General features: G+C 65.6%; 55 protein-coding genes (1 of these 55 only partly in view). 26 read left to right on the top strand and 29 right to left on the bottom strand.

What is annotated here, in order from left to right; all coding sequences use genetic code 11:
• Positions 1-1631 carry the 3' portion of an ATP-binding protein gene (locus HUX88_RS22215; RefSeq protein WP_176363154.1) on the top strand. It extends 328 nt beyond the left edge of the window, so the window shows 1631 of its 1959 coding nt (coding positions 329-1959); its start codon lies off the left edge, out of view; the stop codon is at positions 1629-1631.
• On the opposite strand, the gene HUX88_RS22210 is transcribed toward HUX88_RS22215, so the two are convergent.
• From HUX88_RS22210 to HUX88_RS22190, 5 genes are read right to left on the bottom strand one after another with little or no spacing between them, the layout of a single operon-like run.
• Positions 1621-2616: a 2-hydroxyacid dehydrogenase gene (locus HUX88_RS22210; RefSeq protein WP_176363153.1), complete on the bottom strand. Its 996-nt coding sequence runs from the start codon at positions 2614-2616 to the stop codon at positions 1621-1623. The two genes, HUX88_RS22215 and HUX88_RS22210, sit on opposite strands and share 11 nt — an antisense overlap.
• Positions 2613-3152: a DinB family protein gene (locus HUX88_RS22205; RefSeq protein ID WP_229219467.1), complete on the bottom strand. Its 540-nt coding sequence runs from the start codon at positions 3150-3152 to the stop codon at positions 2613-2615. The genes HUX88_RS22210 and HUX88_RS22205 overlap by 4 nt, the downstream gene beginning before the upstream one ends.
• Entirely contained in the window at positions 3149-4699 is a 1551-nt protein-coding gene (locus HUX88_RS22200) for a hypothetical protein (protein ID WP_229219466.1), read from the bottom strand. Before HUX88_RS22200 ends, HUX88_RS22205 begins: the two co-directional genes overlap by 4 nt.
• 25 nt (positions 4700-4724) lie before the next feature.
• Entirely contained in the window at positions 4725-5999 is a 1275-nt protein-coding gene (locus HUX88_RS22195; RefSeq protein ID WP_117013303.1) for an NAD(P)/FAD-dependent oxidoreductase, read from the bottom strand.
• Between the two features lie 55 nt (positions 6000-6054).
• The gene (locus HUX88_RS22190; RefSeq protein WP_117013304.1) at positions 6055-6756 is read right to left on the bottom strand and encodes an HAD family hydrolase; all 702 of its coding nucleotides are present in this window, start codon (positions 6754-6756) and stop codon (positions 6055-6057) included.
• 99 nt (positions 6757-6855) lie between these two features.
• On the opposite strand from HUX88_RS22190, the gene HUX88_RS22185 reads away from it, so the two are divergent.
• The 4 genes from HUX88_RS22185 to HUX88_RS22170 all read left to right on the top strand — a co-directional run bounded on the left by HUX88_RS22185 (position 6856) and on the right by HUX88_RS22170 (position 9790).
• Complete coding sequence (locus HUX88_RS22185; RefSeq protein WP_117013305.1) at positions 6856-7812, top strand: LysR family transcriptional regulator; 957 nt, start codon at positions 6856-6858, stop codon at positions 7810-7812.
• 184 nt (positions 7813-7996) lie between these two features.
• Entirely contained in the window at positions 7997-8641 is a 645-nt protein-coding gene (locus tag HUX88_RS22180; protein WP_117013306.1) for a hypothetical protein, read from the top strand.
• 132 nt (positions 8642-8773) lie between these two features.
• Positions 8774-9373: a LysE family translocator gene (locus HUX88_RS22175; protein WP_176363152.1), complete on the top strand. Its 600-nt coding sequence runs from the start codon at positions 8774-8776 to the stop codon at positions 9371-9373.
• A 27-nt stretch (positions 9374-9400) separates the two neighbouring features.
• Entirely contained in the window at positions 9401-9790 is a 390-nt protein-coding gene (locus HUX88_RS22170; protein ID WP_229213152.1) for a hypothetical protein, read from the top strand.
• A 9-nt stretch (positions 9791-9799) separates the two neighbouring features.
• On the opposite strand, the gene HUX88_RS22165 is transcribed toward HUX88_RS22170, so the two are convergent.
• Together HUX88_RS22165 and gluQRS are read right to left on the bottom strand one after the other, a co-directional pair.
• Positions 9800-11296 (bottom strand): CYTH and CHAD domain-containing protein, encoded by a 1497-nt coding sequence (locus HUX88_RS22165; RefSeq protein WP_176363151.1) that lies wholly within the window; start codon positions 11294-11296, stop codon positions 9800-9802.
• 68 nt (positions 11297-11364) lie between these two features.
• Positions 11365-12276 (bottom strand): tRNA glutamyl-Q(34) synthetase GluQRS, encoded by a 912-nt coding sequence (gene gluQRS, locus HUX88_RS22160; protein WP_176363150.1) that lies wholly within the window; start codon positions 12274-12276, stop codon positions 11365-11367.
• A gap of 86 nt (positions 12277-12362) precedes the next feature.
• Between gluQRS and HUX88_RS22155 the strand changes: the two genes are divergently transcribed.
• The 4 genes from HUX88_RS22155 to HUX88_RS22140 all read left to right on the top strand — a co-directional run bounded on the left by HUX88_RS22155 (position 12363) and on the right by HUX88_RS22140 (position 15496).
• Positions 12363-13994 carry a M28 family peptidase gene (locus HUX88_RS22155; protein WP_176363149.1) on the top strand — a complete coding sequence of 544 codons (1632 nt, stop codon included), beginning with the start codon at positions 12363-12365 and terminating at the stop codon, positions 13992-13994.
• A 125-nt stretch (positions 13995-14119) separates the two neighbouring features.
• Entirely contained in the window at positions 14120-14449 is a 330-nt protein-coding gene (locus HUX88_RS22150) for a type II toxin-antitoxin system RelE/ParE family toxin (RefSeq protein WP_176363148.1), read from the top strand.
• Entirely contained in the window at positions 14446-14832 is a 387-nt protein-coding gene (locus HUX88_RS22145) for a hypothetical protein (protein WP_176363147.1), read from the top strand. Before HUX88_RS22150 ends, HUX88_RS22145 begins: the two co-directional genes overlap by 4 nt.
• Positions 14833-14959: 127 nt before the next feature.
• Complete coding sequence (locus HUX88_RS22140; RefSeq protein ID WP_147330570.1) at positions 14960-15496, top strand: hypothetical protein; 537 nt, start codon at positions 14960-14962, stop codon at positions 15494-15496.
• Here HUX88_RS22140 and HUX88_RS22135 read toward each other — a convergent pair.
• From HUX88_RS22135 to HUX88_RS22110, 6 genes are read right to left on the bottom strand one after another with little or no spacing between them, the layout of a single operon-like run.
• Positions 15490-16203 carry a hypothetical protein gene (locus tag HUX88_RS22135; RefSeq protein ID WP_176363146.1) on the bottom strand — a complete coding sequence of 238 codons (714 nt, stop codon included), beginning with the start codon at positions 16201-16203 and terminating at the stop codon, positions 15490-15492. The genes HUX88_RS22140 and HUX88_RS22135 overlap by 7 nt on opposite strands.
• 21 nt (positions 16204-16224) lie before the next feature.
• Entirely contained in the window at positions 16225-17226 is a 1002-nt protein-coding gene (locus tag HUX88_RS22130; RefSeq protein ID WP_176363145.1) for an AraC family transcriptional regulator, read from the bottom strand.
• Positions 17223-17774 (bottom strand): DUF2059 domain-containing protein, encoded by a 552-nt coding sequence (locus tag HUX88_RS22125; protein WP_161085756.1) that lies wholly within the window; start codon positions 17772-17774, stop codon positions 17223-17225. Before HUX88_RS22125 ends, HUX88_RS22130 begins: the two co-directional genes overlap by 4 nt.
• 18 nt (positions 17775-17792) lie before the next feature.
• On the bottom strand, positions 17793-19424 hold the full coding sequence (locus tag HUX88_RS22120) for an OmpP1/FadL family transporter (RefSeq protein WP_176363144.1): 1632 nt from the start codon (positions 19422-19424) through the stop codon (positions 17793-17795).
• A gap of 16 nt (positions 19425-19440) precedes the next feature.
• Entirely contained in the window at positions 19441-20466 is a 1026-nt protein-coding gene (locus HUX88_RS22115) for a transporter (RefSeq protein ID WP_229219465.1), read from the bottom strand.
• A 36-nt stretch (positions 20467-20502) separates the two neighbouring features.
• Positions 20503-21270 carry a C39 family peptidase gene (locus HUX88_RS22110; RefSeq protein ID WP_117015913.1) on the bottom strand — a complete coding sequence of 256 codons (768 nt, stop codon included), beginning with the start codon at positions 21268-21270 and terminating at the stop codon, positions 20503-20505.
• Positions 21271-21831: 561 nt separating this feature from the next.
• Here HUX88_RS22110 and HUX88_RS22105 point away from each other — a divergent pair.
• From HUX88_RS22105 to HUX88_RS22090, 4 genes are read left to right on the top strand one after another with little or no spacing between them, the layout of a single operon-like run.
• Entirely contained in the window at positions 21832-22341 is a 510-nt protein-coding gene (locus HUX88_RS22105) for a DUF6160 family protein (RefSeq protein WP_117015912.1), read from the top strand.
• A gap of 47 nt (positions 22342-22388) precedes the next feature.
• Positions 22389-23183 (top strand): hypothetical protein, encoded by a 795-nt coding sequence (locus tag HUX88_RS22100; RefSeq protein WP_176363142.1) that lies wholly within the window; start codon positions 22389-22391, stop codon positions 23181-23183.
• Entirely contained in the window at positions 23183-24037 is an 855-nt protein-coding gene (locus HUX88_RS22095; RefSeq protein ID WP_117015909.1) for a DUF6160 family protein, read from the top strand. Before HUX88_RS22100 ends, HUX88_RS22095 begins: the two co-directional genes overlap by 1 nt.
• Positions 24037-24501 carry a DUF6160 family protein gene (locus HUX88_RS22090; RefSeq protein WP_117015908.1) on the top strand — a complete coding sequence of 155 codons (465 nt, stop codon included), beginning with the start codon at positions 24037-24039 and terminating at the stop codon, positions 24499-24501. Before HUX88_RS22095 ends, HUX88_RS22090 begins: the two co-directional genes overlap by 1 nt.
• A 76-nt stretch (positions 24502-24577) precedes the next feature.
• Here HUX88_RS22090 and HUX88_RS22085 read toward each other — a convergent pair whose 3' ends face one another.
• Positions 24578-25717 (bottom strand): MFS transporter, encoded by a 1140-nt coding sequence (locus HUX88_RS22085; protein WP_117015529.1) that lies wholly within the window; start codon positions 25715-25717, stop codon positions 24578-24580.
• A 112-nt stretch (positions 25718-25829) separates the two neighbouring features.
• On the bottom strand, positions 25830-26837 hold the full coding sequence (locus HUX88_RS22080; RefSeq protein ID WP_117015421.1) for an LLM class flavin-dependent oxidoreductase: 1008 nt from the start codon (positions 26835-26837) through the stop codon (positions 25830-25832).
• A 366-nt stretch (positions 26838-27203) separates the two neighbouring features.
• Here HUX88_RS22080 and HUX88_RS22075 point away from each other — a divergent pair, with 366 nt between their 5' ends.
• Positions 27204-28115, top strand: a complete 912-nt coding sequence (locus HUX88_RS22075) for a TraB/GumN family protein (RefSeq protein ID WP_117015422.1) — start codon at positions 27204-27206, stop codon at positions 28113-28115.
• Here the strand turns inward: HUX88_RS22075 and HUX88_RS22070 are convergent.
• The 3 genes from HUX88_RS22070 to HUX88_RS22060 form a co-directional block, all read right to left on the bottom strand.
• Entirely contained in the window at positions 28112-28594 is a 483-nt protein-coding gene (locus HUX88_RS22070; protein WP_176363141.1) for a hypothetical protein, read from the bottom strand. The genes HUX88_RS22075 and HUX88_RS22070 overlap by 4 nt on opposite strands.
• Before the next feature lie 361 nt (positions 28595-28955).
• Entirely contained in the window at positions 28956-29348 is a 393-nt protein-coding gene (locus tag HUX88_RS22065; RefSeq protein ID WP_176363140.1) for a VanZ family protein, read from the bottom strand.
• 288 nt (positions 29349-29636) lie between these two features.
• Positions 29637-30398: an SDR family NAD(P)-dependent oxidoreductase gene (locus HUX88_RS22060; RefSeq protein ID WP_176363139.1), complete on the bottom strand. Its 762-nt coding sequence runs from the start codon at positions 30396-30398 to the stop codon at positions 29637-29639.
• A 95-nt stretch (positions 30399-30493) separates the two neighbouring features.
• On the opposite strand from HUX88_RS22060, the gene pyrF reads away from it, so the two are divergent.
• Positions 30494-31315 (top strand): orotidine-5'-phosphate decarboxylase, encoded by an 822-nt coding sequence (gene pyrF / locus HUX88_RS22055; protein ID WP_176363138.1) that lies wholly within the window; start codon positions 30494-30496, stop codon positions 31313-31315.
• 6 nt (positions 31316-31321) lie between these two features.
• On the opposite strand, the gene sbcB is transcribed toward pyrF, so the two are convergent.
• Positions 31322-32764, bottom strand: coding sequence for an exodeoxyribonuclease I (sbcB, locus tag HUX88_RS22050; protein ID WP_176363137.1), 1443 nt, complete (start codon positions 32762-32764; stop codon positions 31322-31324).
• Positions 32765-32831: 67 nt separating this feature from the next.
• Here sbcB and HUX88_RS22045 point away from each other — a divergent pair, with 67 nt between their 5' ends.
• Positions 32832-33401: a DUF5610 domain-containing protein gene (locus tag HUX88_RS22045; protein ID WP_176363136.1), complete on the top strand. Its 570-nt coding sequence runs from the start codon at positions 32832-32834 to the stop codon at positions 33399-33401.
• Positions 33402-33440: 39 nt separating this feature from the next.
• Here HUX88_RS22045 and HUX88_RS22040 read toward each other — a convergent pair whose 3' ends face one another.
• Positions 33441-36311 (bottom strand): TonB-dependent receptor, encoded by a 2871-nt coding sequence (locus tag HUX88_RS22040; protein ID WP_176363135.1) that lies wholly within the window; start codon positions 36309-36311, stop codon positions 33441-33443.
• Positions 36312-36492: 181 nt separating this feature from the next.
• Positions 36493-38736, bottom strand: a complete 2244-nt coding sequence (locus tag HUX88_RS22035) for an SUMF1/EgtB/PvdO family nonheme iron enzyme (protein WP_229219464.1) — start codon at positions 38734-38736, stop codon at positions 36493-36495.
• Positions 38737-39023: 287 nt separating this feature from the next.
• On the opposite strand from HUX88_RS22035, the gene HUX88_RS22030 reads away from it, so the two are divergent.
• From HUX88_RS22030 to HUX88_RS22005, 6 genes are all read left to right on the top strand, one after another.
• Positions 39024-39938, top strand: a complete 915-nt coding sequence (locus tag HUX88_RS22030) for a sugar ABC transporter substrate-binding protein (protein ID WP_176363134.1) — start codon at positions 39024-39026, stop codon at positions 39936-39938.
• Between the two features lie 5 nt (positions 39939-39943).
• Positions 39944-41503 (top strand): sugar ABC transporter ATP-binding protein, encoded by a 1560-nt coding sequence (locus HUX88_RS22025; protein WP_176363133.1) that lies wholly within the window; start codon positions 39944-39946, stop codon positions 41501-41503.
• Complete coding sequence (locus tag HUX88_RS22020; RefSeq protein ID WP_176363132.1) at positions 41487-42512, top strand: ABC transporter permease; 1026 nt, start codon at positions 41487-41489, stop codon at positions 42510-42512. Before HUX88_RS22025 ends, HUX88_RS22020 begins: the two co-directional genes overlap by 17 nt.
• A 65-nt stretch (positions 42513-42577) precedes the next feature.
• Positions 42578-43600 carry a LacI family DNA-binding transcriptional regulator gene (locus HUX88_RS22015; protein ID WP_176363131.1) on the top strand — a complete coding sequence of 341 codons (1023 nt, stop codon included), beginning with the start codon at positions 42578-42580 and terminating at the stop codon, positions 43598-43600.
• Positions 43593-44525 (top strand): ribokinase, encoded by a 933-nt coding sequence (gene rbsK, locus HUX88_RS22010; RefSeq protein ID WP_176363130.1) that lies wholly within the window; start codon positions 43593-43595, stop codon positions 44523-44525. Before HUX88_RS22015 ends, rbsK begins: the two co-directional genes overlap by 8 nt.
• A gap of 37 nt (positions 44526-44562) precedes the next feature.
• A complete protein-coding gene (locus HUX88_RS22005) occupies positions 44563-45474 on the top strand; it encodes an endonuclease/exonuclease/phosphatase family protein (protein ID WP_176363129.1) in 912 nt (303 codons plus the stop codon).
• A gap of 31 nt (positions 45475-45505) precedes the next feature.
• On the opposite strand, the gene HUX88_RS22000 is transcribed toward HUX88_RS22005, so the two are convergent.
• Positions 45506-46483 carry a GGDEF domain-containing protein gene (locus HUX88_RS22000; protein WP_176363128.1) on the bottom strand — a complete coding sequence of 326 codons (978 nt, stop codon included), beginning with the start codon at positions 46481-46483 and terminating at the stop codon, positions 45506-45508.
• 142 nt (positions 46484-46625) lie between these two features.
• On the opposite strand from HUX88_RS22000, the gene HUX88_RS21995 reads away from it, so the two are divergent.
• Complete coding sequence (locus HUX88_RS21995) at positions 46626-47405, top strand: helical backbone metal receptor (RefSeq protein ID WP_176363127.1); 780 nt, start codon at positions 46626-46628, stop codon at positions 47403-47405.
• Between the two features lie 18 nt (positions 47406-47423).
• Here the strand turns inward: HUX88_RS21995 and HUX88_RS21990 are convergent, their stop codons facing one another.
• The 4 genes from HUX88_RS21990 to HUX88_RS21975 all read right to left on the bottom strand — a co-directional run bounded on the left by HUX88_RS21990 (position 47424) and on the right by HUX88_RS21975 (position 50861).
• The gene (locus tag HUX88_RS21990) at positions 47424-47795 is read right to left on the bottom strand and encodes an HPF/RaiA family ribosome-associated protein (protein WP_117015437.1); all 372 of its coding nucleotides are present in this window, start codon (positions 47793-47795) and stop codon (positions 47424-47426) included.
• Positions 47796-47864: 69 nt separating this feature from the next.
• On the bottom strand, positions 47865-48530 hold the full coding sequence (locus tag HUX88_RS21985; RefSeq protein WP_117015438.1) for a DUF1345 domain-containing protein: 666 nt from the start codon (positions 48528-48530) through the stop codon (positions 47865-47867).
• Entirely contained in the window at positions 48527-49771 is a 1245-nt protein-coding gene (locus tag HUX88_RS21980; RefSeq protein ID WP_117015439.1) for an MFS transporter, read from the bottom strand. Before HUX88_RS21980 ends, HUX88_RS21985 begins: the two co-directional genes overlap by 4 nt.
• Before the next feature lie 61 nt (positions 49772-49832).
• Positions 49833-50861, bottom strand: coding sequence for a CDP-6-deoxy-delta-3,4-glucoseen reductase (locus tag HUX88_RS21975; protein ID WP_176363126.1), 1029 nt, complete (start codon positions 50859-50861; stop codon positions 49833-49835).
• Between the two features lie 12 nt (positions 50862-50873).
• Between HUX88_RS21975 and HUX88_RS21970 the strand changes: the two genes are divergently transcribed.
• Complete coding sequence (locus HUX88_RS21970) at positions 50874-51752, top strand: SDR family oxidoreductase (protein WP_176363125.1); 879 nt, start codon at positions 50874-50876, stop codon at positions 51750-51752.
• Here the strand turns inward: HUX88_RS21970 and HUX88_RS21965 are convergent, their stop codons facing one another.
• On the bottom strand, positions 51753-52016 hold the full coding sequence (locus tag HUX88_RS21965) for a hypothetical protein (RefSeq protein WP_117015532.1): 264 nt from the start codon (positions 52014-52016) through the stop codon (positions 51753-51755).
• A gap of 161 nt (positions 52017-52177) precedes the next feature.
• Here HUX88_RS21965 and HUX88_RS21960 point away from each other — a divergent pair, with 161 nt between their 5' ends.
• A complete protein-coding gene (locus tag HUX88_RS21960) occupies positions 52178-52423 on the top strand; it encodes a hypothetical protein (RefSeq protein WP_229213442.1) in 246 nt (81 codons plus the stop codon).
• 258 nt (positions 52424-52681) lie between these two features.
• The gene (locus HUX88_RS21955) at positions 52682-52921 is read left to right on the top strand and encodes a hypothetical protein (protein ID WP_008445950.1); all 240 of its coding nucleotides are present in this window, start codon (positions 52682-52684) and stop codon (positions 52919-52921) included.
• A 70-nt stretch (positions 52922-52991) separates the two neighbouring features.
• Here the strand turns inward: HUX88_RS21955 and HUX88_RS21950 are convergent, their stop codons facing one another.
• Positions 52992-53192, bottom strand: a complete 201-nt coding sequence (locus tag HUX88_RS21950) for a hypothetical protein (RefSeq protein WP_147330537.1) — start codon at positions 53190-53192, stop codon at positions 52992-52994.
• A 90-nt stretch (positions 53193-53282) separates the two neighbouring features.
• Positions 53283-54068, bottom strand: coding sequence for a hypothetical protein (locus HUX88_RS21945; RefSeq protein WP_176363124.1), 786 nt, complete (start codon positions 54066-54068; stop codon positions 53283-53285).
• Positions 54069-54231: the final 163 nt, after the last annotated feature.

Genomic DNA, 54231 nt, shown 5'->3' with positions numbered 1-54231 from the left:
CGCGCTGCACGTGGCCGGAGGAGATGGCGCCGTCCGGCCACAGCTTCCACGGCGACTTCCTGTCGATGCTGGCGCCGGTGCGCTTCCAGCACGAGGAGGTCGGCTCGCTGCAGGTGGAATACGCCTTGCAGCCGCTGGCCGAACGCCTGAGCAAATACGGCCTGGTGCTGGCGGTGGTGTTGATGACGCTATTGATCGGCGGCGCGCTGCAGGCGATCGGCCTGCGGCGGTTGGTGACCCAGCCGCTGGTGGCGCTGTCGAAGGTGGCCGACCAGGTCACGCGCGAGCAGCGCTACGACCTGCGCGCGCCGCACTTCTCCAACGACGAGGTGGGGCGGCTGTCGGCCGCCTTCAACACCATGCTGGCCACCGTCGCCGCGCGCGACGCCGCGCTGCGGGTGAGCCAGTCGCTGCTGACCAATATCGCCGACAAGTCCTCGGCGGTCATCTACGTCAAGGACCTCGAAGGGCGCTACCTGATGGTCAACGAGCGGCTGCGCAAGGTGCTGCCGCCAGGCTCGCCCGACCCGATCGGCCACAAGGACGCCGACATCTTCGACGACGACACCGTGCAGGTGATACGCGAGGGCGACCGCCGCGCGCTGGAGTCCTCCCATTCCTACATCTACGAGGAGGGCGTGCCGGATGCCGAGGGCGTGGTGCGGACCTATATCTCGGAAAAATTCTGCCTGCGCGACGAGCAGGGCAAGACGTGGGCGATGGGCGGCATCTCGACCGACATCACGGACCGCAAGAAGAGCGAGGTGGAGCTGATCCAGTACCGCGACAAATTGGAGGAGCTGGTGCAGCTGCGCACCGCGCAGATGGTGGACGCCAACAAGGAGCTGGCCGAATCGCTGGAGACGCTGCGCCACGCGCAGGATGAACTGGTGCGCAGCGAGAAGCTGGCGGCCCTGGGATCGCTGGTGGCGGGCGTGGCGCACGAGTTGAACACGCCGATCGGCAACAGCCTGCTGGCGGTCAGCACGCTGATCGATCAGACCCGCGCCTTCACGCGCCTGACCGCCGACGGCATGAAGCGCTCGACGCTGCAGGCCTTCGTCAACGACATCGCCAGCGGCGGCGAGATCGTGCTGCGCAACCTGCACCGGGCGGTGGACCTGGTGTCGAGCTTCAAGCAGGTGGCGGTGGACCGCACCACGTCGCAGTGCCGCGAGTTCCAGCTGTGCGACCTGGTCGACGAGATCCTGTTGCTGCTGCTGCCGACGTTTAAGAAGAGCGGCATCACGGTGCGCCAGGATATCCCGCCGACGATACAGATGAAGAGTTATCCGGGGCCGTTCGGGCAGGTGCTCATCAACTTGATCAACAACGCCCTGACGCACGGCTTCGAAGGGCGCACCGAAGGCGAGATCCTGGTCGCCGCCCGCATGCTCGACGCGGAGCGGGTGCAGGTGGTCATCAGCGACAACGGCTCCGGCATCGCGCCCGAGAACATGGGCCGCATCTACGATCCGTTCTTCACCACCAAGCTGGGGAAGGGCGGTTCGGGGCTGGGGCTGAACATCGTCTACAACATCGTGTACGGCGTCTTGCGCGGCAAGATCGATGTGGAGAGCGAGCTCGGTACGGGCACCCGCTTCGTCCTGACGCTGCCGGTTACGAGCTAGCAGGCAGCAGGTTGGCGCAGGGCGTGCCGTTCATGTGGCAGGCCAGGTTGTCGAAGGTGACGGCGGCGATCTCGCGCATCGCCTCGATGGTGAAGAAGCCCTGGTGGCCGGTGACCAGCACGTTGGGGAAGGTCATCAGGCGCTGGAACACGTCGTCGGCGATGATGTCGCTGGAGTGGTCGTGGAAGAACAGGTTGGCCTCCTGCTCGTAGACGTCGATCGCCAGCGCGCCCAGTTGGCGCGACTTGAGCGCGTCGATCACGGCGGCCGTGTCGATCAGCGCGCCGCGCGAGGTGTTGACCAGCATCGCGCCGGGCTTCATGCGCGCCAGGCTGGCGGCGTCGATCATGTGGCGCGTGGCTTCCATCAGCGGGCAATGCAGGGAGACGATGTCCGACGCGGCCAGCAGCTCGTCGAGGCTGGCGCGCGTGGCCACGCCGTCCAGCTGCGGCGTCGGCGCCGGATCGCTGACCAGCACCGTGCAACCGAGTCCCTTGAAGATGCGCGCCGCCACCGTGCCGATCTGGCCGGCGCCGACGATGCCGACCGTTTTCCCGTTCAAGGTCATGCCGAGCAGGCCGTCCAGCGAGAAATTGCCCTCGCGGACGCGCGCGTAGGCGCGGTGCGTGTGGCGGTTGAGCGTCATCGCCAGCGCCAGCGCGTGTTCGGCCACCGCTTCCGGCGCGTAGGCCGGCACGCGCGCCATGAACAGGCCGAGGCTCGCGGCGGCGCGCAGGTCGACCTGGTTGAAGCCGGCGCAGCGCAGCAGCACGGCGCGCACGCCCAGCGCATGCAGCGCTTGCAGCACGGCGGCGTCCAGCTGGTCGTTGACGAACACGCAGACGGCGGCGCAGCCCTGCGCCAGCGGCACCGTGTCCAGCGTCAGCGGGTCGGAGAAGTAGGCCGCGTCGACCGCGTATCGTTGGCGCGCTTCGTCGAGGAAGCGGCGGTCGTACGGCTGGGTGCTGTAGACGGCGATCTTCACGGCGCTTCGATGTCGGGGACCATGGCCAGCAAATCGGTGACGCCGATGTCGACGCCGGCCTGCGTGAGCAGCGTGCTGACCTGGCCGCGATGGTGGGTCTGGTGGTTGAAGAAGTGCAGCACCAGGCTGCCGAAGTGCTTGCGATACAGGTCGCCCCGGGTGCTGCGGTATTCCATGGTTTGCGCCAGATGCTCCGCGCTGACTTGCGGCGCCCATTCCGTGACGATGGCGTCCAGCCGGTGGCGGTGGGCCAGCAGCGACGGCAGGTAGTCGCCGAAGCTGTGCGTGAGGCTGGAGGGCGCCGGCAGGTCCAGCATCGGCGCCAGCGCGCTGTAGCGGGCCGGATGCGTGGCGAAGCGGCTCAGCCAGATTGTGTCGGCGGCCAGCAGGTGGTTCATGGTGCCGAGGATGGAACCGAAGAAGGCGTTGCGGTCGGCGGTCAGGTCGGCGTGCGGCAGGCGTGCGGCGGCGGCGTACATCTTCTGGTTCATCGAGGCGTTGTAGGCCGCCATCAGCACTGTGGATTCTGGAGTCATTGGGGAAGTAAGCCTGGTTCCGGTTGCAGGGTGATCATCTGGTTGACCGCGTCCAGCGTGCGGCGGCGTTGATCCTCGTCGGGTTTGATCCTGGGCGCCAGCAGCTCGAGCAGGTCGCGGGTGTGGCTTGCGTTGAACGGCACGGTGTAGTCGTCGACCACCTTGTCCATCAGGTATTTGACGGTGCGCGTCGACTGGCTGGCCGATTGCTCCAGCGTGGCCTTGGACAATGCGCCCTCGTCGTACGCCAGCGCGGCGTTGCTGCTGGCGCTGTCGTCGACCGTGATGTAGTTGTAGTTCTGCGATGCCGGATCGACCAGCAGCTCCAGTATGCCGCCCGGCTTGTTGGGCAGGTGGTAGCTGGCCTTGAGCTGCGATTGCTGTTGCTGCGATATCGAGCGGTCCAACTGGGTGCGGCCTTGCACGCTGGTGCTTTGCGAGGTCTGGTAGTCGAAGGTGTCATGCTCGCCGGGGCGCAGCGGGTTGGGCGAGGTTTCGGTTTGCGTGAGCGAGGCGCTGAAGTCGGCCAGGCCGGTGAGGATGGCGTGGTCCTCGCCGGTCAGCTTGATCCTTTGCGACGGCGCGGCGGGCTGCTGGCCGTAGTCGCTGTGCATCTGGGTGACGGCGTCCTTGAACAGGCCGGCCAGCGCGGCGTCGCCGTGGCCGCGCGCGGCGGCCTGGTCGAACTGGTGCAGGTAGTTGGCCAGCGCCTTGGCTTGCTGCTCCTTGCCGCCCCAGCTTGCGGGCTGGCTCAGGTCCACGCTGATCTTCGCTTCGCCGGCCGGGCCGTTGAAGCGCACCGTGCGTTGTTTGGCGTCGGCGTGGAAGTCCAGCTGCTGCGTGTCGGTTTCGTTCAGCTTGAGCGTCGAGCGCAGGTCCACCGAGGACAGCACCGATGGATCGAATCCGGTCAGGCCGGCCAGGTCGATTTTCGGCGGCACGGCGGCCAGGCCGTCGATCGCTTTTTGAAAGGCGGTCGAGAGTCCGGCCAGCGCCGCGCGTTCGTCGTCACTGAGCTTGCCGCTGCTTTGCACTTGCACGGCGATGCCGTTGTCCGAGCTGTCCAGCGCCAGGGTGACCTTGACGCCGCTTTTGGTGGTGACGGTGAGGCCGGCCTGGTTGTCGCCGAGGCGGTGCAGCGGCGGCAGCTGGGCGTACAGCAGCGCGTCGTAGGTGCCGGTGTTCAGATCCTGCGGCACTTGCTGCAGCGATTGCGAGAAGTTCGTATCGTCGGTCTTGAAGCGCTCCAGCAGGGCGGCGCCCAGGTTCTTGAAGCTGCTGGTGGGCGGCAGGTAGTTGTAGTTGCGGGCGATGAGGGCGGAGACGGCATCCTTGCCGCTGCGTTCCCACACCAGCGGCAGCGGCGCGCGCCCAATGCCGTCGATGGCCGGCGCGCCGGCGCCGCTGAGCCGCACCACCGAAGCCGGCGTGGGAGGCGTCGTGGTGTTGGCGGCGGCTGCGTTGGCGGCCGCAATGCCGGGCGCCTCCACCGTTGCGGGCGGAGGCGCTGCCTGGCTGGTTTTGCTTAACGAAGTTAAGGTTGTCATCACCGCATTATACGGCGATTACACCTCACGACAGCTTCACCGGCGGCTGAATTTTCGCCCGCAACCAGTCGACCAGCGCCTGGGTCGCCACGCGTGCGGTGCCGTGCAGGTTGAGCAGGTGCTTCTGGTACAGCAGCTGATACAGCAGGCTCGCCGTGGCGCCTGCCACGCGGATGCTCTTGCCGGTGATGGCGCCGGTCAGCACGCCCACCGCGGTCTGCGGTCCCAGCGAAACGAGGGAGCCGTAGTCGTGGTAGCGGAAGTCCGGACGCGGCGTGCCGTTGCGGCGGGCCAGCAGGTCGGCCAGGAACATCGCCTGCTGGTGCGCCACCTGCGCGCGCGGCGGCGCGGCGCCCTTGATCGGGCACACGTAGCTGGCGCAGTCGCCCAGCGCGTACACCTGGCTGTCGTTGGCCGAGCATAGGCTGGCGTCCACAATAATCTGGCGCAGATTGTTGACTGCCAGTCCAAACGTCGCGCACAGCTGCGGCGCTTCGACGCCGGCCGCCCACAAGGTCAGGTCGGCGCGGTGGACGTTGCCGGCGGCGTCGATCACCGCATCCTGCGTTACTTCGGCGACGGCGGTGCCGGTCAATACTTCGATGCCGAGCGCGCGCAGTTCACGCGCGGCGCGGTTGGCCTGCTGCGGATGCAGTTGCGGCAGCAGGTGCTGGCCGCGCTCGATCACGCTGATGCGGATATCGGTCTCCGGGTCCAGCGTGTGCACGCGGTAGGCGGCAAGCGCGCGGGCGCTGTTGCTCAATTCCGCCGCCAGCTCCACGCCGGTGGCGCCGCCGCCGACGATGACCACGTTCACCTGGGTCTTCTGTTCTCCGGCCTTGATGCAGGCATCGAGGAAGCGGCGGCGGAAGGACTCGGCGTCGTCCACGTTGTCGAGCGTGAGCGCGTGTTCGGCGGCGCCGGGCACGTTGTAGAAATTGGTGATGGCGCCCAGTGCCAGCACCAGCTTGTCGTAGTTGATGGTGCGGCATACGCCGTCGCTGCCGTTGCCCTTGCGCGGTGCCAGCGTGACGGTTTGGTGCGCGCGGTCCATGCACAGCACCTCGCCCTGCACGAATTCGAAATCATGCTCCACCGCCTGGGCGGGGAAGGACAGCTCCTCCACGCGGGGATCGCATTTGCCGGAAGCGACCGTGTGCAGCAGGGGCTTCCAGAAATGGCCGGGATAGCGGTCCACCAGCAGGATGCGGGCACGCTTGCTGGCGCCGAGGGTGTCGCCCAAACGGGTGGCGAGCTCGAGTCCGCCCGCACCGCCTCCTACGATGACGATGGTTTCCATGATGCGCCTCCAGATAGTTAAGAAATCTGTGCTGCGGCTCTGCGGCCGCGTCGCCCTACGCGGCCAGTTCGTGCTTGGCGCGCTGGTCGGGCGTGTAGGGGCTTGAACGCAGCTCGCGCAGCGCGTCGTAGGTGATGAACTGGCGCGGACGCACCACGTCGTTGCCGTATGGGGCGACCGAGACGGTCCACAGGCCCGCCTCCTCGGCGGCGCGCAGGCCCGGCACGGCGGTGTCGATGGCGATGGCGTCCTGCGGCGAGACGCTCATGGCGTTCAGCGCGCGGGCATATGGGCCGGTGCCTGCGGGGCCGTCGAAATTGGCGCCACCTGTGACCACCGCGAACAGGCTGTTGACATCGGCGTCGAAGCAGCCGCTCAGCAGGGCCGAGGTGGCGGGCGCCGGCAGGTCGGTCAGCACGCAGATCTTGCAGCCGTCGTTGAGCGCGTCGTCGATCAGGGCCAGCGCGGCCGGCAGGGCCTTGGGCGGCCGGGCGCTGATCGCCTGGTGGAACTGGCGGTGCTTGTCGGCGAACAGTTCGGCCACGCGGGCCTTGTCGCGCGAGAGCGGCTCGCAGGCGATGGCGGAACCGATGGCGCGGGCGTATCCATGGGTGGCGGCGGCGGCGCGCAGCGCCGGCAGCGTCCAGCGTACCGACAGGCCGGCGTTGGCGAACGCCGCGTTGCAGGCTGCAAGGTGCAGCGCTTCGGTGTCGAACAGTACGCCGTCCAGGCCCAGGAAGATTACGTCGATGCTCATGTCGGTCTCGCTTAAAACGATGTCAGATGATTATGAATATACGGGTACAATGAACAAAAGAAAAATTAAACATATTCGATAATTGATAAGGAATAGCTTATGTATCCAGCCAGCTTTCGCCAGCTACAGGCGCTGATACTGGTGGCGCGCCACGAAAGCGTGTCGCGCGCGGCGGACGCGCTGCACGTCACGCAGCCTGCGGTTTCGTTGCAAATCCGCACACTGGAGGAGATCGCCGGCATTCCGCTGACGCGCAAGGTGGGCCGCAACATCCAGCTGACCGCTGCCGGCGAGGTGATGGTGGAGTTCTCCGAGCGCATCCTGCGCCTGTGGGAGCAGGCCAGCGACGAGCTGGCGGCGCTGCAGGGCGTCACCAGCGGTACGCTGCGCATCGGCGCGGTGACGACGGCGGAGCATTTGCTGCCGCCGTTGCTGGTGCCGTTCACGATGAAGCGGCCCGACGTGCGCCTCAAGCTGCAGGTGGGGAACCGGGCGGAGATCGTGCAGATGCTGGCGCGGCACGAGATCGAGCTGGCCATCATGGGCACGCCGCCGCGCGAGCTGCGCACCAACGCCGCCAAGTTCGCGCGCCATCCGATGGCGTTCGTGGCCAGCCCCGCGCATCCGCTGATGAAGAAGAAAAAGATCACGCTCAACGATGTGATGGCCGCCAACCTGCTGGTGCGCGAGCGCGGTTCGGGCACGCGCACGGCGGTCGAGAAGCTGCTGCGCGAGGCGGGGCATCCGCTGGAATTCGGCTCGGAGGTGTCGAGCAACGAGGCGATCAAGCGCATGGTGTCGGCGGGGCTGGGGCTGGGCTTCCTGTCGGTGCACGCGTGCGGCCTGGAGTTCGAGGCCGGCCTGCTGGCGGTGCTGCCGATGCACGAGAGCCCGGTGGAGGCGGACTGGCACATCATGCACCTGAGCGGCCAGCCCATCCCCAAGGTGGCGGCGGCGTTCCAGGATTTCGTGATCGAGAACGGGCAGGACCTGGTGCGGCGCGAGCTGGAGAGCTTCTACAAGCTGCTGGGCCGCCAGGGCAAGCGCAAGCTTTGAAGGGACGGCGCGCGCCGGTGCGGGAGTATGCACAGGGGGTGCTCCTCCGCGCTCCTTCTAGCTAAGCTTCGATTTTCTGTTCGATTTTCTTCGATTTTTTCAAGCTTTGAACTATTCCCGGATTTCCCGGTCTAAATATGGAAATGCCGAAGAAAATAGGGGAGAAAATCGAATGAATACCACAATGAGCGTGCAACTGCCCACCGATACCCTGCTCAAGCTGATCGAGAAACTTCGCCGCCGTGGCGGCTCGCAAGACCTGTCGGAAGCCATGGCCCAGGCCATCGAATGTTGGCTGTCGGACCCGGCCAGATTCGAGCCGGGCGCGGACTTGTCGGGCATGCACGGCTACCAATGGAAATCCCTGTTCCTTCCCGAAGGCACTGTGTTGAAATCCTGGAGCTACGGCGAAAACAACTACGCGCGCGTCGAAGGCGACCAGATCATCCACAACGGCCAGGCTGTTTCGCCGAACCAGTTCGCCCAGTCGTTCGCCCGCTCGACACGCAATGCATGGCAGGATTTATACGTTCGCCGTCCGGGTGATAAGACGTTCAAATCCGCGCGCAGACTGCGCGACGAACTGATCGCCGCAGCGAAGGCGCCTGCGGCAACGCCAGTCTCCACGCCGGCCGCCACGCAGGGAGCTCCGATCATGCCCATCCCCGCCGCTGCTCCTCCATTGCCTGTCGCACCAGTGCCGGCGTTGCCCGCGCCACAGGCCGCGCCCCCGGCCAACACACCCCCGCGCAACGCCGACCGCGAGCCCGGATGGGACTTGCCTGAGCGCAGAAAATTCCGCTACCGGCTGGAAGACGTCGCCTATTAGCCTTCGCAGCGAAGGCGAGTCGTATCGGTCGAACACCCAATACACTTACACACAGTTATCGCATAAGTGTACTGGTACAGTTTGGAGCGCGTCCAATACAATGGCTACTCCTCCCAGCCACCGGATAAGCCCATGTCCCCCGATCTGTTGCTCCCTTTGTGTACTTTCGCCACCATCAGCACGATCACGCCGGGGCCGAACAACGCCATGATGCTGGCCTCGGGCCTGAACCACGGCTTTACGCGCTCGCTGCCGCATCTGTTCGGCATCTGCTGCGGCTTTGCGTTCATGATCTTCGCCACCGGCCTGGGCCTGCACGCGGTGTTCGACCAGGTGCCGATGCTGCAGGTGATCCTGAAGTATGCCGGCGCGCTGTACTTGCTGTGGCTGGCGTGGAAGCTGGCGCATGCGGCGCCGATGAGCGCCGAGCAGGCCGGCCTGTCCAAGCCCATGAGTTTTTTCGGCGCGGCGGCCTTCCAGTGGATTAATCCCAAGGCCTGGGTAATGGCGGTCGGCGCGTTGACCACCTATCTGCCGCCGGGCTTCTCGACACTGGACGTGGCGATGCTGGCGAGCGTGTTCGGCTTGATCGGCATCGTCTGCGTCGGCTCGTGGGCGCTGTTCGGCGTGGCGATGCGGCGCGTGCTGCAGGATGCGCGCTCGGTGCGTATCTTCAACCTGGTGATGGCGTTGCTGTTGGTCGGCAGCCTTTATCCTATCCTGCTAACATGACGCTTTAACGTCTTCCGAGGAATGCCGATGTCGCGTCAAATTGTCTCCGCGCTGTTGTTGTGCGCCCCGTTGATGGCCGCCGCCGCCACCGTGCCGTCGGACCTGATGCGCCCGGTGCCGGAGGAGGCCGCGCGCGGCTATGCCGTCAACTGGCTGCTGAAGATCGAGCTGGAGTCGGACAACCTGAGCGACATCGAGCCGTGCCGCAAGGTGCTGGCCGATCGCGGCTTCCTGCCGACGCTGTCGAAGACGGCCAGTTCCGCCATGCCGCAGCTGCATTTCAAGATCGCCGGCGTCAAGCAGTACGAGCAGGCCGACGCCGACGCCGACGCGGCGCTGGCGGCGATACAGCATGCGGCTTGTCCCGCCGTGCTGACCTGGACGGTGGAGTCCAAGCACCGTCCGCTGGTGCGCTAGGCCCGGCGATTACGGCAGCCGCAAGGCGTGCAGTTCGGCGCGGATTGCGTCCAGGTCCGGCGGCTGCGTGGCCTGCAGCGCTTGCAGGTAGCCGCGCGCGAACTGGATGGTGGGCGCCGCTGCGTCGTTGTCCTGGGCCAGTTCCCGTAGCAGCCGGTCGGCGACGACCAGGTCGTTGTGCCGGCCCAGTTCCTCCTGCATGGCGGACAGCGTTTTCAGATAGCGGCGCGGCCCCTTGCCGTGGTAGAGCGATTGGAAGAACTCCAGCGCGTACCTGGCCCGCTTGGCGGCGATGCGCGTGCCGTGGACGGTGTCCGGCTCGCCGTCGTTCATGCGGCGCGACCGCTTGAGCAGCTTCTTGTGCAGGCGCTGCATGGTGCTCCCGGCGAAATCGGCGGCCGGTTCGCCGGTGTCGTCGGCCGGCTGCTGCATCCATAGCCCCATCGCCAGCAGCAATCGCGTGTAGCGTTGCGAGAGCAGCGCTTGCGCCGCCGCGCGCCGCTTGTCGTGGGCCGCCTTGAGCGCCAGCGCCTGCAGGTCCAGCACGCCGTTGAGGCTGCCGGGGTGGGCCTGGATGTGCGTCAGCGTGGACGCCAGCAGCACATCCCAGTCGCGCGCCGCGCCCAGTTCCGAGCCGAGCCAGCGGATGTCTTCCAGGATCCCGGCCGGGCAGGGCGCGAGCGGCTCGAACAGCTTGAGCGCCGACCGCAGGCGGCGCACGCCCACGCGCATCTGGTGCAGGGTTTCGGCGTCGTCGCCTTCGATGACGGCGTTTTCGTTGCGCTGGATGTGCTGCAGGCAGTTGTTGAGGATGGCCAGCCGCGCCTCGGCGGCGGTGGCGTCCGGCGCCAGCTGAACGGCGGTCGCGCGCACGGGCACGGTGCCGGTCTGGCGGCACAGCATGTAGCCGCGCTCGGCCTTGTTGGTGTTGCTGAGGCGCTGGGGGATGTGCTCCTGCAGACGCAGCGCGAAGGCGAACAGGCTGGCCGGGTCGCCGTCTTTCAGTTCCAGTTCGATTTCGTTGACCGGCACCTGCCGGCCGTGGCGCTCGATGTGGCCGTGGTCGAGCACCAGCTCGATCTGGTTGCCGTCGACGTCCAGGTCCCAGGTGTGGCGCTCCACCGCCACCACGAACAGCGGCTCCAGCCGGGCTTTGAGGCCGTCGGCGGCCAGCACTTGCAGCCATTGCGGATCGTCGCCGATCAGCTTGCGCAGCTTGCCCAGGCGCGGCCAGGGGCGGTCCACCGGGCCTTCCCATTCGTTGCGCTGGTGCAGGCCGCTCTGCACGCTGCCGCCGGCCTTCATCGTTTGCATCCAGACGCCGTCGACCTTGCGCACGCGCAGGCCGGCGCCGTGGCGCAGCAGGTGCAGGTCCGGCGTGTCGAAGTAGCGCGCCGATAGTTGCTGCGTTCGCACCGGCGCGCGCGCGTGCGCGGCGATCAGCGGGTGCCGGAGCAGCTTGTCGTTGTCGGCTGGCGAGAGCAGGAGTTTGAGTTCGACTTCCATGGGGCTAGTGTAGATGAAAGGCCGGGGCGCGCGGCGCGCGTCTGTGCCGGTGTTGATCGATATCGCTTCTAGGTCGGTTTCGGCGGATTCCGCAGAACTTCCGCCCAGGCGGGCACGGCGTCGCGCCAGAAGGCGTCGATGCTGTCGGCTTGCAGCTCCATGCCGAGGAAGCGGGCGGCCGGCAGCATGGCGTCCCGCAACAGCTGTTGCGGCGCGGCGCCGTTGTCGAAGGCCTGGGCGCCGGTCTGCTTGGACAGCTTCTCGCCCAGTTCGTTGACCACCACCGGCACATGCAGATAACTCGGGCGCGGCAGGCCCAGCACCTGTTGCAGGTAGAGCTGGCGCGGCGTGGAGTCGAGCAGGTCGGCGCCGCGCACGATGTCGGTGATGCCCTGGGCGCCGTCGTCCACCACCACGGCCAGCTGGTAGGCCCAGAAGCCGTCGGCGCGCTTGATGACGAAGTCGCCGACGTCGTCGGTCAGGTCCTGGCTGACGTGGCCGGCCCAGCGGTCGTCGAATTGCAGCACACAGTGCGGCGATTGCGGCACTTTCAGGCGCAGCGCGCGGGCGCTCTTGCCGGGCGCGAGGCCGTGGCGGCAGGTGCCCGGATAGATCAGCGCCTGCGCCTGGCGGCCGGTCAGGCTCAGTTGCGAATCGGCGATCTCCTTGCGCGAACAGCCGCAGGGATAGACCAGTTCGCCCAGCTGCTGCAAGGCTTGCTGGTACAGCGCGGTGCGCTGGCTCTGCCAGGTGACGTCGCCGTCCCAGTGCATGCCGCAGCGGCGCAGAGAGGCCAGGATGTGCTCGTCCGCGCCGGCCACGTTGCGGTCGCCATCGACGTCCTCGATGCGCACCAGCCACTGGCCGTGGTGGACTTTGGCGTCGAGGTAGCTGGCGATGGCGGCCACCAGCGAGCCGATGTGCAGGGGGCCGGTGGGCGACGGGGCGAAGCGGCCGATGTAGGGAGTGCGGTCAGTCATGCCGCCATTTTAGCGTGGCTATCGCATACAATGTACGCGCGGCAAATTTGATGGACCGCGACCACCTTTTACGTCTCCAGGAAATCATGCAAAAAATGACCCCCTCCTATGTTGCCTCCGCCTTGGCCATCAGCCTGGCGCTGGCATTCCCCGCCCACGCCGACAGCGCCAAGAACGCCGCCGTCGTGAAGGAAGCTCCGCTGCGCGCCCACCTCGCCTTCCTCGCCAGCGATGTGCTGGAAGGCCGTGGCACCGGCCAGCGCGGCGCCGACCTGACCGTCGCTTATCTGGAAACGCAGGCGCTGGCGCTGGGCCTGAAGCCGGGCAACGGCGACAGCTATCGCCAGTCGGTGCAGATCGCCGGCGTCAAGACGCAGCCGGCCGAGAGCACGCTGAAACTGGAAGCGGGCGGCCAGGCGCTGCCGATCAGCTTTGGCAAGGACTGGGTGTTCGCGCCGGGCGATGCGAGCGCGTCGCACAGCTTCAATGCGGACCTGGTGTTCGTCGGCTACGGCATCACCGCGCCGGACGAGCAGTGGAACGATTACAAGGGCATGGACCTCAAGGGCAAGATCCTGGTGATGATGGTCAACGATCCGCAGCCGACCGCCGCGCAGCCCAACCGCTTCAACGGCAAGGGCCTGACCTACTACGGCCGTTGGACCTACAAGTTCGAGGAAGCCAAGCGCCAGGGCGCCGCCGGCGTGCTGCTGATCCACACCACGCCGAGCGCGTCGTATGGCTGGAGCGTGATCCAGAACAGCTGGTCGGGCGTGGAGCGCTTCCAGCTGGCGTCGGGCACGCTGGGCACGCAGCTGCAGGGCTGGATGACCGACGACACGGCGCGCGCGCTGTTCAAGGCTGCCGGCCAGGATATCGATGCGCTGCGCACCGCCGCCGAAGGCAAGGACTTCAAGCCGGTGCCGCTGGCCGCTAAGCTGAGCGGCGAGATGAAGGCCGCCGTGCGCAAGGTCGAGCAGTTCAACGTGGCGGCTGTGGTGCCGGGCACGGATCCCAAGCTGAAGGATGAAGTGGTGATCTACAGCGCGCACTGGGATCACTTGGGCAAGCAGGGCGATACGGGTGACACGATCTTCAACGGCGCGGTGGACAACGCTTCCGGCTCGGCGGCCTTGCTGGCGATGGCGCAGGAGGCGGTGCGCGCACCGGCCAAGCGCAGCCAGATGTTCCTGTGGGTGGCGGCGGAAGAGCAGGGCCTGCTGGGCAGCGCGGCCTACGCGTCGGCGCCGCTGTGGCCGCTGGAGAAGACCGCCGCCAACCTGAACCTGGATAGCTTGAACTTCGTCGGCGCCACCCGCGACATCGGCACGCAGGGCAGCGAGCGCACCGAACTGGGCAAGCTGGCCGAGACGGCGGCCAAGGCCATGGGCATGCACATCGCCGAGGCGGAGCCCGACCTGGCGGGCGGTTACTTCCGCAGCGACCACTTCAACTTCGCCAAGAACGGCGTGCCGGCGTTCTCGATCGAATCGGGCCGCGAGTATGTGAAGGACCCGGCCGGTTCGAAAGCCAAGGCTGCCGCTTACGACAAGCGCTACCATCAGGTGAGCGATGAGTACGATGCGAGCTGGGATTTGTCGGGCATGGTGCAGACGGCGCAATACACGCTGAACCTGGGCCGCCTGATCGCCAACGGCGCCAAGCTGCCGGAATGGAAAGCTGGCGACGCCTTCGCCAAGCCGCGCAACGCCAAGTAATCCGCTACGGCATCAGCCACACACCAAGCAGCCTTCGGGCTGCTTTTTTATTGATACAGCCCACAGGGGACGTCCGCCATGTCCGCTAGATTTAAGCATTGACCTGGTTTGGTGTATCAACAAAAATGAGCTATCAACTCCAGCACTATCTTTCACCGACTGGCCACGATTCGTTTGGCGAATGGTTAGGCAAATTACGTGATTGGAAGGCGAAGAGCGGCATCATGCAGCGTTTGAACCGTGCCGCAGATGGTAATTTTGGTGACCACCGATATTGTCGTGATGGCGTCTGGGAACTTCGCGTAAACGTAGGTGCGGGCTATCGCGTTTACTATGCGCTGGCTGGCAGCGACATCATCTTGCTTCTGGTCGGAGGGAGTAAGGCCACTCAGGCGAATGATATCGCCCGTGCCTGTGATAATTGGAATGATTGGCGACGGAGGACTCGAAAATGAGAGACAGGACAGACAGACCGCATGACGAGGCGATGGCGGAATTGTTCCGTGATGATCCAGAATTTGCGGCGTATGCGCTTTGCGATGTGCTTGCTGATGGTGATGAACTGGATCTGGCCCTGCTGTTGCCACAGTTGGAAGAAACATTCAGTGCGGTTTGGGCGCGGGTGCCGGATCTGTCGAGCCGGCTGCGGAAGTTTTGTTCCGGCTCGGATCAGCTGCACTGGACACCCAGTATGGCAGATGGCTGGTATTGTGTACCTGCGGGAAATGGTTTTAATGTTTATCATCAGGCCCGTGGCCTGCAGGAACGATTTATACAGTTTTCATCTGAGAAAGATGCGATGCAATTCGTGCTGAAGGCCGCGTTTCCCAAACGGTGATTTGCAAGTTGGGTTAACTGGGGGCAGTCCGAATGTCAGAGTGAAATTTTTATTACGAAACGGTAAGTTCTTATTGTCGATTTTTCATGTCATGATGCTATCTTTGATTTCTCGGGATGCCATGTTCATGAAGCGATTTGGTTTGGTGTTGTGTCTGGCATTGGCGGGGTGCGGCGGGCCGGAGGTGATCGTGGCGCGCGGCACTGGAGCGCAGCAGGCGATCGAGAAAAAATCGCTGGCGATTGTTTTCAACGGCAAGACCGCCACCGGCTGGAGCAAGCATCAACGCGGCAACGGCCTGGAGAAGCCGGTGATCACCGAGGAGGAAAAGCAGGCCACCGCGCTGCGCTGCAAGGACCTCGGCACCAGCATGGCAAATAACCTGCGGCCGATGACGCGGCAGCAGCTGGCGCCTTACCTGGCCACCACCGACCAGGAATTCCGTAACGCGCTGACCGTGGAGATCAACCGCATCTCCGCCGACACCGACGGCTCCGCCGATATCGTCGCCACCATTTACTACGGCGCGCGCGGCAATGAAAAACCGGGCTGGTCGCGCATCGTCCACATCCAGGCCAGCCGCTTCAGCACCGGCGAGTCCGTCAGCCGCGAACTGGCCGACGCCACGCTGGCCCAGCTGAAGGCCAGCGCCCTGATTCAGTGATGGAAGGCCATCGTGATCGAGGTGCCCGTCAGGTCGATGCCCTTGATCGAGATGCTGCCGAAGCTGGCGCCTTCGGTGCCCTTGACGCGGATGTTGTTGAAGTTGATCTCGCCGATCGACGACGGTAAGTTCAACGTCAACGAGCCGTCCTTGTTGATCGTGGCGGTCGCCTTGCTCGGATCGTAGACCACGTTCTTCATGCTGGTGTCCGCCTCCAGGAAACCCAGCACCGGATTGAGCAGCTTGGCCATGTCGCCCACCACTTCCAGCCCGTTGTTCTTGGTCTGCTTGACGGCCTGGATCAGCTCGTCGCTGAGGCCCTGGGCCGAGGTGTCGCCCAGCTCGTCCTCGCTCAAGGCCTGCAGGCCGGGGCGCTCCTTGATCTGCAGGCCGCGCTGGTCCTTGCTCAGCACCACCGGCGTGCCCACCGCCAGCGACGGCAGCGCTTGCGCGGCGTAGGTTTCCAGCGGCGCCAGCAGCGAGGTGGCGATGGCGGCGGCCATCCGCAGACGGCGCTGCTTGCGCAGCGCTTCTTCGATGTGCTGCTGCGTGATCAAATTCAGCTCGGCGAAGATGTCGCCCAGCCGCTGCCCGGTCGTCCGTTGCAGCTCGATCGCGGCCGCCAGTTGTTCTTCGGTGATCAGCTTCTGCTTGACCAGCAGCTGACCCAGCATCGACTTGCTTTGATTACTCGATAACCATCCCATCGCCCCGTCTCCTTGTTATTGTTATGCCGTTTTGCGCGGCGTGGTGGCGTGCATCGACTCGGGCTCCGGTCCCGATTGATGCGCCATGTGCACGATGTCCGACGGCGCCATGCCGAACCAGCGCTTGCAGGCACGGTAGAACGCGCTCGGCTCCGAGAAGCCCAGCTGGAAGCTCAGCATCTTGAGCGACAGCTCGCCGCAGCTGAGCGATTGCCGCGCCAGCTCGCGCCGGGTGTCGTCGACCAGGTTGGTGAAGCTGGTGCCTTCCTCGGCCAGCCGCCGTTGCAGCGTGCGCTCGCTCATCATCAGCTGGGCGGCGACGTCGTCGCGGTGCGGCGGGCCCTTGGGCAGCAGGCTTGCCAGCAGGCCCTGCACCTTGGCGCTGAAGGTCGGCGGCTCGGCGCGCGCCAGCGAGGCCAGCACGCGTTCACCGCTGCCGGGCACCAGCGGCGGGTTGGCCGGCAGGGCCATCACCAGGTCGGTGTCGGAAAACTCCATGACGTTGTGCGGCATCGAGAACTTGACCGGGCAGCCGAAGGTCTCCGCGTACACGTGGGCGTTGGCCGGTTCGGCGAAGGTGTATTCCACCACCACCGGGGCGATGTCGTCGCGCCCGGCCGCGCAGCGCAGCGAACGCAGCAGCACGCACCAGACGAAGTCGTAGCGCTGCTGCGGCACCTCGCGCTGCGCGCCCGGCAGCAGCAGGCCGACGCGGGTGTGGCCGTGGCAGCGCTCGATCGAGCTTTGCACCGTCGGCGACACCAGCATGATGTGGCCCATCACGCCCAGCCAGCCGAGCCGGTGCGGCGAGGAGATCTTCAGGCCGATCAGCGGATCGCCCGATTTTTCCACCACCAGTTCCCACAGGTGGCTCAGCTTGTCGGACAGCGTGAGGGCGTCGCAGGCGAGGCCGTCTCCTTCGTCCAGGCCGGCTTGCGCGAACAGCGCTTCCGCTTCCACGCCGGAGTGGTGCAGGCGCGATTTGACGCCGCGCACCAGATGCAGGGCGGAGGAGTAGGTCATGGCGTGACCGCGGCGCGCAGACGCAGGCCGATCTTCTCTTTCAGGCCCTGCAGTTTCGGATCGATCACGGCGCGGGTGTCGGCCGCCACGCCTTCGCCCAGCGTCTTCTGCATTTCCGGCAGCATCGCCTCGAACTTCTTCTTGACCGGCGATTCCAGGATGGCGATCAGTTGCTTCAGCTCTTCCTCGGTGTAGCGCTCGGCCAGCAGCGGGGCGATGGTGGTCGGGATCAGCTTGTCCGCGCTGCCCTTGGTGATGGGCGTGGCGTCGGCCATGAACTGCTTGGCCTCGCCGACGATGTCGTTCATGGCGGCATCGCGCTTGTCGGGCGCGGCGCGGCCCTGCAGCATGGCGCGCGCCTGCTGCACCGCGTCGGCCACCGGCGCCTGCAGCATCTGCTGGCCGATGTTGTCCGGGTTCCACAGCTTCAGCACCTTGTCGACCAGCGCCTGCTTGGCCGGCGGCACCGGCGCGGCGCAGGCGCCGGCAGAGATAAGCGCCAGCAACAGCAGGCCGCGCTTGCAATGGATGGTGATGGGTGTCTTCATGGTGTGCTCCTCAAAAAATCAGAAACGCTTGTTGATCTCGAAACCAAAATAGCGCACGTGGATGTCGCCCTTGACGTTCTGGCCGGCATACGGGTTGTAGATGATGTTCAGGAAGTTGCTGCAGTTCAGGTTGCAGTCGGTGTTGGCCGGCACGTCGTACTTGCCGGTCATGTAGGAGGCGGTGACGCTGACCTCGGTGTTCTTGCTGAACTTGAAGCTCAGGCCGGTGCTCAGCAGCTTGGTGTTGGGCAGCGGCGCCAGCAGGTCGAGCTTGTTGTTCGGGATCGAGGTCTTGCGCGGCTCGTAGCCGAAGCGCAGCGCCAGCCGCTCCATCGGGAACAGTTGCAGGCCGTAGGCCATGTTGACCACGCTCTTGTAGCCGCGCGGAATGACCAGCTTGCCCGAGTCCGGGATGCCGTACAGCCGCGCCACCTCCAGCAGCTTGATGCTCTGGTCGAACTGGAAGCGCAGCGCGTCCCATTCGCTCCAGCGGGCGTAGCTGGCGTCGACGTTGAGCTGGGCGTAGCGGATCGGCTTGAGCTTGATCCCCACCTGCAGGTGCGAGGGGAAGGGGATGATGGCGCTCATGTTGCCCTTCTGCGTGGCCGGGATCGAGGTCGGGAAGCCCAGCACCGCGCCGGCGATCGGCCCCAGCAGCGAGGCGTTCATGCCGCGCACGAAGTTGCGCAGCATCGGCTCGGTGTCGAAGCGGTAGTTGCCGGTGTAGTGGGTCTTGGAGCCGCCCTGGTAGACCGCGCCCAGCGCCAGCCACGGCCGCGGCTCCCACAGCACGCCGAGGTTGATGGTGGGGTCGAACGGGGCCGTCAGTTCCAGCCGCATGTTGGCGGCCTTCTTGAACGGGCTGACCATGCCGTCCTTGCCGCCGCCGCACACGCCGAAGCCGAGCACGTCGATGATGTTGCCGCCGTCCTCCGGGCACCAGCCCTTCTGCAGTTGGCCGAACACGCCCAGCAGCTCGTTCGGGAAGCGCATATTGGTGTCGACCACGAAGGCGGCGTGGGCGATCGGCACGGCCACGCCGAAGCTCAGCGTGTCCGAATACTTGTAGCCGACCGACGGCGCCAGGTAGACCAGGCGCTGGATCTGCTCCTGCCGGCCCTGGTACTGGCCGGGGTCGTTGGGATCGGTGGTGCGGTCCAGGCTCATGGCCTGCGCCATGTAGCTGTCGGTGGCGAAGGTCCACGGCGAGCCGGCCTTGTTCCAGTACATGCCGATGCCGGGCACGGCCACCGCCGGCAGGCGCCAGCCGGGCATGCCGTAGCCGGGCACGTACATCACCTGGCGCACCGGGCCGGTGCGGGTGTTGGAGATCGGGTCGTCCTTCCAGCCGCCGATGTCGAAGTTCGGGCCGGGCGTGAAGCTGGCCGCGGTGCGGATCGAGGCCACGAAGTTGTGGATGCTCTCGCCGTCGCCGGTCAGGCGCGCCAGGCCGGCGGGGTTGAAGTGGATCGAGGCGACGCCGGGCGGATCGGCGGTCACGGCATTGCCGAGCGACATGGCGACCACGCTGGTGGTCAGGTTCTCGGTCAGCGCGGCGTGCGCCGGCAGCGGGCACAGTGCGGTGCAGGCGGACGCCACGGCGGCCGCCAGCAAGCGCCTCTGCGCGAAGGCTGGAGGGAACGGGTTCATGAATGGATAGTGCCGGTCAGAAGTTGAGCGGGATGTTCATGCCGACCGTCATGTTCGGCGAATCCGGCGTCAGGCCGATGCCGACCGACAGGTTGACCGTGGTCTTGGGCGAGATGCGGTAGCCCAGGCCCATGTTGAGGATGCTGGAGGTCTGCATGTGGGTCTTGGCTTCCAGGCCGTCGGCGAAGCGCAGCTTGGAACCGGCCGAGATCGCCTCCTGGAAGGAGATCGTGGTGGAGATGCCATACGACAGCGCGTACGCGAAGCCCATGCCGAAGCCTATCGTGTTGCCGGGCTGGACGCGGGTGAGCACGCGCGTGCCGTTGACCTGCCACAGGTTCTTGGCCGGCAGGCTGGCGGTGAAGTTGAGCGAGCCGAACAGCGCGACCGGGTCGACGATCTTGTTGACGTTCAGGCCGGCCGAGAAGGCGCCCACGCCGCTGCCGGTGGCGTCGCCGCTGCCGGCGATGATCTTGAACGGGCTGCGGCCGGTCGGCAGGCGCACGTTGCTGGTGACGGTCAGGTTGGGCGTGTCGCGGTGCGCCTCGAACGGCTGCCAGCGCGCGCCGAACGACAGGTCGCCCAGCGAGTTGGACACGCCGTTGGACAGGTTGTTGTCCGAGTAGCGCGAGATCAAGGGCAGGGTGACATTGCCGGTCAGGTTGTCGAGCACGCCGTAGTCGGCCGAGAAGGTGTTGGTGATGCTGTGCGAGCTGGTGTTCTCGATGTTGAACAAGGTGGTGCTGCCGTTGGCCAGGTCGGTGACGATGCGCTCCTCGCCGACATAAGAATAGGTGAGGTCGTAGGTGACGGCCAGCTGGTTGCGGCGGATCAGCGAGTATTGCTTGTCGACGGCGGTCAGGGTCTGCTTGAGCAGCGCGCTCTGGTCGCCTTCGCCTTCCTTCTTGGCCAGCGCGTCGCGGGCGGCGTCGGCGCTGGCGGGGGCGGCCGGTGGGTTCTGCGTGGTCTGTTGCGCGGCGGCGGGCAGCGCCAGCAGGGCGGCGGCAATGGCTGCGGCGATAGGCAGGGTACGGAAAATCATCGTGGTCATCCTTGAGAGAGTGGGCGCTGCTTGGGGTTAATTGCGATGCATCCAGGTGCCGGCGGCGCCCGAATTGACGGCGCGCAGCAACAGCTGGGCCGAGTTGGACAGGCCGTCCTGCCGGCCCTTGCCTGTGACGCGGTCCATGTCGGCCACGCCCAGTTCCTGATCGGACAGCGCCAGCTGCCCCACCGGTTTCTGATCCTTGGCCGGGGAGATGATGAACAGGGTGTTCTTGTCCCACCAGCGGGCGAACTCCTCGACCGAGAACACGATGTTGCCGGCCGACGGATCGGCGATGAAGACCACGCCGTCGCGGATGCCGCGCAACACCACGAAGTGCTTGGAGCCGGCGTAGTCGATCGGCACGATGGCCGGTTCCTCCAGCGTCATCAGGTCCTTGATCTCGGCCTTGAAGCCGGCGCCGGACAGGCCCAGCGAACCGACGTAGCGCTTCATGTCGAGCAGCGAGAAGCCGCGCCGCTCGATGATCTTTTCCTTCTCGCCCTTGTCCAGCATGCCCTCCATGGCCTGCTGCTCGTTGACCATCACGCCCAGGTGATAGTTGAGGATGGTGACCAGCGCGGCCGAGCCGCAGCTGAAGTCGAAGGCCTGGCGGACGATGTGCTTGTACTTGAGCTCGGAGAACGGCTCCATCGCCACCGACTGCACATAGGCGCCGCCGCCGAGCATGGTCTGCGGCATCTCGTACTGGCCCTTGGGGCGGTCCTGCGGTTCGTTGCGGGACATGAAGCCGGCGCCGCCGATGGCGGCGGCGAGGACGGTCAGCAGGATCATCAGCATGGCGTCAGCCCTCGCGCGCGGGACGCGCTACGCGCAAGAGCGCGCCCTTGCGCGCGCGATAAAAATGCTGCCGGCACTGGCGGGAAAAACTGCGGGCGTAGGCTTCGCCCAGAGGCGTCGGGCGCCCCGTTGTTGGGTTCATCTTGTCTCCAATATTCTTAATTAGAACGGTCGTGCTTTATTAAGGCGACAACTCGTCTTTCTTTTCTAGTAATTAATTAACGCATGATTTGCCAAAACCGAGCATCTGTTTTTTTAGAGATGTGACTCTAGAAAATTTCAAACGAACCTGTGCTACAGGCGACAACAAAAGTGCAACAACGACCACATCCGCATCCTCGCTCTGTGTGGCTCCCAGGGCCACGTGGTTGGCTTTGGAAGTCAGCGCGCCGCGCTGGACCGGCGTCGCCGGCGACTTCTATGATGGCCTCACTTAATAGTCAAATATTAAGATTTTCACGGCACAGGACAGTGCGCCGAAGCTCCTACCCGGAGCCGAGGACCAGACTGGCCGACCGTGGGGCCGGACAAAAAAATTCATACACAACTCGGAGATAAAAAATGCAAATCGTAAAAACCGCAATCGCAGCAGCCCTGGCAACCCTGGCTTTCTCGGCATCGGCCATGACCCCGATCCAGGACGCGGAACTGAGCACCGTCAGCGGCCAGGACGGCGTGTCGATCGCCGCCAACCTGAACATCAAGATTGATTCCTTCGTCTACACCGACACCGACGCGCTGGACGCGAACGGCATGGGTGGCGGTTCGGTCAGCTTCAACGGCATCAAGGTCAACGGCCTGATCGCCGCCAACATCGACATCCTGTCGAAGAACTCCTTCCTGGCCGCTGCCGGCGCCGCTGGCGTGACCAACCCAGGCACCTTCTACAACCCAGCCACCGGCGGCGACGTGGTGCAGATCGCCATCCCGCAAAGCGTGGTTGCCGACGGCCACTACCTGAACGTGTCGGTCGACGCGATCAAGATGGGCAACAGCGCAGCATCGTTCGGTTCGGTCGCAATGAACCAGATCGACATGCGCGGCACCACCGTCTGGATCTTCGCTCACTAATCAGCTGAGCTGCAACAGCCGCTGCGGCGGCTGTTGTTCCCCACATCATGAACTCCTTCCATTCCCTGCGTTCGCTGTGGCTGTGCGCGGCTTTGGCCTGCTGCACGCTGACGGCTTCGGCGCAAATGCGAGCGCTGAGCGAAGAAGAGCTGTCCAACACGCGCGGACAGGGGCTGGTCGCGCTCACCAACACCAGCCTGGGCGGCTACGATTTCAGCAAGATCGCGCTGGACGCGGACATCTCGCTGAGCGCCAACCTGCGCAACATGCGCCTGGGCGAATATACCTACGGACCGCGCAACGGCAGCGGCGCCGACATCGATATCGGCCTGATGCAGTTCGGCCGCAGCGACGGCACCGACGCGCAGCGCCTGGTCCACATCAGCAATCCGTATTTCGAATTCGTGTACAAGAACGCGGCCGACGGCGCCTCGCGCGAGGCGGTCGGCATGCGCTTCGGTTTCGAGGGCATCAGCGGCGACATCGGCCTGAAGGTCAACAGCCTGTCTGGCTCGATGCGCGTGACGGGCGTGGCGGCCGACGGCAGCGCGGTGCTGCTCGATTCTCACACCGACACGCTGGGCGGCAAGCGCTGGGACGGCGCGTGCACCGCGCCTTGTTTGTCGCTGGCGCAGCTCGGTGGCGTGACGGCGGGCGACGCGGCCGGGCCGAGCCGCGATTTCTGGATCTCGGTGTTGAAGACCGGCGTGCAGTTCCCGAGCGCGGCCGGGGTGCCGGCGTCCGACGCGGCGCAGGCCGGCATCTGGATGAACTGGCGCGACAAGCTGCAGGCGCTCAACACCTCCGGCCTGGTGCCGCCCAACCTGCCGAAGGGCCGCTGATGACGGCCGCGCGCGCTGCCGTGCTGGCGTTGCTGGCCGCCGTGTGCGTGCCGGCGCCGGCGATGGAGCCGTTGAACGACGCGGCCTTGTCGTCGGTGCGCGGGCGCGACGGCGTCAGCTTCGACCTGAACGGCTTCGCCATGAGCGGCGACGCGCGCGTCAGCTACACCACGCCGATCGGCTCCAGCCTGTACGTGGAAAAATTCAGCGCCTCGCGCAGCGACAATCCGCTGCCGTTTTCCGATCCCTACAAGCTCGACATCGTGGCCGGCGCGCCGGGTCTGGCGGATGTCATCAATATCGCGTTTCCTTTGAATACCAACGCCGACCAGCGCTGGCAGGCCGCCTACGATTGGGGCGTGACGGCGGATGGCGTCACGCGCGAGCAGGGCAGCGTGGTGATCAAGGACCTGGTGTTCACCGGTGGCGGACTGCAGTTCTCGACGCCGCAGGTCAACGACGGCGTGGCCTTCGGCGCCGCGCTGCGCATGGATATCGGCCAGCTGTCGTTCCAGCCGCGCGGGCGCACCGACGCCACCGAGGCGATGGTGCTGAGCGGCGTGCACATCGGCGGCGTCGACGGCAATGGCGTGTTCAACAATACGCCTTGGATGCTGGCCAATGTGGCCTCGCAGCCGGCGGTGATCAACGCGCTGACCGACGAGACCGGACCGCGCCTGCACATCGGCATCGACTGGCCGGATGCGCGCTACGGCAGCGGCGTGGCGCCGGCGGGTGGCATCGTGGTCGACAATATTTCGTTTGTGAGTCCTGGGCAGCCGACGGTGGATTTGGGATCGTCGCGCATCGGATCGGTGCAGATCCAGTATCTCGACATCAAGTTCAAGCACTGATGGCGCGCGCACTGTTCCTGGCGATGTTGTTGGCGGCGGGCGCGGCCCGGGGCGGACCATTGCAGGCGCTCGACGACAAGGAATTGTCGCAGGTGAGCGGGCAGGACGGCATCAGCTTCGCGGCGCACGTATCGCTGAACGATCCGACGCTGGTGGGTGCGGTCAGCGACAGCCGCTTATCATTGGGCTTCAACGGGGACGGGCAGAACCGCTACATCGTGTTCAAGAACGTGCGCGGCATGGTGGACATGTTCGCCGTCAGCCTCGGCGTGCAGACCCGGCCCGACGGTGGCGGCGACTACATCGCCATCGGCCTGCCGGGCTACGTACGCTACACTAACTTCGGCTTCGAATCGCTGAGTGTGCAGACCGATCCGAACGCCCCGGTCACCGGCAACCTGGGCAGTCTCAACATCAACGGCGTGGTATCGCTGCAAGGCCAGGTCCGCCTCTGGTCGCATTAAATTGGGGTCAAGTCTGACATTCGGACACGAGCTCTACCGTAGAGCTCGTGTCCGAATGTCAGACTTGACCCCAATTTTATTCGGTGGCGAAGATGCAGAGGGCGGTCAGGGGGAAGGCGAGGCCGGCCCACAGGACACCGGTCCAGCCGTGCGCGGCGAACATCCAGCCTCCCAGCGATGAGCCTAACGCACCACCCATGAAGAAGAGCGCCATGTAGAGGCCATTCAGGCGGCTGCGGATTTCGGCCGGCAATGCGAAGATGGCGCGTTGGCCCGTCACGAGGTTGGCCGAGACGCCCATGTCGAGCACGATCGAGGTTAGGACCAGTACGCCGAGTTCGAGCAGGCGGTTGCCGTGGATGAGCAGCGGCAGGGCGAAGGCCAGCGCGCCCAGCGTCAGCGCGATGGCGGTGTTGGAGCGGCTCTTGCCCTGGTCGGCGCGGCGGCCGGCGATCGGCGAGGCGATGGCGCCCGCCACGCCCACCAGCGCGAAGATGGCGACGCCTGTCTGGCTCAGCTGGAAGCGCGGGCCGGTCAGTTCCAGCGAGACGCAGGTCCAGAACAGGCTGAAGGCGCCGAACATGCAGGCCTGATACGCGGCGCGCCGGCGCAGGATGGGCGTGGTCTTGAGCAGCTGCCACATCGAACCCAGCAATGCGAAATAGTGCAGGCCCGATCCGGGATGGCGCTGCGGCAGCCGCGCGCGCAGCAGGAAGGCGAGCGCGGCGGTGCCGAGCGCGGAGATGACGAAGATCGCATGCCAGCTCAGCGCGTCGGCCACCAGGCTGGCCACCGGCCGGGCCAGCATGATGCCCATCAGCAGGCCGCTCATGACTTTGCCCACGGTCTGGCCGCGCGTTTCCGGCCGCGACATGTGGGCGGCGAACGGTACCACGATCTGCGCCGCCACAGAGCCCAGCCCGATGCTGAAGGACGCCAGCAGGAATAAGGACGCGCTGCGCGTGAACGAGGCCGCCAGCAGGGCGGCCGACGTGGTCAGCAGGGCGATGAAGATCAGGCGGCGATTTTCCAGCAGGTCGCCCAGCGGGACGATGAACAACAGGCCGAGGCAGTAGCCGATCTGCGTCAGCGTGACGATCAGGCCGGCGGCGCCGGGATCGAGGCCGGTGGCGCGGCTGATCGGGCCGATCAGCGTTTGCGCGTAGTACAGGTTGGCGACGATGAGTCCGGTCGCGGTGGCGAACAACCAGACCATGCCGGGGGAGATGTCGTGCTGGGCGTGGGACTGGCTCACGTGTGCTCCTTCAATTTGCAGCCGGCAATTTTACCGGCGAACGCAAATTGCTGCTGAGCGTGGCCCGTTTTGCCTACAGCCCCGCTTGCGCGCGCGTCAGCGCTTGCCGCACCTCGGCCGTGATTTCGTAGGAGCGCAGGCGCTGCGCGTGGTCGTAGATCTGCGAGGTGATCATCAGTTCGTCGGCGCCGGTGCGGGCGATGAATTCCTGCAGCTGGCGCTGCACGGTGGGCGCCGCGCCGATGGCCGAGCACGACAGCACGGAATCGATCAGCGCCCGTTCCTGCGGCCCCAGCGATTGCAGATAGCCGGCCTGCGGCGGCGGCAGGCGGGCGGGGCGGCCGCTGCGCAGGTTGACGAAGGCTTGCTGCATCGACGTGGCGCGGTAGTGCGCCTCCTCGTCGCTGTCGGCGGCGAACACGTTGAAGCCGAGCATGACGTGCGGCTTGGCCAGCTGGGCCGACGGCTGGAAGTTGCCGCGGTACAGGTCGATGGCCTGCATCATCATCTGCGGCGCGAAGTGCGAGGCGAAGGCGAACGGCAGGCCCATGTGCGCCGCCAGCTGGGCGCCGAAGGTGCTCGATCCCAAGATCCACAGCGGCACCTTGGCGCCTTTGCCGGGCACGGCCAGCACGCGCTGGCGTGGCGTGTCGGACAGATAATCTTGCAGCTCCAGCACGTCTTGCGGGAAGGCGTCGGCATCGCTGTCGAGGTTGCGGCGCAAGGCGCGGGCGGTGGTCTGGTCGGACCCGGGGGCGCGGCCCAGGCCGAGGTCGATGCGGCCGGGGAACAGCGCCTCCAGCGTACCGAACTGTTCGGCGATCACCAGCGGCGCGTGGTTGGGCAGCATGATGCCGCCGGCGCCGACCCGGATGGTCGAGGTGCCGCCGGCCACGTGGGCCATGACGACGGCGGTGGCGGCGCTGGCGATGCCCGGCATGCCGTGGTGCTCGGCCAGCCAGTAGCGCTGGTAGCCCCAGCGTTCGGCGTGCTGCGCCAGGTCCAGCGTGTTGCGGAACGATATGGAAGGCGTGCTGCCTTCGGCGATCGGGGATAGGTCGAGGATGGAAAATGGAATCATGGGTGTCGGTCCGGCTGTTAGCGTTAATCAATAAAGCCCATGGAACAGGTATGGGTATAACCTTTCCATATGGAGCGACAAGCATACACAGAACGGGCCGGACGCGCTGGCGGCGGCCGGATTGCGGCGCCGCGCTTTAAATATGGCGTATTAATTCGCTAATCACTGAGCATATAGGCATTGTTTTCGTTATTTAGCTGCTATTTAGTGTGTTTATTTCGCTGAAGTTGAGCCTTCGGATTTAAAAAAATATTTTCCCGCGCATTTACTTGATTTACCATTGGAAACAGTAACGCGCCTCGCATTACACCTCCCATATTCCGTTTTATTTGTTCGATGGCATGCCCTGCTATCGCGGGGAAACTCATGCCTAAGAAACTTGTTATTCTTTTTACGCTGTTGATCGCTTGTTGCCCGGCGCTGTTTGCCGCCGGCCTGAGCGAGCCGGCCGCGGTCGTGCATCGTGGCCAGCTGTACCGCGTCACGCATGAGGGCAAGACCAGCTATTTGTTCGGCACCATCCATGTCGGCAAGGACGGCAGCTATCCGCTGGATCCGGTGGTGACGCGCGCGCTGCTGGACTCGAACGCGCTGGTGATCGAGCTCGATATCCGCCAGGACGCGCCGTTCCAGCTGGCGCTGGCGCGCCACGGCCGCTACCCGGATGGCGATACCGTGCAGCATCATCTGTCGCCGGCCACGCTGCGCCTGACCGTGCAGGCGCTGGCGCGGGCCGGCTTGTCGCTGCAATCGGTGCAGCAGTACAAGCCCTGGCTGATCGCCAACCTGCTGATCGGCGCGGAGATGGAGGTGCATGGCTACCAGCGTAGCCAGGCCGTCGAATACGCGTTGCTGGCGGCGGCCAAGAGCCAGGACAAGAAGGTGCGCGAACTGGAAAGCGCCGAATATCAGCTCGGCCTGTTCGATACGCTGGACGAGCATCAGCAGGAGCAGTATCTGCTGGAGAACCTGGCCGACCTGGCCGACGGCGCTTCGCTGAAGAAATCCACCGCGCTGATCGACGCCTGGAACTCCGCCGACGCGCCCCGCATCCATGCCGTGTGGCAGTCCGCCACCAGCGGCGACACGATTTCCGCCGGCTTCATGAATCGCGTGCTGCTAGGCAAGCGCAATCCTGAAATGGCCAGCAATATCGAGCGCATCATGCAGCAGGACCAGGTCGCCTTCGTCGGCGTTGGCCTGCTGCATCTGGTGGGCGATGACGGTGTGCCGCAATTGCTCAAGCGGCGGGGCTATCAGGTCGAGCAGCTGTACTAATAGCTGCTCAAGGTGCCGTTGCTGTACCGTACGCGGTCGCCGATCTTGTAGCTGGGCATGGAGTCGACCACCACCATCTGATTGCTGCCATCGTCCAGGCGCACGGTGACGCGATAGACTTTATCGGTGGGCATGCCGACGCTGCCGCCCGCCGCCGCCGCGCCCACCGCGCCCACGCCCACATCCTGCCGCTGCATCTGGTCGATCGCCTGCACCACGCCGTAGGATGTTTGCGCGCTCTGGCTGCTGCTGGCCGTGGCGCCGCTGCCAGCCATGCCGCTGCTGGTCATGGTGCCGGTGGTGCTGCTCTGGTTACTCTGGCTGCCGGGGCTGCTACTGCTGGGCGTGTAGCTGGACGTGCCGCTGGGCGTATTGCCGCTGGTACCGCTACTACCGCTGGGTTCGCCGCTACGCTCCGCGGCGCAACCGGCAAGCGCCAGGATAAGCAGCGCGATAGTGCTGTTTCTGGTCATATTCATATCATTCTCCTCGATGTTCACTCAACAAAACGACTAGCCATTTGATTAAGAGGCTGGCATTACGGTTTTGTTCCCCGACATCCCATCGCGATTGATATACATCAATTGAAGCATGCTACTCACACGCAATAATTGTTCGGTATCACTTTAAAGGACATCGATATGTTGACACGCGTGACAGACATTATTATCGAAGATTTAATTAATTCAACCTGTGGAGAGGCGTCGGACCCGCGTAGCAGGCATTTAATGACACATTTATTGCACGAATTGGTACGCGTGGCCAAGTTGGAGCAATTGCAGCAGATGCGGATAGACGTCGAACTGGCCATCGGCGCGCCTGGAGACCGCGCCGGCGATATCAGTTTGACGGCTGGATGCGGTACCGGGTCCAGAGGGCCCACATGAACAGGGCGGTGAGCACGGAGGCATTGCAATCGACCAGCCAGTCGGACACGGCGCCATGGCGGTACGGGAAGAAGCTTTGCACGTACTCGTCGAGCGCGCCCATCAGGGCGATGGTCAGCACGGCCTTGCCGGCGCGCAGCCGGGCGCTGCCTGTCCCGCCGGTGAAGATCAGGAAGGTCAGGCCGGCGTAGGCGATGGAGTGCAGTATCAGTCCCGAGGCGACCTGGCCGATGTCCTGCCGGGCGCCGGGCAGCGAGCCGAGCACCAGGATCAGCAGGTACAGCACGATGGCGGTCCAGTAGCGAAGCCGGGCGTGGGAGTTGGTCAGAAGAAGTAGCTTGATCATGCCCCGGACAATACCATGCGGCGTCAAAAAGGGGGAGTGGTGCACCGGGAGCCCGGTGCACCTTTCTTCCGTCATGCCTATCGGTTGCATGTACTGAAGATGTGACCAGTATAGGAAGAGAATATGACGTCGTAATGACAGCGGACAAAAAAAAGCCCGCTGGTTAAAGCGGGCTTAAAACTATTTTCTTGGAGGAGAATAGTGGAGACAGGTGTAATTATGGGGGCGGGACAGATATGTGTCTAATTGTTGTTTCAGATACCAGACATCAATATTTCGCATAACTGTCTAGTTCACCGGCACCGTGTAGTTCAGGGCCAGCCGGCCGCCGTCCACATACAAGGTCTGGCCGGTCATGTAGCTGGCGTCATCGCTGGCCAGGAAGGCGGCGATGGAGGCCACTTCCTCCGGTTCGCCGCAGCGGCCCATCGGCGTGCGCGACAGGATGGTGTGGCGCGCTTCCGGGCTGGCCATCACGGCCTGCTTGGCCAGTTCGGTCAGGATGGTGCCGGGGCCGATGCCGTTGACGCGGATGCCGTGCGTGACCAGGTTGAGCGACATCACCTTGGTCAGCTGGTTGATCGCGCCCTTGGACACCACGTACGGCACCTGGTTCGGAATCGCCAGCTCGGCGTTCACGCTGGACATGTTGATGATGCAGCCGCTGCGCTGCTTGACCATCTCGCGCGCCACCGCCTGGCCGCACAGGAACATGGATTTCAGGTTGATGCGCAGCACGCGGTCGAAATCGTCCTCGGTCAGGTCGAGGAAATCGGCCGCGTGGGTGACGCCGGCGTTGTTGATCAGGATGTCGATGCGGCCGAACTCGGCCAGCGTGGCGGCCACCAGCGCGTCGACGTCGCATTTCTGGCTGACGTCGGCGGCGAAGAAGCGCGCCTGCTCGCCCAGCGCGGCGGCGGCGGACGCGCCTTCCGGCTTGATGTCGACCAGCATGACCTTGGCGCCTTCGGCCACCAGGCGCTGCGCGCAAGCCAAGCCTATGCCTTGGGTGGCGCCGGTCACGATCGCGACTTTGTTCGAGAGTTTCATAGGTTTTTGCTTTCTAAGGAGTGAGGATCAAATTTTAACAGCCCGGTGCGGGCGCGTTACAATAGAGGGTTTGCAATAAATTCGAGGGGTGCGTCGTGACTTTCATCAACAAATTATCTGCCGCCTGGGCGGCCAACGACTCCCTGCTGTGCGTGGGCCTGGACCCGGACATGGCCAAGCTGCCGGCCCAGTTCCAGAACGACCCGCAAGGCATCTACCACTTCTGCCGCGAGATTATCGACGCGACCGCCGACCTGGCGTGCTCGTTCAAGCCGCAGATCGCCTACTTCGCGGCGCTGAGCGCGGAAGACCAGCTGGAAAAAATCTGCCACTACGTGCGCGACAACTACCCGCACATGCCGGTGATCCTGGACGCCAAGCGCGGCGACATCGGCGCCACCGCGCGCCAGTATGCGCGCGAGGCTTACGACCGCTACGGCGCCGACGCGGTGACCGTCAATCCCTACATGGGTTCGGATTCGGTGGAGCCGTACATGGAGTGGAGCGACCGCGGCGTGATCATCCTGTGCCGCACCTCGAACGCGGGCGGCTCGGATCTGCAGTTCCTCAACGTCGACGGCAAGCCGCTGTACCAGCACGTGGCGCGCCTGGTGGCGGACAAGTGGAACGCCAACGGCCAGTGTGCGCTGGTGGTGGGCGCCACCTTCCCGGAGGAACTGGCGCAGGTCAGGGCGATCGTCGGCGACATGCCGCTGCTGGTGCCGGGCATCGGCGCGCAGGGCGGCGATATCGAAGCCACCGTCAAGTCGGGCCGCACCTACGACGGCACCGGCATGATGATCAACTCGTCGCGCGCCATCCTGTACGCGGCGCCGCAAGCCAATGAAGACTTCGCCGCCGCCGCCCGCCGTGTGGCGCTGGAAACGCGCGACGCCATCAACCGGCACCGCGCCTAAGCGGGCCTAGTGCGCTGGAGCGATCAGCTCCACGTACTCGTACAGCTCGGCCAGGATCTGTTCGGCGCGCTCATCGGCATCCTGTTGCAGATGGTCGATCTCGCCGAAGAACTGGTCGATGCTGCGCGCACCGCCCGCGCCTTCGTAGAAGCGCGCCGCGCGGTGCTGTTCCCAATGCTCCATCTCGCCTTCGGACAGGGTCTCGGGGAAGTTGCGCGCGCGGTAGCGGAACAGCAGCTCCAGCAGGCGCGGATCGCTGAACGACGGCGACGCCGTGGCCAGTTTGGCCGGCGTTTCCTTACGCAGCGTGTCGAGCATGCGGCGGTCCTCCTTGCCGACGAAGCCGTTGTACAGGTCCTCGTCCACGTCCAGCTCCTCGCCGGCGGGACGATAAAACACCTGCTCCCAAATCGCATCCATGTTGCGCCCGGCAGCCGCCAGCGCGGCGTAGGCCTTGCCTTGCTCCAGGTCGATGCCCCACTTGGCCGCCATCGCCGGCGACAGCGTCTTCAGGTTGGACACCAGCATCGGCGACTTGTTCAGGTGGATGCTCTTGACCGGCAAGCGCGTCACGCCTTCCGGCAGCGCGTCGGCGCGGCTGAAGATGCGGGTGCGGATGGTGTCGGCGTCCAGCGTGAACAGCTCGCTCGGATCATAGGTGCAATCCCAGACGATCACCTCGTTCTTGTTGGTCGGATGCGTGGCCAGCGGCCACACCAGCGCGATGCAGCCGCGCTCGGCCGGGAACATGCCCGACACGTGCAGGAAGGGCGCGCGCAACTGCGGCGCCAGGTGCATGCCGATCTCGTCGGCCACGCGGTCCTTCTTGTGCAGCGCCAGGCAGAAGTCGAACAGCTTGGGCTGCTTCTGCTTGATCAGGCGCGCCAGCGCGATGGTGGCGCGCACGTCCGACAGCGCATCGTGCGCGGCCTCGTGCAGCAGACCGTTGGCCTTGGCCAAGTGCTCCAGCTTGAAGCTGGGCTTGCCGTCCTCGCGCAGCGGCCATTCGATGCCTTCCGGGCGCAGCGCGTAGGTCATGCGTACCACGTCCAGCAAGTCCCAGCGGCCGCACTGGTTCTGCCACTCGCGCGCGTACGGGTCGATCAGGTTGCGCCAGAACATGAAGCGGGTGATCTCGTCGTCGAAGCGGATGGTGTTGTAGCCCACGCCGATGGTGCCCGGCTTGGAGAAGGCCTGCTCGATGGTGGCGGCGAACTTGTGCTCGGGCACGCCCCATTCCAGGCATTGCTGCGGCGTGATGCCGGTGATCAGGCACGATTGCGGGTCCGGCAGGAAATCATTGGCCGGCTTGCAATACAGCATGATGGGATCGCCGATCTCGTTCAGGTCGGCGTCGGTGCGGATCGCGGCGAATTGTGCCGGGCGGTCGCGGCGCGCCTGGGCGCCAAAGGTTTCATAGTCGTGCCAGAGAAAGGTCTGTGTGGTCATAGGGTGCGGTCAAGTTATTCGTTATTGTGCCGTTAATTACTGGATATCCCTCAACAGGAGCTAGATCATGGCGACTCCAGTATCGGCAACTTCGGGCGGCACGGCTGCCGCCTCCAGCGTTCCGGCCGCTGCCAAGGACGACGGCAACATGTCGGTCGCGGCCAAGGCCAAGGCGCAGCTCAATGTATCTATCGTACAAGCTTCCTTGACGGTATCGCTGAATTCCTCCAACGAACCGCTGTCGGTCCTGCTGAAAACAGCGCTGACCGGCATCAACGAGGCGCTCAAGAACGATTTCGGCGACAACGCCATCCAGAACGCCGTGTCGCAGGATAATACGCCGGAAGGCACCGCGAGCCGCATTGTATCGCTGTCGACCGCGTTTTACGATGCCTTCAAGCAGCAGCACCCCGGCGAGGACGGCGATGCCGTGCTCAACAAGTTCATGGAGACGTTGAAAAAAGGCGTGGACCAGGGCTTCAAGGAGGCGCGCGGCGTGCTCGACGGACTGAAGGTGCTCAACGGCGACGTGGCCAGCAATATCGACAAGACGTACGAGCTGGTGCAGAAGGGCTACGCCGATTTCGCCGCCGCGCACAAGGCGCAACCGGCGCCGGCGCCGTCAAAGGACGCCTGATACCAACAAAAACCCCGCTCGAAAGCGGGGTTTTTAGTTTTACATCTTGTAGTTCAGGCCGATCAGGAACTGGCGGCCGAAACGGTTGGTGTAACGCGGACGCAGCTGATCCGGATCCGGCCCGCCGCCCACGTTGCTGTAGTAGGTGACCTGGGTGTCCAGCAGGTTGTTGGCCTGGACGAGGATAGAGAGGCCCTTGTAGGGGCCGGTCTCGAAGTTATAGCCCAGTTGCATGTCCACGACCCGGTCGGCGGAGTGCGCGCTGATGAACTTCTGCAGGTACACGTCGGTCGAGGTGGCCGTGAACGGCGAGCGGTAGCGTTCGCTCACGCGCGCCGAGAAGCCGTTCTTCTCGTAGTAGGCGGTGGCGTTGAACGCGGTGCCGGATAAGCCGTCGAGTTTGACCTCGTTGCCGGCCTTGTCCTGCAGGTCGCTGCCCAGGCGGGTCGCGCCGAGGATGACGCCGAAACCATCCAGCGATTTACTGATCAACTCGCCGTCCAGCGCGGCGGACAGTTCCAGGCCATGCAGCGCGCCGCCGCTGCCGTTGACCGGCCGCGTGTACGAACCGGTGCGCTGGACCACGATGTCGGCTGGCAGCGTCGACGGCCGCGGCAGGAAGCTGTTGTCGCGCTCGGTGGTGCCGTCGAACACATAGCTCAGCAGCTTCTTGTGGAAGGCGGCGGCGGCCAGGTAGCTGCGCTTGCCGATGTACTTCTCCAGCGACAGGTCGGTGCCGTTGGCCAGCCAAGGCCGCAGCTCCGGATTGCCGCCCGAGGCGCCGGTCCATTCGCCGTAGTGGTCGCCCGGCTTGTCGATGATGCTCGGGGTGCTGGTGCCCGCGCGCAGCTGCTGCATGTTCGGCCGCGCCATCGTCTTGGCCAGTCCGAAGCGCAGCACCCAGTCGTTCTTCAGGTCCGCGATCAGGTTCAGGCTCGGCAGGTAGTTGCGGTAGCTGGCGCCGCCCGTGTGCGGGAACACCAGCTTCGGATCGGGCGTGATGTTGTTGCCGCGATATTCGAAGCCGTCCGAGTTCTGCTTCGAGTGCACGGCCTGCATGCCGAGGTTGCCGTGGAGGTCGTAGCCGGCCACCGTGGTGTCGATGTCGAGCTTGGCGTACGCGGTGGAGATGCGCTCGTGCACGCCGTAGTCGTTGGTCACCTTGCCGCCGAACAGATCCTTGTTCGACACCACGCCGCTGGCGATCACGTCCGGCGCGCTGATGCGCGGCACATTGCCCAGGCCGGCCCACGACATGTCGACCGGGTCGCGCATCGCGGCGGCCGGCACGTCGCGCAGGTAGCCGCCCTTGCCGTCGGAGGCCAGCAGCAGCAGGGTGTCGCCGTTGGTGATGACCTTGTCGCGCTTGGTGACGTTCAGGCCCACGTCGATGCTGCGGAACGGACCGTCGAGTTCACGCTTGGCGCTCAGGCGCAGCGTCTTGAGCGCGTCGGTCAGCGGCCGGGTACGCACGCCGCCCGCCCAGGCCGGCGCATCGCTGGTGTGGTAGCCGTGCGCGTCGCCGAGGACGGTGTTCTTGAAGGTGTTCGGATCGACCGGCGTGAACGATTGCGCCGAGCCGTCGTACGGAATGTTCCAGCTGAACGCGCTGCGCTGCCAGTTGTTGATGGCCTTGTTGAACGGCGCGCCGTAGATTTCGTCGTACTCCTCGTCGCGCGCGTCGCGCGAGTAGCTCAGGTCGGCGATGCCCTTCCACTTGTCGGCCAGTTTGAGCTCGGTGTTCCAGCCCAGCGCGGCGATCTTGTCGCGCCGGCGCGTTTCCGCGTTGCCGATCACGAAGCTCAGGTTGTCGGCCGTGCCGGTGGTGGCGTAGGTGTTGCGGCCCACCTGGGTCGTGCCGACGTTGCTCAGCGTGATGCGGTTGGCGGCCGCGCCGTAGGCGTTGTACATGTTCTCGCGGAAGAAGGTGCCCACTTCCTTGGTGTCGAAGCGCGAGTAGTAGAAGTCCAGCGTGCTGTGCAGGTCGCGGTTGGGCTTGTACTCCAGCACACCCATCAGGCCGGTGCGCGTGCTGCGCTTGGTGTTGGCCGTGGTGTCCCAGAACAGCGGCAGCAGCGCGTGGTTGTAGCCGTTGGCCGGCTGTTGCTGCGGCGGCGCGCCGTCGATGGGGATGCCGATCTGGTCGCGGAAGTTGGCCGTCTGCGTGCGCTTGATTTGGCTGCCGCGGTCGAGGCGGGCCAGGCCGAGCGCCACGCCGATGGTGTTGTCGGCGAACTGGTCGATGTAGGAGGCGCTGAAGCGGTTGCCGATCGGGTCGACCACATCCTTGATGAGGGTGCCGTTCGAGTTCTTTTCGGCGCGCAGGTTGAGCGCCACTTCGCGGCCGCGCGTGGCCAGCGGGCGGCGCGTGTGCAGGTCGATGGTGCCGGCCAGGCCCTGGCCGATCAGCGCGGCGTCGGGCGTCTTGTAGACCACGGCGCCACCGATCAGCTCGGAAGGGAACTGGTCCAGCTCGACGGCGCGCGATTCGCCGGAGCTGACCATTTCGCGCCCGTTGAGCAGGGTGCTGGAGAATTCGGGCGACATGCCGCGCACCGACACCCGGTCCACATTGCCGTCGCCGCCGCGCTCGCCGGTCACGCCCGGCAGGCGGGCCAGCGCCTCGGCGATGCTGGAATCGGGCAGCTTGCCCAGATCCTCGGCCGACACCGCCTCGACGATGGAGGAATTGCCGCGCTTGACGGTCAGCGAATCCTCCAGGCTGCGGCGCATGCCCTTGACGATGACCGTGTTGGTGGCGGCCGGTTCGGCGCCGACCTCGGGCGTCGTTTGCTGGGCGTCGGCCGCGCCGCACAACAGCAGGGTGGAGGCGCAGGCCGCGACGAGGGGCTTGAGCTTGAAAGTACCTTGGCCGCCGTGGTTGGCGTCCTGTGAATAAATGGATTGCAAAGCAGACTCCGTGAATGGTGAAGAGGTGTTCGATAAGTTCCGGACCAGATCAAGACAGCGATCACGTCCGTCGTGGAAAGCTTTCCAATTTGATGTGGATTAGTCCCCTAAAAAATACCGCTGCTCATTAAGATGAGTCGATTTGCGGTTGATAAAAAAGTTCCCGATCGAAAAAAAAGAATCAGCCGGCGTCCTGCGCGCAGCGGAAGCCCAGCGCGCCGGCGCGGTCCTTGGACGGCGCCATCAGCAGGTACTTGCCATGCTCGGTGAGCTTGCGTGCCTGCGGGAAGTACCAGTGGGAGCCGGCCGGCTGGTAGAAGCTGCCGCCGCGCAGGATCGCCGCGCGGGTGTGCTCGTCCTCGAACTCCTCGGTCCACTGCCAGACGGTGGCGACCATGTCCTCGACGCCGAACGGGCTGGCGCCCTTGGGGTGCTGCCCGACCGGCGGCAGCGGCGGCAGCTCGCGCGCCGAGGAGGGCGCCGGCACCAGCGCGGCGTCCCATTCATTGCCCCAGGGGTAGAGGCGGCCGTCGTTGCCCTGCGCCGCGAACTGCCATTCCCATTCGTGCGGCAGGCGCTTGCCGGCCGCGCGGCAGTAGGCGCGGGCGTCCTCGATCGACACCCAGGTGACCGGGCTGTTCGCTTCGGCCGGGCGCGGCGCGCCGCCCTGCCAGTGGCGCAGGAAGTTGTGGGCGTCGGCGGGACGGTAGCCTGCGCTATCGATAAAGCGCTTGAAGTCGAGATTGCTGACCGGGTAGCGGTCGATGTGGAAGGCGTCCAGCCGCATGTGGCGGAAATGGCCGCGGCGCGGCGAGTCTTCCCACGGATATTGCACGTCCATGCCGGGCCGGTTCTCGCCTTCGATCTCGATGCCGGTCACGCGGAAGTCGAAGCTGCCGGCGGGCACGCTCACCATGCCGGCGGGCGCGCCGGCCGCGCGGGCGGTGGCGGCGATGGGGACGATCTTCTGCGGCAGGAAGGTCCAGTCGGCCGAGTAGGCCTGCAGCGGCGTGCGCGCCAGGCCGCTCATGGTCTCCAGCAGCGGAGCGAGCTCGGACGGAATGGCGGCGCCCTCGAACTGCAGCACCGCGCCGTAGCCGCGCGCTTCCAGCGGCAGGTCGATCACGGCCTGGCCATCCTCGATGCGCGGCTGCAGTTCGCGGCCGTTCCACAGGTCCAGGTAGCGCTGTCCGGCGCGGTGCTCCAGCTTGAGGATGCCTTCCTTGACCTGGAACTCGTTGCGGTTGACCAGCGTCCAAAGGCTGCGGCCGGCGCCGGGGAAGCGGCTGGCGTAAATGCCGTAGTGCAGGGTCGGCACATGCGGCGTCCATTGCGCGCTCACCAGCAGCGCCGGCACGGCGCGGTAGATGGTCGAGATGCGGCGCAAGGCCTCGCCGTCGCGCGGCGTCATCTGGTTCCACCAGCCCCAGACGTTCTCCCAGCTTTGCACGCCGACGCCGTTGAAGAACGCCGCCTGGAAGGTGTTGCTGCGGTCGGTGGCCCAGCGGTCGCTGACGTGCGCCATGTGGCGCGGCTCCAGCCATTTCCACTTGCTCACCAGCGGCACGAACGACCCGTCCCAGTAGGCCCAGCTGTGCAGGTTGGTGGCCAGCATGGCGTCGTCCTTGAACGACAGTTCCGGCTCCAGCACCAGCGGGTGGCCGGTGCGGGCGGCGGCGTCGGCGTAGCTTTGCGGCAGACCGTTCATGGTGTCGCCATTGATGCCGTCGGCGCCGATCTCGGCCATCAGCCGCGCGGTCGCGTCGGGCGGCGCCAGGCCCGGATCGCGCGAGCCGGCGTCCCAGGGCAGCGTTGGGAACAGCACGCGCACGCCCTGGTCGTGGAAGTCCCGCACCATTTGGCGGACGGCGTCCGTGCCGCCGGGCATGTCGCGCAGCAGGTCCCACTGGTTGCGGTGATCGATGCCCATGTTCGGATAAAGCGGCCATAGCAGCACACTGTCGATGCCGCCGTAGCGCCGCTTCAGGTCGTCCAGGAAGCGCTGCACCGTGTAGCGCCGGGTGATGGGGTCGTACAGGTAGCGGTCTTCCACCATCGCCTGGGTCTGGATGAAATTCTTTTGCGTCCATTGCAGTTCCGGACGGCGGTACTGCGCGTCGTCGTAGGCGATCGCGGCCAGGTGCTGCGCGCGCCAGGCTTGCATGGCCGCCAGCCAGGCCGGTTGTGCGCCGGCGGTGTCGCGTTTCCAGTTGTTCAGGCGGGCCAGCCAGTCCACTTCGCCCAGGTCCATCTGCGCCGGACCGGTGAGCTGGCTTTCGCGCACCGCGAACGGCAAGGGCTCGGCGGCATGGGCGAATTGCAGCGCGCACAGCGCCAGCAGCGGGGCGCCCCAGCGGCGCGCCGGCCTGGAAGCCGCGCCACGTCGCCACATGCACTTCGGATCGCTCTTTTCGCCTGCGCTCATTGCCAGTCTCCGTCAAATTGTAGTGGTTGAATCAGCCTGTCGCGGTCACGAAATAGCTAAGCAAACGTTTGCGCAAACGTTTGCTAAGGTAGCTTAACTATTTATTGTTGTCAATATAAACATGGGAAAGTTGCAACCCGGTGAACGGAGCCCGTGAATTTCTTGACAATTTATCGACGAGTGGATAATGTAAAAAAACGTTTGCGCAAACGTTTTCTTTTTGCGCGCCCCGCAGGCCAGATGGTTTTATTCGATGGAGACGTCCGGTGTTACCCAGCAAATTCAAGATGGTTGTAGCCGTCGCCACGGCGCTGCTCGCGCTGCCTCCGGCGATGGCGCAGGACAAGCCGCGCGTCGGACTGGTGATGAAATCCCTGTCCAACGAGTTCTTCAAGAACATGGCCGACACTGCGCAAGCCTACCGGGCCAAGCGCGGCGACTTCGAACTGAAGGCGGTCGGCATGAAGGATGAAACCGACGTCGATTCCCAGGTGGTCGCCGTCGAGAGCATGACGATACAAAAGATGAACATCATCGTCCTCGCGCCGGCAGACTCGCGCGCGATGGTGGCGCCGGCGGCCAAGGCGCTCAAGGCCGGCATCATGGTGATCAATATCGACGTCGCCCTGGACGAGGCCGCCAAGAAGAAGGCCGGGCTGGACCTCGCCTTCATCGGGCCGGACAACCGCGAGGGCGCCAAGCTGGCCGGCGATGCGCTGGGCAAGGTGCTCAAGCCCGGCGACAAGGTGGTGATCATCGAAGGCAATCCCGGCGCCGACAACGGCCGGCAGCGCAAGGCCGGCTTCATGGACTCGGTCAAGCAGTACCAGCTCAACCTGGTCGCTTCGCGCAGCGCCATGTGGGGCACGGACGAGGCCAACCAGGTGTTCACCAACATCCTGACCGCCCATCCCGACATCAAGGGCGTCATGGCGGCCAACGATTCCATGGCGGTCGGCATCGTCAAGGCCATCGACGCGGCCGGCAAGAGCGGCAAGATCAAAGTGGTCGGCTTCGACAACATCCCGGCCGTGCGGCCCCTGATCAAGTCGGGCAAGATGCTGGCCACCGTGGACCAGTTCGGCGCCGAGATGGCGGCCAACGCGATCGACCTCGGCCTGAAGGCGCGCAAGTCGGGCGTGCCGCTCAAGGGCTGGGTGAAGACGCCGGTCGCCCTGGTCACCGCCGCCGACCTGAAGTAAGCGGCATGCACGCTTCCATCGACGCGGCCGGCGCCCCCGTGCTGCGCATACGCGGCATCAGCAAGCGCTATCCCGGCGTGGTCGCGCTCGACCACGTCGACCTCGATCTGCACGCCGGCAGTGTGCACGCGCTGGCCGGCGAGAACGGCGCCGGCAAATCGAGCCTGATCCGGGTGCTGTGCGGCACCACCGCGCCGGACGGCGGCACCATGGAGCTTGCCGGCGCGCCGTATCGCCCGCGCAGTCCGCTCGACGCCATCCAGAGCGGCATCCGCGTCGTGCATCAGGAGCTGCTGATGCTGGAGCATCTGACGGTGGCCGAAAACCTGCAGTTCGCGGCGCTGCCGCGCACGCGCCTGGGCCTGATCGACCGCAAGGAATTGAACCGCCGCGCCTCCGAGCTGCTCAGCCTGGTCGGGCTGGAGGACGTCTCGCCCACGCAGACCGTCCACACGCTGGGCATCGCGCAGCGCCAGTTGATCGAGATCGCCAAGGCGCTGTCCGGTTCCAGCCGCATCATCGTGCTCGACGAGCCGACCGCGACGCTGACCTCGCGCGAAAGCGCCCGCCTGCTGGACCTGATCGTGCGCCTGCGCGACAGCGGTGTGGCCATCCTGTTTGTGTCCCACCATTTGCAGGAATTGTTCGCGGTCTGCGACCGCGTGACCGTGCTGCGCAACGGCCGCACGGTGAGCACCGAGCCGATCGCCGCCGTCACGCCGCGCAAGCTGGTCAACCTGATGGCCGGGCGCGACGTGCCCGCGCTGCCGGCGCGCACGCGCAGCGGTGCGTCCTCCGCGGCGGCGGCCCTGCGCGTGGAAGGCTTGCGCTTCCGTGGCCAGGCGCCGGGCAAGGCCATCGATTTCGCGGTGGACCAGGGCGAGATCGTCGGCATCGCCGGCCTGGTCGGCAGCGGCCGCACCGAAACCCTGCGCGCCATCTTCGGCGCCGACCGGATGGTGGCCGGCAGGCTGCTGCGCGACGGCCGGGCCGTCACGGTGCGCAGCCCGGCCGACGCCATCGCGCAGGGCATCTGCCTGGTGACGGAAGACCGCCGCCACGAAGGCCTGTTGCTGGACATGCCGATCCGCGCCAACCTGTCGCTGGCCACGCTCGGCGATTGTTCGCGTGGCGGCTGGCTGCAACGCTCGCGCGAGGCGGCCTCCGCCGAGGTCATGGCGCGCGCGCTGCAGGTGCGGATGAGCGGCATCGAGCAGGCGCCGCGCACCCTGTCCGGCGGCAACCAGCAGAAGGTCGTGCTGGGAAAATGGCTGTTGCGCGAGCCGGCGGTGCTGCTGCTCGACGAGCCCACCCGTGGCGTCGACGTGGTGGCGCGCGCCGAGATCCACCGCCTGCTGCTGGAGGCCGCCGACAGCGGCAAGGCGCTGGTGGTCGCCTCGTCCGACCTGGCCGAGCTGATGGAGATCGCCGACCGCATCATCGTGCTGTCGCGCGGCGGCGTGGCGGGCGAGGTGGCGCGCGCCGACTTTGACGAAACCCGCATTCTTGAGCTGGCTTACAGCGAACTGATGAACTCTGGAGAACCTGATGTCGAAACCGTCTGACACCGCCATCCCGGCGGCGCCCGCACCTGCCGGCGCGGCCAGCCTGCTGCCGGCCCGCCTTCGCGGGCTGCTGCGCGAATCGGGCATCGCCTTCGCGCTGCTGATCCTGATCGCCGTGTTCTCCTTGCTGTCGCCGCTGTTCCTGACGGCCGACAACGTCAGCAACATCTTCACGCAGATCGCCATCAATATCTGCCTGGCGGTCGGCATGACCTTCGTGGTGCTGATCGGCGGCATCGACTTGTCGGTCGGCTCGCTGACGGCGCTGTGCGCGGTCGTGGCCGGCACCGTGCTCAAGCTCGACAGCCTGAGTGTCGGCGCCGCCATCGCGCTGGCGGTGGCGGCCAGCGTCGCGGTCGGCGCCGTGTGCGGGCTGATCAACGGCAGCGTGTCGAGCCACTGGGGCGTGCCGTCCTTCATCGTCACGCTGGGCATGTTGTACGTCGCGCGCGGCGCCGCGCTGCAATGGACCGACGCCCGCTCCATCTACGAGTTCCCCGACCTGTTCAACGAGTTCGGCACCGCCACGGTGGCCGGCATGCCGGCGCTGTTCCTGGTGTCGCTGGCGCTGGTGGGCCTGGCCTGGGTGGTGCTCACGCGCACCGTGTTCGGCCGTATCATTTACGCCATAGGCAACAACGAAGAAGCCGTGCGCCTGGCGGGCCATGATATTTTTCGTTATAAGATCCTGGCCTTCACGATTTGCGGCGCCGCCGTCGGCGTGGCGGCCGTGCTGTACATGACGCGCCTGACGGTGGCCAGCCCCATCCTGGGCGTGGGCTTCGAGCTCAACGCCATCGCCGCCGTCGTCATCGGCGGCACCAGCCTGGCCGGGGGGCGCGGCTCGATCATCGGCACGCTGCTGGGCGCCTGCATCATCGGCGTGCTGGCCAACGGCCTGGTGCTGGTCGAGGTGGGCGACTTCGTGCGGCAGATGATCACCGGCGTGGTGATCATCCTCGCGGTCGTGCTCGACACCTATCGTCTGAGAAAAGCCGCCAGCAAGTAGCCGCAGCGGCCGCATCGAGCCGGCCCGACCAATCAATTAATTCGCAGGGAAGTGAGCAGCAGTCTATGGCCAATATCAAGGATGTCGCACTCCGTGCCGGGGTGTCCGTGTCGACCGTTTCGCATGTCGTCAACGGCACCCGGTTCGTCAGCAAGGAGGCGCGCGAAAGCGTGGAGGAAGCCGTTCGCGTGCTGGGCTATGTGCCCAGCGCCGTCGCCCGCAGCCTGAAGAGCAACAACACGCGCACCTTCGGCATGGTGATACCGAATAACTCCAACCCGTACTTCGCCGAGATCATCCAGGGCGTGGAGGAGCGCTGCTACGCCGCCGGCTACAACGTCATCATCTGCAATTCCAACGACGATCCGGAACGCCAGGCCTCGTACATCCGGGTGCTGGCTGAAAAGCGCGTCGACGGCCTGATCCTGGTGGTGGCCGGCAGCGACGAGATGGTGCGCGCCACCATCGGCGAATTGAAGATCCCGCTGGTGCTGCTGGACCGCGCGGTGGCCGACCTGAACTGCGACCTGGTCGAGGTCGATCACGTCGCCGGCGGCCTGATCGCCACGCGCCACCTGCTGGAGCTGGGCCATCCGCGCGTGGCCTGCATCAGCGGCCCGTCGGGCCTGTCGCCCAGCTCGCAGCGCAACGCGGGCTGGAAGCAGGCGCTGGCCGAGGCCGGCGTCGAGCGCTTCGACAGCGACCTGGTGCGCGGCGACTTCACGCCGGGCGGCGGCTACCTGGCGATGCAGGAGCTGCTCCGCTGCGCGCCGCCGCCCAGCGCGGTGTTCGTGTGCAACGACCTGATGGCCATCGGTGCGCTGTCGGCCGCGCGCGAGGCCGGCGTGCGCGTGCCCGAGCAGCTGTCCATCGTCGGCTTCGATGATATCGAGCTGGCGGCCTATTCGGCGCCGCCGCTGTCGACCGTGGTGCAGCCCAAGCTGACCATCGGCACGCTGGCCGCCGAGCTGCTGCTGGAGCGGGTGGAGGCGCATCGCGACACGCCGCGCCATGTGGTGCTGGCCCCCGAGTTGAAAACCCGTTCCTCGACCGCGCCGTACCGGCGGCCAAAGGGGGCGCATGAATAAAGTTCCTTCCGCCGTCGCTGGCGGCAAACCGGTGGTGGTGGTCGGCTCGCTCAACATGGACCTGGTGTTCCGCATGCCGCGCATGCCGGAGGCCGGCGAAACGCTGCAAGGCCACGGCTACACGACCTCGCCGGGCGGCAAGGGCGCCAACCAGGCCGTGGCCTGTGCCCGTCTCGGCTGCCAGGTGGCGCTGGTCGGCCAGGCCGGCCGGGACGGCTACGGCGACACGCTGTGCGAGGCCTTGCTTGCCAACGGCGTCGACATCCGCCACGTCGGCAGGATAGACGAGGCCGCGACCGGCGTGGCGGTGATCCTGGTGGAGGACCGGGGCCAGAACCGCATCGTGCTCGCCGCCGGAGCGAACGGCATGCTGCGCCCGGCCGATATCGACGCGGCCGGGGACGCGATCGCCGGCGCGGCCCTGCTCATCGTCCAGCTGGAAGTGCCGCTGGCGGCCGTGCTGCAGGCCATGCGGCTGGCCGCGGCCGCCGGCGTGCCTGTGCTGCTCAACCCCGCGCCCGCGCAGGCCTTGCCCGATCAGTTCTGGCCCCTCATCGATATCCTGGTGCCCAACGAAAGCGAGGCGGCCCTGCTGACCGGGATGGACGTGGCCGACGTGGCCAGCGCCTGCCGGGCCGGCGAGCAGCTGCGGGCACGCGGCGCGCGCCGCGTGCTGATCACGCTCAGCGACAAGGGCGTGGTGCTGCTGGACGAGCAGGGACCACGGCACCTGCCTGCGCGCGCGGTCAGCGCGGTCGACACCACGGCGGCCGGCGACACCTTCATCGGCGCGCTTGCGACCGCGCTGTGCGAAGGCCTGACGCTGGACGAGGCGGCCGCCTTCGGCCAAAGCGCCAGCGCGCTGTGCGTCACGCGCGCCGGCGCCCAGCCATCGATCCCGTACCGGCACGAGCTTGCGCCGTGATGCCCACCTGTCACCCACCCAGAAAGAGGAAGTCCCCATGCCCACAGCCTTGCGCCGCAAGACACCTATCCGCTTGTTGCGGCTTTCCGCCTGCCTCGCCGCCTTGTTCGGCGTCCACGGCGCCGGCTGCGCGCAGGCGCTGGCGATCGATGTGATGTCCTTCAATCTCAGGGTGCCCGTCGATCCGGCGCCGCATGACTGGGCGTCGCGCAAGGCGCGCGTGGCCGGGCTGGTGCGGCAGCAGCATCCGGATTTCCTGGGCGTGCAGGAAGCGGTGCCGGCGATGATCGCCGACCTCAACCTTGCGCTCGACGAGTACGCCAGCATCGGACGCGGGCGCGAAGCCGATGGCGGCGGCGAGGGCACGCAGATCTTCTACCGCAAGGCGCGCTGGGATCTCGACGCGGCCGACCAGGGCACGTTCCAGCTGTCGTCCACGCCGGAGATCGTCGGCTCCAACGACTGGGGCATGCAGTGGCCGCGCATCGCCACATGGGCGCATCTGCGCGAGCACGCCAGCGGGCGCGGCCTGTATGTCTACAACACCCATTTCCCGTTGAAGCCTGAGGAGCGCGAGCGCGCGGCACTGCTGATCGCCAAACAGATCGCGGCCCGCAAGCATGCGGGCGACCCGGTCGTGCTCACCGGCGACCTGAACGCGTGCGAGCAGGAACCGGCGGTGCGCCACCTGCTGGGCCGGGAAGGTTCGCCGCTGGCGCTGCGCGACAGCTACCGCGTGCTGCACAGCGGCGCCGACGTCGGCAGCTTCCACGCGTTCGGCAAGGAAAAGAACCAGTGCCGCATCGACTACATCATGGTGCCGCCCGACGCCAGCGTGGTGCGGGCCGAGGTGCTGATCGACGGGCAGGACGGCAAAGGCTATGCGTCCGACCACTACGCGGTGACGGCCACGCTGAAGCTGGGCACCGGCCAGCCGGCCCCGCGCTGAGCCGACGCCGCACGCTGCGGGCGGCTCGGGCCTACGCCTGGTGATGAACCACGCGGTTGCGGCCCTGGTCCTTGGCGCGGTACAGCGCGCCGTCGGCGGCCGCGATCAGCGCCTGCTCGTCCTGGCCCGGCTGCAGCGTCGCCACGCCGAACGACGCGGTGATCTGCGGCAGCGGCACGCGCATGTCGGCGAACACCACGGCCTGCTGCATCCGTTCGCACAGGCGCTCGGCCACCGCGACGGCGACCTTGTCGCTGGTATCCGGCAGCAGCACCATCATTTCCTCGCCGCCGTAGCGCACCGCGAAATCGGTCGGACGCAGCGCGCTGCTGAGCACGTGCGCGGCGGCGCGCAGGGCCTGGTCGCCGGCCAGGTGGCCGTGGCTGTCGTTGAATTGCTTGAAGTGGTCGAGGTCGATCATGATCAGCGCCAGCGGCGCGTGCGAACTTTGCGCGGTGGCCACCATGGTCGGCAGCAGGTCGTTGAGCCAGGCGCGGTTGTACAGCCCGGTCAGGCCGTCGATCATCGACAACTGGCGGTAGAACTCGCCCAGCTTCTGGCGCCGGCGCAGCTGCGCGTTGGCGGCGCGGATGCGGAAGGACAGCAGCCGCAGCAGGTTGCGCGCCAGCACATTCGATTCGTCGATCAGTTTCCAGACGATGTCGGCCTCGATCACCAGCACTTCGCTCCGCTCCAGCGCGGTGATGCTCGACAGGTTGGCTTCCTCGTCCAGCACCGATTGTTCGCCCACGCTTTCGCCCGGCAGTATCTTGCTGACGGTGCCGTCGGCCATGCCGGTGCGGGTGTCGGTGGCGACCGACAAGGATCCGCGCAGCACGATGTACAGGCGGGCGCGGTTGGATTCGGTGACCGCCTGGTCGGCTTCCAGTTGCATGACGGGGCAGGGCGCGAGCAGCTTGGCGATGGTGGCGTCTTCATCGGCGTTGCGCAGCAACTGCAGGTCGCCGATCTGGTAGCGGGAAGCGCCGAATGTGCTGATTTGTTTCAAAATGGTCTTTCAGGATGCTGATGGGCAAGCACGGTAATCATAGCTGAACTGAACTGTGCCCTGTGTAAATTTCATCCCGCAGTTGTTGCACGTTGTATCCGCAGATGCTTCAATGTCGCATTGCCCACATTGAGACAACAACATGGAATATACCGACGCGCTAGACGCGACGCACCGGCCCGATCCGAACGCGCGCATCGTCTCGCTGGTGCCGTCGATCACCGAGCTGCTGTGCGACCTGGGCCTGGCCGCGCAGCTGGTGGGGCGCACCGGCTTCTGCATCCATCCGGCCGATGTGGTGCGGGCCATCCCCAAGGTCGGCGGCACCAAGGATGTGAACATCGACAAGATCCGCAAGCTGGCGCCGACCCATCTGGTGGTCAACATCGACGAGAACGAAAAGCCGACCGTCGAGCTGCTGGCTGAGTTTATTCCCAACATTGTCGTCACCCATCCGCTGCGCCCGCGCGACAACCTGGCGCTGGCGCGCCTGATGGGCGGGGTGTTCTGCCGCGAGCAGGCTGCCGAAGACTGGTGCGCCGCGTTCGAGGCGGAATATGCCTTGCTGCGCGCCATGCCGCCGGGCCACCCGCAGACCATGTTGTACTGCATCTGGCAGGATCCGTGGATGACGATCTCGCGCGACACCTACATCGCGCGCATGCTGGAGGAAATCGGCTGGAGCGTGCCGGACCTGGGCGAGGTGCGTTATCCGCGCTTCGAGTGGTCGGCGGAATTGCTGGCGAAAGTGGATGGGGTGTTGCTGTCGAGCGAACCGTACCGCTTCACGGAAGCGCACGCGGACGCGCTGGAAAAACAGATCGGCAAGCCGGTGTTGCTGGTCGATGGGGAGATGATGTCGTGGTACGGCAGCCGGGCGCTGCAGGGACTGAGGTATTTGCGGGAGCTGGCACGGCGCTAGCTCCCGCCCCCATGTGAATTATTCGGTGTCTTCCGCGTCGGCTTCAGCCGGCACGGCGCCGTTGGCTTGACGCTTGTCCTTGTCATGCAGGCGGCCCAGGGCGCTGTCGATGGCGCGCTTGAGTTTTTCCGCCGAACCGCCTATTGCTTGATGCAGCGTGGCGGCGTGATCGCTGACGGCGATCGGTTGATACCCGGTGACGCGGGCTTCCATCAGGCAGCGGTTGTCGCCGTCGGCCGATTTCTGCACCAGGTTGTCGCTCAGGTGCACTTCGACGCGGGTGATCTGTTCGCCGAAGCGGTGGAGGGCATTGCTCACGACCGTTTGTACATGTTCATCCAGACCGGCGTGGCGGTCGATGGTTTTGTCGGCATTGATATTGATTTGCATACGCTTGCTCCTGTTTGTTGAACTGCAATTCAATATTACTCCTTTTCGCCTTAGGTTCGCGTTAAGTCGCTAACCGTTGATGAGCGAAGCGGCAATATTGATCGACAGCCCGAGGATGGCCAGGTTGTAGAAGAAGCACAGCACCGACTGCGCCAGCACCACCTGGCGCATGGCCCGGCCGCACACGGCCACGTCCGAGGTCTGCACCGCCACCGAGACGGTGAACGAGAAATACAGGAAGTCCCAGTAGTTCGGCGTCAATTCCTGGTCGGGGAAATGCAGCGGCTTTTCGCCGTCGTTCTTGATGTAGTACAGATGGGCGTAATGCGAGCAGAACATGGTGCCGATCATGAACCACGAGCCGGTCAGCGTCAGCACCACGAAGCCGTAGTGGTAGACCATGTCGGCCGGCCGCGAGTCCTTCAGCGTCGACAGTTGCGAGATGATGGCCACCAGGCTGATCATGATCACCAGCGACAGCATGGCCAGGATCACCGGTCCCTTTTCGTCCTGGCGGCAGGCGGCGCGGCGGATGTCGTGCTGGTCGGCGCGCACCATCATCCAGGCCATCGACAGCAGGTAGGTCCAGACCGTGACGTTCCACGCCGTCAGCAGGCGCGCCGTCAGCTGCCAGGCGTGCGGCAGCAGCGGGGCGGTGATCGCGCCCAGCGCGATCGCCAGGCTCAGGTGCGGGCGGCTGTGGATGATGCCCGGCAGGCGTATGCGTAGAGTCATGATTTTTCCTCGTGGGGGAAGCGGTCCATGTGCGACAGGACGGGGAACAGCACGGTCCAGATGCCGGTCACGGCCAGCGTGGCGGCGCCGCCGAACAGCACGGCGCGGGTCAGGCCCATCCAGCCGGCGGTCAGGCCCGACTCGAACTCGCCCAGTTCGTTCGAGGCGCCGATGAACACCGAGTTGACCGCGCTGACGCGCCCGCGTATCGCGTCCGGCGTTTCGTACTGCACCAGCAGGTGCCGCACGTAGACGCTGATCATGTCGCCGGCACCCATCACGAACAGCGCGGTCAGCGCGACCAGGAAGGTGGAGGTGGCGCCCAGCACCAGCGTGCCGGCGCCGAACACCGCCACGCCGCCCAGCATCCACGCGCCAACCCGGCGCGTGATCGGGTGGAAGGCCAGCGCGATCGAGCACACGGCGGCGCCGGCGCCGGGCGCGGTGCGCAGCAGGCCGAGGCCGGTCGGGCCGATGTGCAGCACGTCGTGCGCCAGCGCCGGCAGCAGCGCGGTGGCGCCGCCGAACAGCACGGCGAACAGGTCGAGCGAGATCGCGCCCAGCACCACCGGCTTGGACCAGACGAAGCGCAAGCCTTCCAGCACCGTGTGCCAGGTGGCGGGCTCGCGGTTGCTGGGCTGCTTGACCGATTTGACCAGGCACATCAGGATCACCGCGGCCAGCAGCAGCGCCGAGGAAATCATATAAACCGTTTTCGGGCCGGCCAGGTAGAACAGGCCGCCCAGCGTGGGGCCGAGGATGACGGCGACATGGAAGCTCGACGAGCTCAGCGCCACGGCCTGGCTGAAGCGCTCGGGCGGCACCAGGTTGACCAGCATGGCCTGCGTGGCCGGCCCCATGAAGGCGCGCGCGCTGCCGAACAGCACCAGCACGGCGAACACCGGCCACACCGCGCTCAGTCCGACGACCGTGAAGGCCAGCAGCGCCAGGCCGCACAGCAGCTGCGCGCCCATCGCCAGCGCGATCAGCAGGCGGCGGTTGTAGCGATCGGCGGCGTGGCCGGCGATCAGGATCAGCAGCAGGAAGGGCGCGAACTGCGCCAGGCCGATCAGGCCGAGGTCGAACAGGTTGTGGGTCAGCGCGTACACCTGCCAGCCGATGGCGACGTTCTGCATCTGGACGGCCAGGGTGGCCAGGGTGCGGGCGGTGAGGTAGAGCGAGAAGTTACGGTGGCGCAGGACGCCGAAGCCGTTGGAGGAAGGTGCTGTGCTGTCGGACATTGTCGCTTTCAAGGAGCGGAGCCGGGGGCTCCGCCCCTTTGTCCGCTCCCGGTGGGGATGTTCAGGGCTGGTGGATGTCGGCTTCGGTGGTGAAGGCGTCGGCGTAGAATTCGTCTTCCGGCAATTGGCACTGGGCGACAAAATCGCGCTTGGCCGATTCGACCATGATGGGCGCGCCGCAGGCGTACACCTGGTGGCCGGACAGGTCGGGCAGGTCGGCCATGACGGCCGCGTGCACGAAGCCGGTGCGGCCGCTCCAGTTATCTTCCGGCAGCGCCGACGAGATCACCGGCACATAGGTGAAGTTCGGCAGGATCGCTTCCCACTGGCGGCACAGCGCGTCCATGTACAGGTCCTGCGGGCGGCGGCCGCCCCAGTACAGGGTCATCGGACGGGCCGAACCCTGCGCGCGCAGGTGCTCGATGATGGCCTTGATCGGCGCGAAGCCGGTGCCGGAGGCCAGCAGCACCATCGGCTTGTCGCTGTCCTCGCGCACGAAGAAGGTGCCCATCGGGCCTTCGAAGCGCAGGATGTCGCGTTCCTTCATGGTGCTGAACACCTGGTCGGTGAACAGGCCGCCCGGCAGGTGGCGGATGTGCAGGCTCAGCGGCTGGTCCTGGTCCGGCGGCGAGGCCAGGCTGTAGCTGCGGCGCTTGCCGTCGCGCAGCATGAATTCGATGTACTGGCCGGCGCGGAACTTGAGCGTCTCGTTGGCCGGCAGTTGCAGCGTCATCACGACCACGTCCGGCGCCAGTTTTTCCAGGGTCGCCACGCGCGACGGCATCTTGCGGATCGGGTAGTCGTCGCTGCCGGCCACTTCGCGCACCTCGATCACCAGGTCTTGTTGCGCGGTGGCGCAGCAGAACAGCGAATAGCCGGCCGCTTCCTCGTCCTTGGTCAGCGCGCGTTCCTGGTGCGCCTTGTGCGTGACCGAGCCGGACAGCACTTTGCCCTTGCAGGAACTGCAGGCGCCGTTCTTGCAGCCATAAGGCAGGCCGACGCCGGCGCGCATGGCCGCGGCCAGCACGGTTTCGTCTTCCTCGCAGCTGAATTGATGGCCGCTAGGCTGTACAGTGATTTGAAACGTCATACAATCCTTCAGATGAAAAAACTTACTATTCAAAAATTCAAGCTGCCGCGCCTGTTGATCGTGGGCTGCGGCGACGTCGGCATGCGCCTGTTGCCGCTGCTGCGCCCGTATTTCCGCGTGTTCGCCACGACCAGCCAGCCGTCGCGCTGCGCCGAATTGCGCGCGCTGGGCGCGGTGCCGCTGGTGGCCGACCTGGACCAACCCGCCACGTTGCGGCGCCTGGCCGGCCTGGCCAGCCGCGTCGTGCACCTGGCGCCGCCGCCCGCCGAGGGCGCGCTGGACCGCCGCACGCGCAATCTGACCGCCATTTTACCTGAGCATGCCCGTCTGGTTTATGTCAGCACCACCGGCGTCTACGGCGATTGCGGCGGGTTGTTGTTTGACGAGAGCCGTCCGGTGGCGCCGAGCAACGCGCGCGCCGTGCGCCGGGTGGACGCCGAGCAGGTGCTGCGCGGCTGGGCGCGCCGCGCCGGCGGCCACTTGTCGATCCTGCGGGTGCCGGGCATCTACGCCGCCGACCGCCTGCCGCTGAAGCGCCTGCAGGCCGGCACGCCGGCGCTGGTCGAGGAAGAGGACGTGTACACCAACCACATCCACGCGGACGACCTGGCCGCCATCATCGCCCGCGCGCTGTTCCGCGGCTTGCCCAACCGTGTGTATCACGCGGTGGACGACAGCGACATGAAAATGGCGGCGTATTTCGACGCGGTGGCGGACGCCCACCAGTTGCCACGCCCGCCGCGCCTGCCGCGCGCGGAGCTGCGGCAGGTGGTGACGCCGGCCTTGCTGTCGTTCATGTCGGAATCGCGGCGCCTGAGCAACGGGCGCATCAAGCGCGAACTGGGCGTGCGCTTGCGCTACGCCACGGTGGCGCAGCTGCTGGAGGGGTGATCAGGCGCGTGGCGGACGCTTCTTCTGCTGCACGCGCTGTTGCTGCTTCTTCTGGGTCTGCACCTTGTTTTGCTTGGCTTCGTACAGGGCGACGGCGTCCTTGCGGGCCTGCTCCGGCGTGCGCAGTTCCGGCACGTCGTCGTGGGTGACGAAATATTCGGCGTCCTGGGCGTCGACCACCAGCTTGATGGCGGCGGCGTCGTCGAGGTCATAGATTTCGTGGAGCAGGGTGGTTACTTCGTCGAGGAATTCTTCGTAGGTCATGGGCATGTGTAAAAGCAAGTAAAGACGGGGCGAAACTTGCACTTATGCAAGCCACTTCCGGGGTGTTTGTGCCAAAATGGCAACGCAATTTGTATGAGCCATATCAATCAAGTCCGCACATGATACGATATTGTTAGCTATCTCACGAAGGAGCCATGTGTATGACAGCCACTTCCCATCCTAGCAAGGAGCAGGTCCGTGCCTACATGCACCAGCGCGAATGCGACCGCCGCCCTCCGCCCACCCCCGACGAGATCCGCCGCCAGCTAGGCTGGCACTATTATTCGTACGACAACGGTTTTCCAGCATCGTCCTCCATCCTCCTCCCTGGCACGATCGCCCAACTGGCCGCTTTACTGGCCGTTGAATGGTGTTTCCGCGCCGCCGCCATCGGCCGTTCCAACTGACTTTACCAATATTTATACCTTTTCTTGTAACAAAAATCTTCCTAGCACAAGAAATAGGGGTAGAATCTCTCTAAATCTCACAGAAATGTCTGATGAGTTAGCCGTTCGTTAACGTAAACGTGTATTATCTCGGCTAAGCACTAAAAACCGGCATAAATGTCTGTGTTTTGTAGTGCTTCATTGGTAATAGAGCTAAAAATTTTTTTTACCCATGTGTCGTTTTTTGCCAAAGACGGCCAGAACCTACTGAAAAACATTATGTCTATCAAAGAAATCACCGCATCGCCGACCTACAACCCGAACCGCGTGCTGGACGCCATCATCGAAAAGTTGCAACTGAAAAACGATGCGGCCCTGTCGCGCGCGCTGGAAGTAGCGCCACCGGTCATCAGCAAGATCCGTCACAACACGCTGCCTATCGGCGCGACCATCCTGATCCGCATGCACGAGATCAGCGATTTCAGCATTCGCGAACTGCGCGAACTGATGGCTGCCTGATAGCCACGAAGAAAACGGCGCGGACCTCTCGGTAACGCGCCGTTGTCTTATGGGGCTGGTCTCGGCTGAATCAGGCCGAGGTGCTGATGGTGGTGCCGATGCGCTGGCCGCTGGTGTTGACGGTCGGCGCGGCAGCCACCTGTGGCGGCGCCGGCGGAGCCGGCGGCGTGACGCGTTCGGCGGGTTTGTCCGCCGCCTTCACCGGCTCAGGCTGGCGGGGCGGCGTCGCTTGTACGGCGGCGGTACTGGAAGCTACGGTATTGACAGCCATGATGATCTCCCGTCATCCATAAATATCCCCACAGTATGCCACTTATTTGAGCAGCCCGCCTGTTTGCTTTGCCGCGCGCGACGCCAGCGCTCAGGCCGACGGCGTCAGGCGTGGGCGGTCGCTGTAGAAGCTGGCGATGCGGGCCTGCTCGATGATGGCGTTGGCGTCGGCCGCCGTCTGCAGGCCTTCCGCGACCTTGCCGGGAGCTGCCGAGTAAGCCGTCACGCCGGGGGCCGCCGAGTAGGCGGTCTTGGCGCCGGCGCCCGGGGCGGCCGAGTACGCGGTGTTGGCGGCCACGCCAGGCGCTGCCGAGTAGGCGGTCTTGGCGGCGACGCCAGGTGCGGCCGAGTATGCGGTCTTCGCGGCCACGCCAGGCGCTGCGGAGTAGGCGGTCTTGGCGGCAACGCCCGGGGCGGCCGAGTACGCGGTATTGGCGGCGACGCCGGGCGCGGCCGAGTAAGCCGTCGCGCCAGGGGCGGCCGAGTAGGCCACGTCCTGATGCATCGCGCCGCGCAGGTAGGACTCGCCGAAAGTCTCTTCATACAGTTCCTGCATCCGGTTGCCCAGGCGTTCGTGCGCCTCCAGGTCGTCCTCGCCGCGCAGGCCGATGTACGGGAAGTGGTGCAGGAAATAGCCGAACACCGCTTCGCAGTCGACCGCGTATTTCATCGTGTCCAGGATGTGGTAGTGCCAGAAGGTGTCGACGTCAACCAGCGGCGCGGTCTGTTCGTTCGGGAACTGCTTCATCAGGAACAGGAAGCGGCGATATTCGGTTTCGATGGCGTTGGCGCGTTCCAGCGACCAGCCTTCGCCGGACTCCTTATGCATCAGCTTGACTTTGATTGGTTCCAGGTCCAGTGCGTTGATGACATTCATGGGCATTTCCTTTGCGATGGTGAAGCGGGTTGAAAAATCGAAACAAGTTTGATTTTTATCCGGCGCGCAAGCGGTCCCTTTGATTTTTATCAAGCTTTTGTCGGGAAAATCCTATCGCGATGGGAAAGCGCTGACATTTCATGCGGCGGTGGCGGTGGCGGTG

This window comes from Duganella sp. BJB1802 (assembly GCF_013369445.1).
In the GTDB taxonomy this organism is placed as follows: Bacteria; Pseudomonadota; Gammaproteobacteria; order Burkholderiales; family Burkholderiaceae_D; genus Rugamonas; species Rugamonas vulcania_A.
Note: the sequence above shows the minus strand (reverse complement) of the source record. Positions and strands in the feature narration are given on the sequence as shown.

What these genes read in the sequence shown, in the direction of transcription:
- HUX88_RS22105 (WP_117015912.1), top strand. Translation starts at nt 21,832, where the DNA reads ATGCAAATCGTAAAAACCGCAATCGCAGCAGCCCTGGCAACCCTGGCT.
- HUX88_RS22035 (WP_229219464.1), bottom strand. Translation starts at nt 38,736, where the DNA reads ATGAGCGCAGGCGAAAAGAGCGATCCGAAGTGCATGTGGCGACGTGGC.
- HUX88_RS22005 (WP_176363129.1), top strand. Translation starts at nt 44,563, where the DNA reads ATGCCCACAGCCTTGCGCCGCAAGACACCTATCCGCTTGTTGCGGCTT.
- gluQRS (WP_176363150.1), bottom strand. Translation starts at nt 12,276, where the DNA reads ATGACTGACCGCACTCCCTACATCGGCCGCTTCGCCCCGTCGCCCACC.
- HUX88_RS22025 (WP_176363133.1), top strand. Translation starts at nt 39,944, where the DNA reads ATGCACGCTTCCATCGACGCGGCCGGCGCCCCCGTGCTGCGCATACGC.
- HUX88_RS22065 (WP_176363140.1), bottom strand. Translation starts at nt 29,348, where the DNA reads ATGATCAAGCTACTTCTTCTGACCAACTCCCACGCCCGGCTTCGCTAC.
- HUX88_RS22030 (WP_176363134.1), top strand. Translation starts at nt 39,024, where the DNA reads ATGGTTGTAGCCGTCGCCACGGCGCTGCTCGCGCTGCCTCCGGCGATG.
- HUX88_RS22095 (WP_117015909.1), top strand. Translation starts at nt 23,183, where the DNA reads ATGACGGCCGCGCGCGCTGCCGTGCTGGCGTTGCTGGCCGCCGTGTGC.
- HUX88_RS21995 (WP_176363127.1), top strand. Translation starts at nt 46,626, where the DNA reads ATGGAATATACCGACGCGCTAGACGCGACGCACCGGCCCGATCCGAAC.
- HUX88_RS22190 (WP_117013304.1), bottom strand. Translation starts at nt 6,756, where the DNA reads ATGAGCATCGACGTAATCTTCCTGGGCCTGGACGGCGTACTGTTCGAC.
- HUX88_RS21990 (WP_117015437.1), bottom strand. Translation starts at nt 47,795, where the DNA reads ATGCAAATCAATATCAATGCCGACAAAACCATCGACCGCCACGCCGGT.
- HUX88_RS22130 (WP_176363145.1), bottom strand. Translation starts at nt 17,226, where the DNA reads ATGACCTACTCCTCCGCCCTGCATCTGGTGCGCGGCGTCAAATCGCGC.
- HUX88_RS22135 (WP_176363146.1), bottom strand. Translation starts at nt 16,203, where the DNA reads ATGGGATGGTTATCGAGTAATCAAAGCAAGTCGATGCTGGGTCAGCTG.
- HUX88_RS22015 (WP_176363131.1), top strand. Translation starts at nt 42,578, where the DNA reads ATGGCCAATATCAAGGATGTCGCACTCCGTGCCGGGGTGTCCGTGTCG.
- HUX88_RS22195 (WP_117013303.1), bottom strand. Translation starts at nt 5,999, where the DNA reads ATGGAAACCATCGTCATCGTAGGAGGCGGTGCGGGCGGACTCGAGCTC.
- HUX88_RS22165 (WP_176363151.1), bottom strand. Translation starts at nt 11,296, where the DNA reads ATGGAAGTCGAACTCAAACTCCTGCTCTCGCCAGCCGACAACGACAAG.
- HUX88_RS22175 (WP_176363152.1), top strand. Translation starts at nt 8,774, where the DNA reads ATGTCCCCCGATCTGTTGCTCCCTTTGTGTACTTTCGCCACCATCAGC.
- HUX88_RS21980 (WP_117015439.1), bottom strand. Translation starts at nt 49,771, where the DNA reads ATGTCCGACAGCACAGCACCTTCCTCCAACGGCTTCGGCGTCCTGCGC.
- HUX88_RS22170 (WP_229213152.1), top strand. Translation starts at nt 9,401, where the DNA reads ATGTCGCGTCAAATTGTCTCCGCGCTGTTGTTGTGCGCCCCGTTGATG.
- sbcB (WP_176363137.1), bottom strand. Translation starts at nt 32,764, where the DNA reads ATGACCACACAGACCTTTCTCTGGCACGACTATGAAACCTTTGGCGCC.
- HUX88_RS22120 (WP_176363144.1), bottom strand. Translation starts at nt 19,424, where the DNA reads ATGAACCCGTTCCCTCCAGCCTTCGCGCAGAGGCGCTTGCTGGCGGCC.
- HUX88_RS22140 (WP_147330570.1), top strand. Translation starts at nt 14,960, where the DNA reads ATGAAGCGATTTGGTTTGGTGTTGTGTCTGGCATTGGCGGGGTGCGGC.
- HUX88_RS22020 (WP_176363132.1), top strand. Translation starts at nt 41,487, where the DNA reads ATGTCGAAACCGTCTGACACCGCCATCCCGGCGGCGCCCGCACCTGCC.
- HUX88_RS22115 (WP_229219465.1), bottom strand. Translation starts at nt 20,466, where the DNA reads ATGATTTTCCGTACCCTGCCTATCGCCGCAGCCATTGCCGCCGCCCTG.
- HUX88_RS22155 (WP_176363149.1), top strand. Translation starts at nt 12,363, where the DNA reads ATGCAAAAAATGACCCCCTCCTATGTTGCCTCCGCCTTGGCCATCAGC.
- rbsK (WP_176363130.1), top strand. Translation starts at nt 43,593, where the DNA reads ATGAATAAAGTTCCTTCCGCCGTCGCTGGCGGCAAACCGGTGGTGGTG.
- HUX88_RS22185 (WP_117013305.1), top strand. Translation starts at nt 6,856, where the DNA reads ATGTATCCAGCCAGCTTTCGCCAGCTACAGGCGCTGATACTGGTGGCG.
- HUX88_RS22110 (WP_117015913.1), bottom strand. Translation starts at nt 21,270, where the DNA reads ATGCTGATGATCCTGCTGACCGTCCTCGCCGCCGCCATCGGCGGCGCC.
- HUX88_RS22070 (WP_176363141.1), bottom strand. Translation starts at nt 28,594, where the DNA reads ATGAATATGACCAGAAACAGCACTATCGCGCTGCTTATCCTGGCGCTT.
- HUX88_RS21965 (WP_117015532.1), bottom strand. Translation starts at nt 52,016, where the DNA reads ATGACCTACGAAGAATTCCTCGACGAAGTAACCACCCTGCTCCACGAA.
- HUX88_RS22085 (WP_117015529.1), bottom strand. Translation starts at nt 25,717, where the DNA reads ATGGTCTGGTTGTTCGCCACCGCGACCGGACTCATCGTCGCCAACCTG.
- HUX88_RS22150 (WP_176363148.1), top strand. Translation starts at nt 14,120, where the DNA reads ATGAGCTATCAACTCCAGCACTATCTTTCACCGACTGGCCACGATTCG.
- HUX88_RS22075 (WP_117015422.1), top strand. Translation starts at nt 27,204, where the DNA reads ATGCCTAAGAAACTTGTTATTCTTTTTACGCTGTTGATCGCTTGTTGC.
- HUX88_RS21955 (WP_008445950.1), top strand. Translation starts at nt 52,682, where the DNA reads ATGTCTATCAAAGAAATCACCGCATCGCCGACCTACAACCCGAACCGC.
- HUX88_RS22180 (WP_117013306.1), top strand. Translation starts at nt 7,997, where the DNA reads ATGAGCGTGCAACTGCCCACCGATACCCTGCTCAAGCTGATCGAGAAA.
- HUX88_RS22060 (WP_176363139.1), bottom strand. Translation starts at nt 30,398, where the DNA reads ATGAAACTCTCGAACAAAGTCGCGATCGTGACCGGCGCCACCCAAGGC.
- HUX88_RS21945 (WP_176363124.1), bottom strand. Translation starts at nt 54,068, where the DNA reads ATGAATGTCATCAACGCACTGGACCTGGAACCAATCAAAGTCAAGCTG.
- HUX88_RS22090 (WP_117015908.1), top strand. Translation starts at nt 24,037, where the DNA reads ATGGCGCGCGCACTGTTCCTGGCGATGTTGTTGGCGGCGGGCGCGGCC.
- HUX88_RS22145 (WP_176363147.1), top strand. Translation starts at nt 14,446, where the DNA reads ATGAGAGACAGGACAGACAGACCGCATGACGAGGCGATGGCGGAATTG.
- HUX88_RS22045 (WP_176363136.1), top strand. Translation starts at nt 32,832, where the DNA reads ATGGCGACTCCAGTATCGGCAACTTCGGGCGGCACGGCTGCCGCCTCC.
- HUX88_RS22205 (WP_229219467.1), bottom strand. Translation starts at nt 3,152, where the DNA reads ATGACTCCAGAATCCACAGTGCTGATGGCGGCCTACAACGCCTCGATG.
- HUX88_RS21975 (WP_176363126.1), bottom strand. Translation starts at nt 50,861, where the DNA reads ATGACGTTTCAAATCACTGTACAGCCTAGCGGCCATCAATTCAGCTGC.
- HUX88_RS22100 (WP_176363142.1), top strand. Translation starts at nt 22,389, where the DNA reads ATGAACTCCTTCCATTCCCTGCGTTCGCTGTGGCTGTGCGCGGCTTTG.
- HUX88_RS21970 (WP_176363125.1), top strand. Translation starts at nt 50,874, where the DNA reads ATGAAAAAACTTACTATTCAAAAATTCAAGCTGCCGCGCCTGTTGATC.
- HUX88_RS22125 (WP_161085756.1), bottom strand. Translation starts at nt 17,774, where the DNA reads ATGAAGACACCCATCACCATCCATTGCAAGCGCGGCCTGCTGTTGCTG.
- HUX88_RS22080 (WP_117015421.1), bottom strand. Translation starts at nt 26,837, where the DNA reads ATGATTCCATTTTCCATCCTCGACCTATCCCCGATCGCCGAAGGCAGC.
- HUX88_RS21950 (WP_147330537.1), bottom strand. Translation starts at nt 53,192, where the DNA reads ATGGCTGTCAATACCGTAGCTTCCAGTACCGCCGCCGTACAAGCGACG.
- HUX88_RS22200 (WP_229219466.1), bottom strand. Translation starts at nt 4,699, where the DNA reads ATGACAACCTTAACTTCGTTAAGCAAAACCAGCCAGGCAGCGCCTCCG.
- HUX88_RS21960 (WP_229213442.1), top strand. Translation starts at nt 52,178, where the DNA reads ATGACAGCCACTTCCCATCCTAGCAAGGAGCAGGTCCGTGCCTACATG.
- HUX88_RS21985 (WP_117015438.1), bottom strand. Translation starts at nt 48,530, where the DNA reads ATGACTCTACGCATACGCCTGCCGGGCATCATCCACAGCCGCCCGCAC.